Genomic DNA, 57671 nt, shown 5'->3' on the forward strand with positions numbered 1-57671 from the left:
ACAAAACGATTCAGTCGATTTCGATTGTAAGCGCTCCCGGCGAGGACGCAGCTTTCCTGAACCGTGCAAAGGGAGTTATCGACCGTATCATCGCATCCCAGAGTGTGGATGTGGACACGGTTTCCGGTGCAACTTTCAGTTCAAAAGGTATCCTTGCAGCCGTGAAAAATGCACTGACCGGTCAGGAGGACACTTCAGAACCGGCATCCGCATCAGGAGCGGCAGGCGGCGGAACAGTTACGGTATCTAAAATTGAAGAGCCGGCTGCCTACCGGGATGGAACGTATTACGGAACTGGAACGGGATTTGGCGGCACAATGAAAGTCTGTGTTGTTGTCAGCGGCGGAAAAATTGCTTCGATTGATATTGTGGAAAACAGCGATACGCCAAGCTACCTTTCCAGCGCTTCCTCTCTGATTTCGACGATTATCTCAACACAGAGTACGAATGTGGATACGGTCTCCGGCGCGACATACAGCTCCCGCGGTATTATTGAAGCTGTGCGGAGTGCCTTAAGTCAGGCGGCAGTGAACGGGTCTTCCAGTACAAACGGAGGAAGCCAGGGCAATACAAACAACGGAAACAACAGTCAGAATAACGGCCAGAACAATAACAACTCGTCTGCATCCAAGGGAAGTTTTCCTTATCAGGACGGAATTTATTACGGAACGGCCGCCGGTTTCCAGGGAGACATCAAAGTGGCGGTAGCCCTGCAGGATCAGACGATCAAAGCGGTACTGATTCTGGAAAACGAAGATGACGAGACATTCTTCAACCGTGCCAAAGTCGTAGCGGACCGCATCGTAGACGGACAGAAAACCGATGTGGATCTCGTATCCGGCGCAACGTACAGCTCCCGCGGCATCCAGAACGCAGTAAAACAGGCGCTGGAAAATGCGAAGAAGGCAACAAACGGCGAGACCGTTCCGGATAACGGAACGAGCAGCGGCGGAACCACAACGATTCCGGAAGGAAAATTCCCATACGAGGAAGGCATTTACTACGGAACCGGCGAGGGCTATCTGGGAGACATTACAACGGCAGTTGTCATTCAGGATGAGACGATCAAGGCAATTCTCGTGACCGAGAGTGAAGATGACGAAGCATTCTTAAAACGCGCAAAACAGACAGCAAAGGACGTTGTGAAAAACCAGACACTGGAAGTTGACACCGTTTCCGGCGCAACCTACAGCTCCAGGGGAATTCTTGCGGCAATCGAGGAAGCTTTAAAAGAGGCAGAACGCGTAACTGAGGAAAAGAAAAATCCAACCCCGACACCGACGGAAACACCAACCCCGACCGAAATCCCGGAGCCAACTGAGACGCCAACACCAACCCCGACGGAAACTCCGGAACAAAAGATCTATCAGGACGGCGAATACACAGCGATTGCCGTCTGCGAGCCGGATGAAGATGAAGATTTTACCGCTTATCAGCTTTCTGTGACGGTAACAATTGAAAACGATAAAATCGTAGCGTTAAGCAACATCACCGGTGACGGAGACAGTCAGAATGCCTCCTACATCCGCCGCGCATCCGAAGGAACCTCCAAAATCAAAGGCGTTTCCGCTCAGATTCTGGAAACCGGAACGCTTGAAAACATCGACACCGTTTCCCGTGCAACCTGCTCCTCAAAAGCCATTCTTGAGGCATGCCGGAATGCGCTGGATGCTGCGAAAGTAACGCAATAAAGGGGAAAACAGATGAGACAATTGATTGTTCGTTTTTTGAATGTCGCTGTCATTGCTGCTGTTCTGATCGGCTACAATACCGTACTCGATAAAAGAGACAAAGAGGATCAGATCGCGCGGCTCTCGGCAGAGCTTGAGACGACCCAGCTTCAGAAGGAAAATCTGCAGGCCGCAGCAGCTGCATCCAACACGGCGGATACGGCCGCAAGTGAAGCAGCAGAAGCAGAAGGGCAGTACGTGGACGGTACGTATGACGGTGAAGCTGACGGCTTCGGCGGCACCATTGCAGTTGAAGTAACCGTAGAGGGCGGCCAGATTACCGATCTTGCCATCACATCCGCCGACGGCGAGGACAGTGCGTATCTGTCAAACGCGGAGGCGATCATTCCAAAGATTATTGAGGCACAGTCCGCCGATGTTGATACGATCAGCGGAGCAACATTCAGCTCCACCGGTATCAGAAATGCGGCGCAGGAAGCAATAGAAAAGGCGGAGAAATAACATGAAAAATTTAGATCTATCCACATTACCGGCAAAGAAGAGAAAACAGATCGTTTCCTGCCTGCGTGCCGGAATCCAGCTTTTATATTTCCTGTTTCTTCCGTCAGTATTTACCGCTGCATTTAACGGAGTGAAATACATTTTTACGCAGCTTGGACAGGGTGAAAAAATTGAGATGACCGCGTTTGTGTCGGCTCTGCTCCTTGTCTGTGCATTTACGATCGTATTCGGAAGATTTTTCTGCGGTTTTGCATGCGCTTTTGGAAGTCTGGGGGATGCAATGCATGCAATTTATGGTATAATCTGTAAGAAACGTAAAAAGAAGCCCATACGCATCAAACCGGAACTGGCAAAAAAACTGGCGCTGGTCAAATACGGCATTCTGCTTCTGATTGCTCTTTGCTGCTTTGCAGGAGTTTATCAGAAAGCAAGAGGAACAAGCCCGTGGGATGTCTTTTCCATGCTGCATGCGGGAAATTTCCGACTTTCCTCTTATATTCCAGGCATTGTTCTTCTGGTGCTGATCCTGGTCGGCATGTTCTTTGAGGAGCGCTTTTTCTGCCATTTCCTGTGCCCAATGGGAGCTGTCTTTTCTCTGCTTCCGATCCTGCCGTTCTTTACTCTGCACCGAAAACGCGAAAACTGCATCCGCGGCTGCAGCGCCTGCACGAGACAGTGCCCGTCAGCGGTGGAACTGCCATCCGATGGATACGTGGAGATCTCCGGCGACTGTTTCCAGTGCCAGAAATGTATTGATACGTGTCCGAAAGGTAATATCCGCTGCGGGGTAAAGGAATTTCACGGAAATGAAATCCTCTTTACGCTGTTCCGTGCTGTATTCCTGCTGACACTGCTGTTATGGGCTGGCATCTGATTCAGAATAAGGAAAACTATATGAAGAAAAAAGATCTGATTCTGGCAGGCGCCGTTCTGCTCCTGGCTGGAATCCTTGCCCTGGCGCTTCGGCTGCCGAAAACGGAAAATGGAAATACCATGAAAGTCACGGTGGACGGCGAGGTCTACGGAACGTATTCACTCGCAGAAAATCAGACCGTGAAAATTCAGACGGGTCACGGAACGAATGTCCTGGTGATCGAAAACGGAAGTGTCCATATGGAAGAAGCTGACTGCCCGGACGGCTACTGCAAAAGACAGGGTACGATTTCCCGGGTAAATGAGACGATCGTGTGCCTGCCGCATAAGCTGGTTGCGGAGGTAGAAAGTGACGGATCCACAACGGACGACGCCGACGATGCGCCGGATGTGATTGTAAAATAATACCAGCTTAGAAGAAAGGAATTGGAATTTATGAGAGACAGCCGCACTGCAAGCAGAAAAATTGCCTTATGCGCCATGCTGATGGCACTTGCCATGATCTTCAGTTATGTGGAGGTACTGATCCCGATCAACCTCGGTGTTCCTGGAATCAAACTCGGCATTGCCAATCTGGTTGTAGTCGTCGGCCTCTTTTTCCTTCCGGCAGGGGAAGTCCTGATGATTTCCGTCGCCCGCATTCTTCTGATGGGGTATCTGTTCGGAAATGGAATGTCCATCCTTTACAGCCTTGCCGGCGGGCTTTTGAGCTTTCTTGTGATGCTTCTGCTGAAACACATCAAGGGCTTTAGTATCACCGGCGTAAGTATTGCAGGAGGCGTGACGCACAATGTCGCGCAGATCTGCGTGGCGGCTCTCGTGGTGCAGAACCGCAAACTGTTCTATTATCTGCCGGCGCTTCTCGTGGCCGGAGTCATCACCGGAATGCTGATCGGAATCCTTTCGGACCGCATTCTTTCTGCGGTAAAACGCGATGGACGAAAGAGTTCTTCGCGGTGAAAACTCCATATCTACGGAATTTTTTCTGTGTGGGAACGAAAATCATCCCACAAACTTCACAGTATCGGATCATTAAATAGTAAAAATACTCAATAAGCAGAATCTGTGCCTCTTTTGAGAAAAAATAATCAGTTAAGAGTTAGACAAAACGATCAAAAATTAGTAGAATAATCTACGGTTAGTTAAAACAATTATTGATTAGTGAAAACTAATATAATAATGAAGGACAGTTTTGCCCCTGTTTTTCCTGCAAAACTGTGGAAAAGGAAAAAGGAGGAAGTTATGATCAAAAGAAAAGAACTTCAGAAAAAATCATTAGCAGCCGTAATGGCAGCTTCCATGACCATGAGCCTGCTCCCGGGAACCGCACTGGCGGATGCTACAAGTGGCGTGCTGGCAGATGGCACTTATGAGTCTACGGCTCATGTTACCAGAACTGCAGAAGACGATGAGGATGAGAATGCATGGGATGAATATGACGTTAATGTCAAAATCACAGTTGCAGACGGTAAGTTTTCTGATATTGCAGTAACACCTGGTTCTGGATACAATACAGAAAATGCTACATATTTTAAAAAAGCAGCTACAAACAGCAAAGGATTCAAAACGAAACTTCTTGGAAAAGATGCAACGATTGAAAACATTGAAGGATGGGATATTGTATCGGGTGCAACCAGAACTTCGAATGCAGTAAAAACCGCGGCTCTTGCAGCAACCCAAAAAGCAACCCCGACTCCAGAAGCAGTAGACACCACAGCACTTGAAAAAGCAATCGCAGATGCCGAAGCATTAAAGGAAGCTGACTACACCGCAGACTCCTGGAAAGCTGTCCAGACTGCTCTTACCGCAGCAAAATCTGCTCTTTCTGCAAAAGAATCCCAGAGCGCTGTTGATACCGCGAAAGATGCGCTGAATACTGCAGTAAAAGGCCTTGTTAAAGCACCGACTCCGACGGCGACCCCGACAGCAACGCCAACCGCAACCCCAACGGCGACCCCGACCGAGACTCCAACTGAGCAGGTGGCTTACGTTCTGATGAACATTCCGTATGATGAATTTTATGCTGCAGATGTAAACAACTCTGTTCCAGTGGATGTATTTTCTTCCGCAACGAAGAGCAAAACAAGAACAGCCACTCTTGCCGGTGGTTCTTATCATACCAATGCAGATGGAAGTGCAATCAATGGAATTACCTTCCCGGTTAAAGTAACAGGAGTGGATCTTTCCAAATTTAAGAAAGTAACAGATTCTGACTCTGTAAGTATTACAGTAACAAACCGTGGTCAGACATCTACACAGACATACACCGGAAAAGACGCCTTATTTGAAAACTCAGACTATGCATATTATGTATTAAGCGAAGCACCTTCTTACTACAAAGAAGCAACGGTAAATGCAGATGGCTCTCTTTCTTTTGGAAAAACAGTTGGAACTGCAATTGAACTGACCAATGTATCTCCGGAATTTATGACTGAATCAAACTATGGTGATTATCAGCTGGATCTCGATGGACTGGAGAATACCATTGATGTTGGAAACGATCAGATCTATGGTGTTATTGTCAGTACAAAAGAAGGCAATGACTATGGTATGCGTCATGTCGAGAATATCTGGCGTGGAACGGAACTGGCATGGTCAACTGGATTTACAACGCAGGTACATGGCTGCCCGACTTCTTCTGCACATTACAAGAGCATGATGGGACAGCATATCAATAAGGTTACTTATTATACCAGCAAAGGAATCTACACGATTCCAGTGAATGATATTTTTGTTCCAACAAAATTTGAGGCAAGTGTATCCGTAGAAGACGCTTCTCTTTCCGCTGGAAAGACAACGATGACCGTAACCGGACTTCCGGCTGATTATGATGCAGAATATTCCGTAGATGGTCTGGATGGATTTGCAGTAGACGGAAATACCATTTCTTATTCCGCAAATGCAAAAAAAGGAATGTATACTCTGACGATTCATGATAAAAAAGGTGTTTATGCAGATCTGACACAGAGCTTTACTCTGTATACAGATGCAATGCCGGCTGCTTACAACGAAAAAGGAAGTGCTCCGGCGCTTGTAAAAGCAGAGAATGCATCAGAAGATGACTTTGCTGATTATATCAAGAACATCACTTCGGTAAAAGTAAATGGAAAAGAATATGCAGCAACTGGAAAACGGAAAACAATTCTGATCAAAGAAGACGGTACGCTTGATCTGACAGCTGCCGCTTTTGCAGAAGGAAATAAATTTGAAATCGAAGTAACTGCAACAGGTTACAAGACGCTTTCCTTTACTTATGAGAAGAAAGAAACAACATATAAATATGTATATGCAGGTCTTACCTGGGCTGAGTATTGGGCAGCAGAAGGAGTTCAGGCGGCAGGAAGCGACGCTGGTTCGGATGAAACTGACAGTCGCGAAGAAAGTGATAAAGGCGCTTTTGATGTTGTAACCCGTGCGACTACAAACCATGGACTGCACAGAGGAAGCTTCCAGTGCGCAGCAACTATCTACATGAAAGATGGCACAACCTATGAGGTGGCATATTATACCGCAGCAACCACGGCAGTTCTGACCAACGGCGAGACCGTAACTTACGATAAGAGCCAGATTGATCATTATGAAGTAAAAGGTCTGAAATATGTGCCTGTAAAAGTTTCGGAAGATGATTACGAAGATTTCTGCAAAAAGTATGTTGTGGTAGAAAACGGCGGAACACTTTCCGGTGGATTTTCTGAAAATAAACTGCAGAGCTATACAGGCCTGGTTGCAGATGTAACAGAAAACACAAACGGTCTGAAGATAGCAGTGAAAAATGCAGATGGAAGCTTCTCCTTCTCTGCAAGAACAACAGGAAGTGAATCCGGAATCAAAGATCAGGCGCTGAAGACAGCTCCGGATGCTGAGACCGTAGGACTGACCGTGAAAGAAGCCAATGGTTCTTATGGAGAATTCCTTCGCGTAGATTTAACGGGAGATTACGGCGATCTGGCTGCTAATCTACAGACCGTAACCTGGACTTATTACGGTGATGATTCCACTTATACGAATGCAAAAGCAACGTATGGAACAAAATTCGCAGCAGATAACTGGATGCATAAAGTAATGGGAATCCAGCTTGGCCTTACCGATTCCCTGCGCTGCACTTTACCGGAGGGAACGGATGGAACCGGTTATTGGAAGATTACGATTCATGCACTTGGCTATGCAGATGCTTCCTACACTTTTGAAGCAACCAAAGCGAATATTGTAGGAGCTGATCCGGTAGAGAGCACAGTAGCACTGGAAGAGGCAATTGCAAAGGCAGATGCACTGAATAAAGATCTTTACACGGAAACTTCCTGGAATAATATGCAGACAGAACTGGCAGAAGCAAAAGAAGCATTGGAGAAAAAACAGAGCCAGGGAACCGTAGACGAAGCAACAGAGCATCTGAATGCAGCAATCGAAACACTTCAGTCCCAGTATGTATTAATGAACATTCCGTATGCTGAGTTCTATCAGGCAGAGGTTCATAACGATGTTCCAGTAGATGCATTTACTTCCGCAACCAAGAACAAAACAAGAACAGCCTCCCTTTCCGGCGGATCTTACCATGTGAATGCAGACGGAAGCGATATTACAGGTATCACCTTCCCAGTAAAAGTAACAGAGGATATGGATCTGAGCAAATACACGAAAGTGACAGATGAGGATTCTGTAGAAATCACCGTTACCAACCGTGGACAGACATCCACCACAACGTATACCGGAAAAGATGCACTGTATGAGAATGCAAGCTATGCATATTACACCTTAAATGAAGTTCCATCTTATTACAAAGAGGCATCTGTAGATGCAGACGGAAATGTAACCTTTGGTGCTGTTCAGGGAACCGAGACAGCAAAGCTGGAAAATGTAACGGCAGAGCTCTCCACTAACAGCAAATACGGTGATTATCAGCTGGATCTGGATGGTCTTACTGATACCATCAAAGCAGGCGAAGATACCGTATATGGTGTTGTTGTCAGCACAAAAGAGGGCAACGATTACGGAATGCGTCATCTGGAGAATATCTGGAGAGTGTCTAAGCTGGCATGGAGCACTGGATTTACGACAAGCGTTCATAACTGCCCGACCTCCTCAGAACATTACAAGAGCATGATGGGACAGACCATCAACAAAATTACCTATTACACCAGCAAGGGAATTTACGAAGTCGACGCAGATGTATATGTACCGGTTAAGTTTGCATATGAATTTTCTGTAGAGAATGCGTCTGTCACATCTGGAAATGCTTCTGTTAAACTGGAAGGCCTGCCGGATGATTACGATGCTGTCTATACAGTAGAAGGTCTGGCGGGAACCGTGTCCGGTGATACTCTGTACTTCAAGAATGCAGAGAAAGGTTCTTATACATTGACTGTCAGCGATAAGAATGGTAAATATGCAGATCTTTCCGCAGACTTTATCCTTTACACGGAAGAGATGCCGGCAGCATTTAACGAAGATACGACAACACCGGGTCTGCTTAAGAACAGGGATGCAACAGATGAAGAGTTTGCAGATTATCTGAAGAACATTACCTCTGTTACTGTAAATGGAAAAGCATATGCAGCAAGCGGAAGAGGAGCTGTTGTACTGTTCAATGAGGATGGTTCCTTAAAGACAGATGCAGCACCGTTCGCAGAGGGCGATTCCTTTGAAATTACAGTTTCTTCACTGGGATATCAGGATCTTAGCTTCACCTGGAAGAAATCAGCAGAAGAGCCGACTCCTACTCCTACAGAGACCCCAACCGTAACCCCGACCGAGACTCCGACGGTTACACCTACAACAGCACCAACCACAACCCCGACGACTGCTCCTACCACAATACCTACGACGCAGCCGACGAAGACCCCGACAAGCACCCCGAAAGCAACATCTACTCCGCTTGCAAGTAATAAAGTATCCAATACTTCTACTTCCAAGAAGAGCGATAATGCAAAGACCGGTGATGCTACCAACATCTGGGGATGGGTAAGCATGGCAGTTGCATCTCTTGGTGCCGGCGGACTTGGATTCAAACTCCGCGGCAGAAAGAAAAACGAAGACGAAGAGTAATTCAGAACGAAATAACTGAGAAATTCTTCTGACATAAGAAATCACAGAAACCTCTGTTCCAGTTTTTCTGGCGGAGGTTTCTGCCGTTTCGAGGAGTAAAAAAGTGATTCTTTTCTTTTTGTAAAAAACAAAAAATTAAGTGTTCACACAATGCCCAATTCGTGCGATAATAATACTGTGTTTTTTGCACATGCAGCACAATGGAGGTGACTTAGAAAACATGACAGCAAAACTGTTGGAAAAACATATTACCGATACAATTCGGGAATGGCAGGTGAAGATCGGCTATGAGGGCGGTACGATGAAGCTCTACTACCCGGCGGAGTCCCTGCGCCGTTCCCTCTCTTTAGACGAAACAGAAGACCTGGCTAAAGCGCTTTCCGCGTTCTGTAAGAACGTACAGCCGCGCCTTGGAATGCTCGCTATTTCGGCAGTCAAAGACCGCTACTGTGTGGAAATCCCGGAGGAGGGATGCTCTTATATTGAGCGGGAAATCCCTGTTCCGGAGCTCCTGCAGAACCTTCTGCAGGTGATCACAACGCCTGGAAACACAATGGAACAGGTTCGAAACTGCTTTTCTTCCTATGCAGAGAAAATGCATACTACCGTGGAAGAAAACGCATCCGAGGAGCATGAGATGGGCCATGTATTTTCTTTTTCAGACCCGTCTGTAGATGAATACTGTTACTGTGTCGAAGAAAATGAATTCGGCCTGACGTATCACCGTTTTTCACGGGAAGATTACGAGGCTTTATAAATAAAAGGAGGATATACACCATGGAATTTACAAAACTGCTGGAAGAAAGAAGAAGCATCCGCGCGTTTGCTCCGGAGAAACACGTAACCGCAGAGCAGATCCAGGAGATCGTACAGGCAGCGATTCAGGCACCATCCTGGAAAAACTCACAGACAACACGGTACTATGCCCTTGTAACACCGGAGAAAGTCGAAGAATTTTCCGCAAAATGCCTTCCAGAATTCAATCAGAAGAGTTCAAAGGGAGCCGCACTTGTCGTAACAGCATTCGTAAAAGACCGCTCCGGATTTACGCAGGACGGCACACCAGACAACGAAGTTGGAAACGGCTGGGGCTATTACGATCTCGGCCTGCACGACGAAAACCTGATCCTGCGCGCAAGAGAACTTGGCCTTGATACTCTGATTATGGGAATCCGTGATGAGAAAGCTATCCGTGAAGCCCTCTCCATTCCGGAGAATGAGCTCCTTGGTGCTGTCATTGCTGTCGGCTACCGTGCCATCAATCCGGACAAGCCAAAACGTAAAACCGTGAATGATATCTTAAAACTGTTCTAAATCCGGCGCATCCGTGTGAAGACGTGCGCGGTACTTTCCAGGCGGGAATCCAAAGAACCGGGAAAACTGCTTGCTGAACGCATAGACATCGCCATATCCGACAAGAACGGCAATTTCCTTCATCGGTACGCCGCCCTCGAGAAGAATACGGGCCTGCTCCATTTTCTTCCTGGTGCGGTACCGTGCAGGAGAGACGCCGGTTTGTTTTTTAAATACTTTTCGAAACGTCTCATAACCGATCTGGAGTGACCGGGCAAGCTCTTCGAGAGAAATTTCTTCATCAAGATTCTGCGAGAGCATATCGCAGGCGGCCTCGATCGGATCCCGCTGCAGATTCACCCGGTGCGCATGGTAGCCGTACATTCGCAGAATCTCTTTTTCCATCTCCGGAATCCGCAAAGGCAGCAGACTGTCCGGTGTGGCCTTTAACGACTGCAGAAGCTTCTGATACCGCTCGAGATCGCCGGGAAGCAGCTCTGCCTTTAGCACCGGCTCCCGGTTCAGAACCGAAAGCGAGCAGAAAGAATCAAAAAACGGTTTCCCAATCGAGATAAAAAATTCCAGCCATTTCCCATCGGGGTCTACGCGTGTGGAATGCGGCACACCCGGCAGACGCTGGACCAGACTTCCCGCCTGCAGCGGATAGGAGGTGCCGTCCTCGGCAATATATTCCCCGCTCCCGCGCAGCAGCACGAAACAGCTGTAATACTCGTTCGAAAAATGATACTGCGAGCGGTCCGCCGTCTCTTTCCGCATAAAACCGCACGCCAGAATCCCGTTCTTCATTTCATTTCCAATACAGCGATAGATAACATCGCTCTTTTCTATTTTTGCAAGCAGATATTCCGGTATCATACGACTTCTCCTTTGCTTTCCCATTTTGGATAAAAGAAACACCAGATTAACTATTTCTCATCCACGTGCAGTGTTTTATACTGAATCATAAGATAACTGCATAAATCTTCTGAAAATCACAGATGTATTATATCACAGGAAAGCAAAAAAGGAACACCAATCTGGATAAAAAGAAGAGAGGCAGTCGGAAAATGCGAAAGCAAAGGTAAGGAGGATTTCAAGAACATGAGACAGACAAGAGACTGGGAAAATCAGTATATAACGCAGAAAAATCGTTATCCGATGCATACGCCGTACGGTGCATATGAGACAGTAGAGCAGGCGCTCGCCGGAAATCGGAACGCGTCCCGCTTTGTAATGGATCTGAACGGAGACTGGAAATTCAAAATGTATCCGTCACCGGAAGCGGTGGAAGCATTTTATGAAGAGAATTTCGATCACGCAGCATGGGATACGATTCCGGTGCCGTCCAACTGGGAATTGCAGGGATATGGAAAGCCGGTTTACACCAATATGCTGTATCCGTTCAAACGGGAGGCAAACGGCGAAGCATTTGAGATCGAGATTACCGAAGGCACCTACGAGCTGAATGCGCCGTACGTACCGGAGAAAAATCTGACTGGCTGCTATTTCAGAACCTTTGAGGTTCCAACAGACTATATCGGCCGACAGCTTCTCATCGATTTCGGCGGTGTGGAGTCCTGCTTCTATCTCTGGGTCAACGGAAAACAGGTGGGGTATTCCCAGGACAGCAAAGTGAACGCGGAATTTGACATCACTGAATATGTGCAGGAGGGAACGAACACCCTCGCCGTACAGGTAATGCGCTACTGTGACGGTACTTACCTGGAAGATCAGGATTACTGGCATCTGTCCGGTATCTACCGCGATGTCCGCCTCGTATCGAAACCGGTGCAGCACATCCTGGACTATAAGGCAGAGACACTGTTCACACACCCGGATTACACGAAAGCTACCCTCTCTGTCACGATCTGGCCGGACAACTCCAAACCGCTGTACGGCGAGTATCATGCCAAAGTGACGCTGTATGATGCAGAACAGAACAAAGTAACCGAGATGGATTCGAGACCGTTTGCTGAGTGCGGCTTCTATCTGATGCCGAAATTCATCGCAACCGTTACTGCTCCGGTAGAGAACCCGGCACTCTGGACTGCAGAGACTCCGACACTTTACACCCTCGTTGTCGAGCTACAGAACAAAGAGAATGAGACGGTTGATATCGAGAGCTGCAAGGTCGGCTTCCGCCAGGTGGAGATCAACGGCCGCGGCGTTCTGACCCTGAACGGCAAGCGCCTTGTGATCCGCGGCGTAGACCGCCACGATTTTTGTGCCGAGACGGGACGTACCGTTTCTGAGGAGCAGATGCGAAAAGAAATTGCTGTGATGAAACGCCTGAATTTCAACGCTGTTCGTACCAGTCATTATCCGAATTCCGTGAAATGGTATGATCTGTGTGACGAGCTCGGCATTTACCTTGTCGATGAGACAAATCTTGAGACGCACGGTTACGGCGGACAGCTCAGTGCATCCGCTGAGTGGACAGCCGCTTATCTGGAGCGTGCAACCCGTATGGTACTGCGTGATAAAAACCATCCTTCCATCGTCTTGTGGTCCCTTGGAAATGAATCCGGTGCAGGGGCGAATCATGCTGCGATGCACGGCTGGATCCGGGAATACGACAAGACAAGATACGTTCAGTACGAGTCCGGCAACCCAAAGAGTAATATTTCCGACGTTATCTGCCCAATGTATCCGACGATGAGCTGGCTTGAGGATGTGATGGCAGACGATTCCGATCTCCGCCCGTTCATTATGTGTGAATACGCTTATGCAAAGAGTAACAGCAACGGAAATTTCAAGGAGTTTTGGGACTATGTCAACAAATACCCGCGTTTTCAGGGCGGCTTTATCTGGGATTTCGCGGACAAGGCGATTGCGATCCACGAGGAGGACGGAAATATCAAATACGGCTACGGCGGAGCGTTCGGTGAGGACGTGACCGATCCGGTTCCGGATATGTGTCTGAATGGTGTTGTCTTTGCCGATCTTTCTTATAAACCGGGCGCCTATGAGGTGAGAAACGGCCAGTCCCCGGTTACGATTGAGCAGGTGAAAAATCCATATACCGGCGAAACTATATGGGTGCTGGCAAACCGCTACCATACCCTCGATCTTTCTCATCTGCAGGTGCGTTATGAAATTGTGCAGAACGGCGAAACGCTTGCCAAAGGCAGCTATCCGGCATTTTACACGGCAGCCGGAACAACAGAGACGCTTCCGCTTCCGGAGCTTCCGGCGAAACTGCATGGCGAGGCGTATGTAAATTATTACGTTGAGCTTGCCCAAGATACCTTCTATGCACCGGCGGGAACAGAACTATACCGCCGTCAGATTCCGGTTACTACAGGTGTTTATCTGGCAGACGAGAAAACGATTGTGGAGAAACCACTGACCGTAGCGGAGGATGAAAATCATGTTCGCATCACCGGCGAAGAGACCGAAATTATCTTTGATAAAAAGACAGGTGAATTTACCAGATATCAGGCAAAGAGCGTTTCTTTTATGACCGGCGGAAAAGATGAATTTTATCGTGCCCCAACCGGTATTGATGAGGGAACCCATGAAAGTGATTACGATGATATCTGGCGCGCGGAAGGTCTGGATCGTCTGAAAAAGGAAGTACAGTCAGTATCGGCTGTCAGTGCCGGAAATCAGGTGCTTCTTGAAGTGCAGGCTTCCTATACCGCGGAGCCGGACAACGCAGTACTCTTTACCGCTCATACTCTGTATCGCATCGGCAGTGAGGGAATGGAGCTCAAAAACGAAGTAACAAACAACAGCGGCCTTGAGACCATCGCAAGAGTCGGACAGTCGTTCTGCCTTCCTGCAGCGTTTGATACGCTCAGCTGGTATGGAAAAGGACCCTGGGAGACGTATGCAGACCGAAAGGACGCAGCTTTTACCGGATTTTACACATCTTCTGTAGCAGAACAGCACGTTCCGTTTGTAGTACCTTGCGAATGCGGTGGCCATGAGGATACGCGATTTGCCGTTCTTTCAGATGGAACACATACCGTTCAGATTGTAGGCAGTGATGATTTCCATTTCAGTGCACTTCCATATTCTATGGCAGAATATCGAAAAGCCGCATATGAGGAAGAACTTCCGGAGCATACGACAGGAACCTGGCTGATTCTGGATGCAGCACACGCAGGCCTTGGCGGAGATACCGGCTGGACGAAAAATATTCACCCGGAATATCGTGTATGCAAGGGAAGATACAGCTATACGTTCCGTTTCCATTTCGCATAAAAGAAAAAATCGGCCAACTGCCTATTGGATTCTTACGGAACAAATTACAGATTTCTCGTGAATGCTGCATATGATGAAATGAAGAAAGCTATGAGGAAGCAGGATATTTGCCTGCTTTTTCATAGTTTTTTAAGTTAATCTTAAACTTAGTAAAAATAACTTAAATTAAGTTGACAGTTATTTGCTATCATATTAACGTAATCTTAGATGTTAATAACGTCATAGAGGAACTAATAGATAAGTGACAGAAGGTAGGAAAGAACGTGGGACGAAGAAAGAAGGTCCGTCTGGAACAGATTGCAGTGCAGTGGAGAAAAGAAAATTCATACGGTAGATATAACAATTCTTCCGGAAGAGGTAACGGATACAACTCCATTTTATCTGATGTCATTAATTATTGCATAAGATTTTTGAAGGAGAGGCTTCCGGAGATTGAGACAGCAGCACTTGGAAATGAAGCAGGAATGATCGGTGCAGCAAGTTTACTGTAAAATATGGAGGGGATAAGATGAGAATTAATCCTGATAATAAAAAAATACGTTATAGCGGAAGGATCGACTGGAGAAATCCAAAAGAACCAATCTGGGTTTATCCATGTACATCTGTGGAATTTAAATTTACAGGAAAATATTTGAAAATTTTCCTGAGAAACAAAAATGAATACTGGCAGAATTATCTTGGATGTATTTTAGATGGAGTGCAGTCGTGTTATTATCTGGATAACGAGAAAGAGAATGAAATAGAGATTCGTGTTCCTGAGAATGAAAACGGAGAACATCATGTTCTTTTCTTTAAACGTCAGGATTCCTGCCATGAGATGCACATCCTTGGATTTGAAATTGAAGACGGAGCAAAATTATTGGAACTTCCGGATGCACAGACAAGAAAAATTGAAGTTTACGGAGATTCTGTATCAGCAGGAGAAGTGACAGAAGCAGTGGATTATACAGGAAAGACGGACCCTGAACATCAGGGAGGTTATTCTAACAGCTGGTATTCCTATGCATGGATGACAGCACGTATGCTGAATGCACAGATCCATGATATCGCACAGGGCGGAATTGCATTGATGGATGGACAAGGCTGGTTCCATGAGCCGGAGCAGATTGGAATGGAAAGTGCCTGGAATAAAATTCGCTTTAATAAAACATTTGGTGAACTGACAGAATGGGATTTTAATCAGTATACACCGCAGGTTGTTGTCGTGGCAATTGGCCAGAATGATAATCATCCGTTTGATTATATGTCAGAAGACTATATGTGTGAGAAAGCAATTCTTTGGAGAGAACACTATACAGAATTTTTAAAAAAACTGCGTCAGGTATATCCGAAGGCATCGGTCGTCTGCTGTACGACATTGCTTGAGCATGACAGTTCTTGGGACAAAGCAATTGACGATGTAGTGGTTTCTATGGGAGACAGTAAAATTTCCCATTGTATCTTTAAAAGAAACGGAGCAGCGACTCCAGGACATCTCAGAATTCCAGAAACCTATGAGATGGCGAGAGAACTTGCTGATTATATAGAGAATCTGGGAATCGAGGAATGGAAATAATTAGAATAGTAGAGTAATAAGAGGAAGAAAGCAATGGAAAAAAAGATCGTTTTTTCAGAAAATTTTGTCTGGGGTGCAGCAACAAGTGCATATCAAATTGAAGGTGCAGTAAAAGAAGATGGAAAAGGTGAACACATCTGGGACGTGTATACAAAAGAACCGGGGAAAGTATATTCCGGTCATACCGGCGAAGTAGCGTGTGATCATTATCACAGATATGATTTTCTTGCAAGATATTTGCGAGAACTGAGAAAAGCAGCAGAGGAAGCGGATATCAGAGGATATTTCCAGTGGTCTTTGATGGATAATTTTGAATGGGCCAAAGGTTACTCATATCGATTTGGACTCGTATATGTGGACTACAGAAATCAGGAGAGAATTATGAAAGATTCCGCATTCTGGTATAAACACGTGATAGAAACAAACGGAGCAGAATTATAAATGGAAATAAAAGATCCCTTTTGGAGTTTATTTAGTAGCGTTAATAATAAATACTTGACAATTTATAAGGAGTGGTGTAGGGTAAAGGTGTCAAAGGAATTTCACCGGGTTGGGTGTAATTCCGTTCACTATCCTATACGAAAAGAAGAGGTATTCATGATGAAAGAATTAAAGCCAATCAAAGAGGGTAAGGTACGCGAGATTTATGATAACGGCGACAGCCTGATCATGGTAGCAACCGACCGTATTAGCTGTTTTGATGTCATTCTGAACAATGTGGTAACAAAAAAAGGTACCGTTCTGACCCAGATGTCCAAATTCTGGTTCGATCTGACAGAAGACATCCTTCCGAATCATATGATCTCTGTAGACGTAAAAGACATGCCGGAATTTTTCCAGCAGGAGAAATTTGACGGAAACAGCATGATGTGCCGTAAGCTGGAAATGCTTCCTATCGAGTGCATTGTCCGCGGCTACATTACCGGAAGCGGCTGGGCAAGCTATCAGAAAACAGGAAAAGTATGTGGCATCGAGCTTCCGGAAGGATTAAAAGAATCTGACAAGCTTCCTGAGCCAATCTACACTCCGTCCACAAAGGCTGAAATCGGAGATCATGACGAAAATATCTCTTATGAGCAGAGCATCGCCCATCTGGAAAAATACTTCCCGGGAAAAGGAGCCGAGTATGCAGAGAAGCTTCGCGACTACACCATCGCTCTGTATAAAAAATGTGCTGATTATGCTTTAAGCAAAGGCATTATCATTGCAGACACAAAATTTGAGTTTGGTCTTGATGAAAACGGAAATATCGTAATCGGCGACGAGATGCTGACTCCGGACAGCTCCCGCTTCTGGCCTGCAGATGGTTATGAACCAGGCCATGGTCAGCCATCTTTTGACAAACAGTTCGCGCGCGACTGGCTCAAAGCCAACGATGGAAACCACGACTGGACTCTGCCGCAGGAAATCGTAGACAAGACGATCGAGAAATATCTTCAGGCATATGAGATGCTGACAGGAAAACCGCTGGCATAAAGAACATCATAGTGTTAAAAAGCTACAGGAGGCAGGTTCTGCCTCCTGTTTTTGCATATTTTGTGATAAGATCAGATGATAATCTGATACTCAAATGCGTGAAACATGTGATATAATGGGAAGAAAGACAGGATGCGAAGGAGGAAACACGATATGAAAATTGCTGCTGCAATTGAAAAAATGACAGATTTTTATAAGGGAAATATTCATGATATTTATCATTTTCTGAAGGTATGGGCCTTTGCAAAGAACATCGGCGAGGCGGAAGGACTGGATCCAAAAACACAGGAAACGCTGGAGATGGCAGCTGTTGTCCATGATATTGCCTGCCCGCTGTGTCGGGAAAAATACGGAAATACCAGCGGAAAGCATCAGGAAGAGGAAAGTGCGCCGCTCGTTGCAGAATTTTTCAAAGATGTACCGGCAGGAGAACTGGATGTCGAACGCATCACATGGCTGGTTACGCATCATCATACCTATACAAATGTAGAGGGAATGGATTACCAGATCCTGCTGGAAGCCGATTTTCTGGTCAATGCCGGCGAGAGCGAATATTCAAAACAGGCGATTGAAAATTTCTGCAGAAAAGTATTTCGGACGGAAGCGGGAACGCATCTGTTGAAGAGTATGTTTCCGGAGAAGGAATAAGGTCATGAAGTGTGACATCCTCCACCACCTCTACAGGTGGTGGAGGATGTCACTTTTACAGCAGGACAGCCGGGGGCATTTAACCTTTATGGCGGTCAACCGGGAGATCCCGAAGTATCTGGATGCTACCTTATGGAACAGGGGATTTGTGGATACAAACGGCAAATACTATGAGCTTTGGAATGCGCAGGCACAGTATTATACGGAGTAAAATTTTGGCAATCTGTCGGCAGAAGCCATTCACAGAGAGATTGACGGTACACTGAAACGGCTGGGAACAGATTATCTGGATCTGTATATCATTCACCGTTTTGACTACGAAACTCCGATTGAGGAAACAATGGAAGCCCTGAATGTATGACCGCACTGGCATGGCAATGGGCGAAGGGAGTCAGCTCCCCGATTATCGGTGCGACCAAGGCGGCAATTGTTTCGTAAAAAACTATGGCATGTAAAACGCCGTCAGACTTGTTGTAGTCTGACGGCGTTTTACGTTAGGAAGCTCTTTGAAGAAACATCTATATTATTTCGTTTCCTGTCCCGCTTTCTTCCGGAACAGTTCTTTTCCACAGCTGATGACAATGATGACACCAAGAACCATCAGCAGAATGGCGATGATGAGCTGCAGTCCCTCAACGAGGAAGACAGCGGTTCCTGCTCCATACGCTTTTACAAGTGCAATGACACGCTCTACCAGTGCGGTAAAGGTGACACAGAGCATGATGATGAGCGGCGGGAACAGGGTTCTGTTTTCACGGCCGGTGACTTTCAGGAAGACACAGAGCGTGATCAGAACGAGTGCACTCAGCATCTGGTTTGCACTTCCGAACAGCGGCCAGATATTGGCATATCCGATCTGGGTCAGGATGTAGCCGCAGAGCAGAGTAACAATGGTAGAGAAATATTTATTGCAGAGCAGCTTTCTCCATCCGGCAGCATGTTCCATATCATCGACAGTGAACAGTTCCTGGAAGGACATACGGCCGATTCGTGCAACGGAGTCAAGACTGGTAAGTGCCAGCGCCGATACACACATCGTCATGAAGCACTGTGCTCCGTATACCGGGATGCCGAACATTTCCAGAAATCCGGCAACACCGGAAGAAAAGATCGCAAATGGCGTTCCGACAGCAGCCGTACCGTCTGCAGAAGCAGCAGCACCGGCAACGCAGAGGGCGAGGACGGCAAGCAGGCTCTCCAGAACCATAGCTCCGTATCCGACTTTCTGCATATCTTTTTCATTCGCAATGGTTTTCGAAGAGGTTCCAGACGATACCAGGCTGTGGAATCCGGAAACAGCACCACAGGCAACGGTGACAAACAGGATCGGGAACAGATCTCCGGATGCCGCATTGTGGAAACCGGTGTACATTGGAAGATTCATTTTCGGGTGTGCAACAACAAGTCCGACAACAGCGCCAAGGATCATGCCGGCAAACATAAAGGTTGTCATAAAGTCACGCGGCTGCATCAGAAGCCACATCGGAAGGACAGCGGCAAGAAAGATGTAGGCAAATACCAGATAAGTCCAGGTTGCTTTGCTTGTTACAAGCGGTACATTCATGCCGATTGCAAAAGCTGCAACGGTGCATGCAAGGCCGAGTACCATTTCTTTCCAGCCTTTCCACTGCAGTTTTTTCTGGAGCAGTCCGAAGACAACAGCAAAAGCGATAAACAGCAGGGAGATGCTTCCGGCAGCGCCGTTTACAGTTGCCTGGGCAGAAAGCTTTGTGACGCCGTCAACCGTTTCGTAAGCATTAAATGTTCCGGCAACCATATCTGCAAAGGCGGCGATAACGATCAGTGTAAAGAGCCAGCAGAAGAGAAGAAACAGTTTTTTTCCTGTTTTGCCGATGTATTTCTCAATGAGAAGTCCCATGGATTTTCCTTCGTTTTTGACACTCGCATACAGCGCACCGAAATCGGTAACAGCACCAAAGAAGATACCGCCGATCAGGATCCATAAAAGGACGGGAACCCATCCAAAGACAGCGGCCTGAATGGCACCGGTGACAGGGCCTGCACCTGCGATTGAAGAAAACTGATGGGCGAATACGGTCCATCCATCGGTAGGGACGTAATCCTGACCGTCATTTTTTGCAACGGCAGGTGTTTTTGCTTTGGGATCGATGCCCCATTTCTTTGCCAGCCAGCTTCCGTAGAAGGTATAACCTGCTATCAGACATACGGCGGCGATCAGTACAATAACCAACGTGTTCATAATAAAATTCCTCCTCGTTCAAAAATGATATTTCCAGTTTACATGGATTTCAAATGGAAAAAGAAAAGGGAAAAGGCAATTGTGTTGGTATGCTTGGAAACAAAAAAAGCTTCGTCTCCCTGACTTATGCAAGAAGACGAAGCTTTCAAAAAACGCTCCGCGTTACCACTTCTAATTATCGGCTGTTTCTTTTGGTCGATCACTCAGACAAGATCCCCGAAACCATTTGATACACTTTCCGGTGAATCTCTTCTCTGCTAACGGTGAGAGGCCGGTCCGGACTACTTTCCATTTCTGGTTTCGTCTGTACAGCTCACAGGGGATTGTTCTTTGGGATACCTGCCATCTCGCACCAGCCGATGGTTCTCTGCAAAGGCTCACCCGAAAAATGTTGTCCTGCTCATTGCTTTTTTCTGATCCCTTTTTTCTTTTGAACACTTTGCATTATAGTCTCATTTTTCGGTTTGTCAAGCAATTTTAAAAAAAATATCATGTTTTTTCCCTGAAAATAGTAAAAATCTATTTCTTGACACAGAAAACCAGAATTTTTATAATAGAAGAAAAAGCGCAGAACCAGAAGGCTTCTGCGGAAAGGTGGTATTTTTGTATGGGGTATTATGACAAAGAACGTGTAAGGGGATTTTTGCACAATCAGGACGGTATTATTGTGAATGATTTCGGAGAAGAGGTGATTCTCCGCGGCTGGGGCATGGGAAACTGGGATAATCCGGAAGGATTTATGCTCGGCACCCAGAGCGGCTTTGGACTGTTCGAGCCTGGAAAATATGCGCCGATGGGACGTATGGACCGTGGAAGAAGTATGGACCAGATTCTACGGGAGACCTGCGGAACGAAATATGCGGAGGAGTTCTGGAAACGCTGGAGACGGCTGTATCTGACGGAGGAGGATATTGCACTTCTCTCCAGACGCGGTTACAATTCCGTGCGTCTGCCGATCCGCGCAGGAAGCTTTCTGTATGAGGAGCCGGGGATTACGTATAATGAAGATTCCTTTGCCATGCTGAATGATGTTCTCGACTGGTGTGAGACGTATCAGGTTTATGCTGTCGTAGATTTCCATGCGGCAACGGCAGGCCAGTCCGGAATTCCGTGTGATGACGGCGTGGACAATGGACAGCATCTGTATGACGATGAAGAATCGATGGAGCGGATGTTTCTTCTGATGGAAGAGTTTATGAGAAGATACAAAGACCGCTGGATCATCGGCGCATATGACTGTATCAACGAGCCGATCTCCATGACGCCGCGCCGCGAGGAGCTGACACCGAAGCTGGTCTATTTTTACGAGGAAATGATCCGCCGCTGCAGAAAGATCGACCAGAAACACTTATTTTTGCTGAATGGTACACAGTTTTCCTCTCTTACATATTTCTTTAATCATGAGTTTGACCCGGAATACCACAACTGGGGCATCAGTCTTCATGCGTATGAGATGGTTGTTCCGGAGGTAGCTTCTCTTGCCAGTGTTCTCCGTACCTGCCGGGAACAGAAGATCTGCCTGTGGATGGGCGAGACAGGAGGAAGAAATGAGCACGCATGGCAGACAACGATGTATGAGATTCTTGCCGAGTACCACGCCGGTTATAATCTGTGGTGCTGGAAAACGGTAGAGGGAGCAGGATGTGCTTCGATTCTGAACTTTAATGTTCCGGATGAATGGCATCTGATTACCGATTATGCAATTAATGGAGCTGCAAAACCGTCCTACGAGCATGCGCAGGCCATCTGGGACAGCTACCTGGAATGCCTGGCGGTCGATAAATGCAAAGAAAATACGCAGTATCATCCTTATCTGCTTCGAGAGGGCAATTTTGAGATCCCGGCGATCGGCTACAACGCGCTGCCGATGGATTCACACCGTGGTCTTAGTGATCTTCCGAATGCTGCAGGATATCGTCTGTATGACCGGTTTGAATTGGTTTATGAAAAAGGATATCATCCTGAACCGGCCGGGTTTGCCGCACCGGGTCCGATCAAACATCCGAGAGATCATGTACAGCTTCAGCTGGGAGCAGGAGAGTATGCTTCCTATACAATCCGTGAAAAAGAAACCTATACCGTTTCTGTAACTTACTGTGCAGACAAAGAGGTGAAGGTACAGGCAGCTATTCAGGGAGAGACTCTTTTTGAAGGGGTAATGCCTCCTGCCGGTGAGAAAGTAACTTCGGATGTTCATCCATATTTTGCATATGAAACAGCACCGAACACACTCGAACGGTTCACACTCGGTACCGTTACAGGAGAAGGCATTCTGAAAATAGAGGTTCTGGACGGATGTGCACGGTTCGGACAGATTGTGATTCGGAAAAGTGAAAAATAGCAGAACATAACGTTTCTTTATGAGGAATAAATAACAGATCTATCTGCCCGCAGGAATCAAAAAAATCCGACGGGCAGATTTTTTTGATTTTTTTCAGTTTTCCATTGACAATTGCATCACTGGTGCTATAATAAAAACAAACATATGAATAAATGTTCATATGAACAGTGAAAATGAAAAAGGAGATCAAAAGCGATGAAGAAAACGTATAAGATCGATGTTGACTGCGCAAACTGTGCAAACAAAATGGAAGAGGCTGCAAAAAACACAGCAGGTGTAAAGGATGCTACCGTAAACTTTATGATGCTCAAAATGATCGTTGAGTTCGAAGACGGACAGGATCCAAAGAGCGTTATGCAGGATGTTCTGAAAAACTGCAAAAAAGTTGAGGATGACTGCGAGATCTTCCTCTAAAATAAAAAACTTTCATCGGCGGATGGAAGAAAAAGCTGGAGCAGAATAGATTCTAAAACCTGTCTGCGGTTCAGCTCGAGAAAAATCCAGTATTTTCTCTCTGGAGCAGCGGATTTGGATCTGTAAATCTCTGGGATGAAATGCTGGATTTTTTCATCCGGCGGTAAGAACAAAGGAGGCATATGTATGAATAAGAAACAGAAAAAGGTTCTCATCCGCGTCATCGTTGCATCGGTTCTTCTGATTCTCTGCGCGGTACTGCCGACAACCGGCTATGTGCGATTTGCAACCTTTATGGTTCCTTATCTGGTCATCGGATACGATATCCTGAAAAAGGCCTGGAAGGGAATCCTGAACAAACAGGTATTTGATGAAAACTTTCTGATGGCTGTTGCAACGGTCGGTGCCATTCTGCTTGGCGAGTATCCGGAGGGCGTAGCCGTTATGCTGTTTTACCAGATCGGCGAACTGTTCCAGAGCTATGCTGTCGGAAAGAGCCGCCGGAACATCAGCGAACTGATGGATATCCGCCCGGATTATGCAAATATCGAGGTAGACGGAAAACTCGAGCAGGTTGATCCGGATGAAGTTGAGGTTGGCACAATCATCGTTGTACAGCCTGGTGAAAAGATTCCGATCGATGGTGTGATCGAAGAAGGAAACACCACACTGAATACCAGTGCCCTGACCGGAGAGAGTGTTCCGCGTGACGCCCGGGAGGGAGACGAAGTCATCAGCGGATGTATCAATATGTCCGGTCTGATTAAAGTAAAAACAACGAAAGAGTTTGGAGAGTCCACCGTATCCAAAATTCTGGACCTTGTGGAAAACTCCAGCTCCAAGAAATCAAGATCCGAGAACTTTATTTCCAAATTTGCGAAATACTATACACCGGCCGTCTGCTACGGTGCGCTGGCGCTGGCAATCCTGCCGCCGCTGGTACGGATGCTGTTTTTAAGTGCCGCTCCTGAGTGGAGCGTATGGATTTACCGTGCGCTGACCTTCCTGGTTATCAGCTGCCCTTGTGCACTGGTCATCAGTATTCCGCTCAGCTTCTTCGCCGGTATCGGCGGCGCAAGCCATGAAGGTGTCCTGGTGAAAGGTTCCAACTATCTGGAAACGCTTTCCCAGACCAAATACGTTGTATTCGATAAAACCGGTACCATGACACAGGGTGTCTTTGAAGTAGCCGGTATTCACCACAATACGATCAGTCAGGAAGATGTTCTGGAATACGCAGCACTTGCTGAGTGTGCTTCGAGCCATCCGATCAGCAAGAGTCTGCAGAGAGCATATGGAAAACTGATCGACCGAAGCCGTGTCACGAACATCGAAGAGATCAGCGGAAACGGTGTAACAGCAAAGGTAGACGGTAAAAATGTCGCTGCCGGAAATGCAAAACTGATGGAGCGCCTTGGCGTTGATTATATCGACTGCCACAGCGTCGGCACCATCGTCCATGTTGCTGTAGACGGCAAGTATGCCGGACATATCCTGATCTGTGATATGATCAAACCGCATGCGAAAGAGGCGATTCAGGCGCTGCGGAAATCCGGTATTAAAAAGACGATTATGCTGACCGGAGACTCCAGGCGGATAGCCGATCAGGTAGCTGCAGATCTTGGAATTGATGAAGTTTACAGCGAACTGCTTCCTGGTGACAAAGTAAGTAAAGTGGAAGAGCTGCTTGCCGCAAAGACAGAAAAAGAAAAACTTGCCTTCGTAGGTGACGGCATCAATGATGCACCGGTACTGTCCCGTGCCGATATCGGTATTGCGATGGGAGCACTTGGTTCCGACGCAGCAATTGAAGCAGCTGATATCGTTCTGATGGACGACGATCCGCTCAAGATTTCCAAAGCAATTCACATTTCCAGAAAATGTATTCACATTGTTTATGAGAATATTTATTTTGCAATTGGTATCAAAGTATTGTTCCTGCTTCTGGGAGCCATCGGTATCGCTAACATGTGGATGGCAATTTTCGCAGATGTCGGAGTTATGATTCTGGCGGTTCTGAATGCAATTCGTGCTCTGTTTGTGAAAAATCTATAGAAAGACGAGGACACAAAATGGCAAAAATCAATCTGGAAGAAGCTGATCTGTGCTGTGACTCCTGTGAGGTTCATGAAAATCTGGTAAAGATTGTCAATGAGACCATGCCGGATGAAACAGAGCTTTACGATCTGGCAGAGCTTTTCAAGGTATTTGGTGATTCCACGCGGATCCAGATCCTGTTTGTCCTGTTTGAGGCAGAGGTATGCGTCTGCGACCTGGCAGAAGCACTGCACATGACACAGTCCGCAATTTCCCACCAGCTTCGCATTCTGAAGCAGAATAAGCTGGTAAAGAGCAGACGAGAAGGAAAATCGGTGTTCTACTCTCTTGCAGATGGTCATGTACGGACAATCATCGCACAGGGACAGGAGCATATTGAAGAGGATTAAAAAAAGCATAAGATAGCAGAAACGTCCCGCAGATGAGAAATTTCATCTGCGGGACGTTTCTGCTTTTCACATTCATTCTTTATTTGGTAAACCATGCTTCCCGAACATGCTGTTTTAGAAGGTTCCGTGCATTTTGGAAGCTGTTTTTTTACTTTGTTTACATAACAGAATTATGTAAAGCATTTCTTGAATTTCATGATTTATACTCCTCGGAGTAATACGGAATGCAGAGATACATACCGTCCGTGATCTGGTTGGAACTCAGGTGATTAATCTCACGGACCTCAGCAATGTAACTGGAAATATCGGAGTATTCTTCTGTACGGTATTCTTTGGCGATGTCCCACAGTGTATCGCCGGAAGAAACGCGGATACTGGTGTAGTATTTGTAGGTTGGAGCTTTCGGCTCACTGTCTGCCTGCGTATTCTGCGGCGTGAAGTGGAAGATTAAAAGAAATGTGACGGCAACCAGAGACAGGAGAGCGGCGGCTGCGCGGATCTGCAGTTTTCTTCTCTGGATTTTTCGTCTTTCTCTCAGTGATTTTCTTTTCTTTGCATTGGTACTCATGTAAAATTCCCCCTTGATTTGTGATAGAAGAGTAGTTGTGCTATGTGAACATTTGTTCTTTCGAATATATGTTCATTATAATAAAAGAACGTATGTTTGTCAATACGAAATACGAACAAATTTTCGAAACTTTTGTTTGCGTTCCGGTGGGATTTATGGTAAAATTTATTTGGTATATTTTAAGCAAATATCGTATAGAAAGAGGGGACTACCCTAATTCATATAAAAAACGAAACGACAGGAGGAACATACGATGGCTGGAGACAAAAATAAACTGACAGAGAAACAGAGACAGATTCTCGAATATTTAAAACAGGAAATTTTGCAGAGAGGATTCCCGCCGTCTGTGCGTGAGATCTGCGAAGCGGTTTCCCTTCGTTCTACATCCTCGGTACATGCACATCTGGAAACACTGGAGCGGAAAGGCTATATCAAACGAGATGCAACAAAACCGAGAGCCATTGAAATCTGCGATGAAGGATTCCATACCGGCCGCCTTGGTGCAATCCAGGGAATTGCATCGGAAGACACCGCATCCCAGAGTGAGGTTGCACAGATTCCGCTGATCGGCAAAGTAGCTGCCGGAGAACCGATTCTTGCGGTAGAGAATATTGAAGGATATTTCCCAATGCCGGTAGACCGTCTGCCAAACGCAGAAACGTTCCTTTTAAAGGTACAGGGCGAAAGCATGGTAAATGCAGGTATTTTAGACGGTGACCTTGTTCTTGTGGAACAACAGGCAACTGCGGAAAATGGAGAAAAAATTGTCGCTCTGGTCAATGATTCCGCTACAGTAAAAACATTCTACAAGGAAGACGGTTATTTCCGCCTGCAGCCGGAAAACGATGAGATGGATCCGATCCTTGTGAATGATCTGCAGATCGTAGGAAAGGTAATCGGAGTATTAAGATTTTTATCCTGAAAAATAAAAGAAGAAAATAAAAAATGTTGTGAAAAAACGAACAAGAAATCGGCCTGTAAAATTCGGCGGTTTCAGAGGAAAAACCGGTGATTTCTGAAAGTAACTCTTCAACTATTCGAAAAACCTGCGTTTCCCGAATAGTTATATAGAAGAAATACTTCTTTCATTTTCCCGGTTTTTCTGTTTAGAAAGGCTCATTTGCGGTTATGAAATCAAAAATTACGTATCACGAACAAACCGATATGGAAAATACACTGAAGCTCCGCGAGGTTCTGAAGACGCTTCCCTCTTTTACTTCCGAATTTTTCCGCGGCATCAGCACAACGACATCGACCAGCACACGGATCAAATATGCATATGACCTTCGGATCTTTTTTCAGTATCTGCAGAAAGAAAATCCGGAACTTGCCAAAATTCCCATGGATCAGATGTCCGTTGATGTGCTTGACCAGGTCACTGCACTTGATCTTGAGGAATACACAGAATATTTAAAGGCTTATATCGGTTCCCAGGAATCTTATACCACCAACGGGGAAAAAGGACTGAAACGAAAATTGTCGGCACTTCGGACGTTCTATTCCTATTATTTCAAAAAGGAACTGATTGAGACAAATCCTACGCTGCTTATCGATATGCCGAAGCTCCATGAAAAAGAAATTATCCGTCTGGAGCCAAATGAGGTTGCGGAGCTTCTCGATTTTATTGAATCCTGCGGCGACGGGCTGAGCAATCATCAGCGGGCCTACTATGAAAAAACAAAGGAACGTGATTTTGCAATCATTACTCTTCTGCTTGGCACTGGAATCCGTGTGTCGGAATGTGTCGGGTTAGATATTGAGGATGTCGATTTTAAAAACAATGGCATCAAAGTGCTTCGAAAAGGTGGAAATGAAATGTTTGTCTACTTTGGAGATGAAGTTGCCGAGGCACTGAAAAAGTATATCGAAGTCCGCGCAGGTATTACGCCTGTGGCAGGACACGAACACGCACTCTTCTATTCGGCGCAGAGAAAACGGATCAACGTCAAGACGGTGGAAAATCTGGTGAAGAAATATGCGTCCCAGGTGACGACAACGAAGAAAATTACGCCGCATAAACTGCGTAGTACGTACGGTACGACGCTGTATCAGGAAACAGGCGATATTTATCTTGTTGCGGATGTTCTCGGCCATAAGGATGTCAATACGACGAAGAAGCATTATGCTGCCATGGACGATGCAAGGCGCCGTCAGGCTGCCACAGCGGTACGGCTGCGGGAGTCCATGCCGGAGCATGAGGAATAAAAACATATCAGAAACCAAAAGAGGAATCAACAGGGATTATATCCCATTCGTTGATTCCTCTTTTTTATGGAGACGACTTCTCTCCTGCTTTTTTTAGTTACTCCGCCTTAATTGCCCAGCGCATTTTCGTTGAACTTGCACGGCTGTTGCGGATGCATTCTTCTTTGGAAGGACGAATGACTTCTTTTGAATATTCGGAATAAATACCGATCTGATACAGTCCCTTCATGGACTTTTTCACAAGCCGGTCTTCGCCGGAATGGAACGTCAGAATTGCCGCTCTGCCGCCCGGAGCAAGAGCATCCGGAAGTTTTTCCATGAATGCTTCCAGAACCTCATATTCGTTGTTTACATCGATCCGCAGTGCCTGGAAGGTGCGGGCGCAGGATTTTTTGATGGCTTCTTTTTTCTCGTCTTTCGGAAGAAAATCCAGTGCTTCAGCGATCAGATCACGCAGTGCAAACGTAGTGTCAATTTTCTTTCCTTTCCGAAGTGCCCGCGTAACAGCCTGGGAAATTTCTTTTGCATACGGTTCATCGGCGTTTTCAATGAGCATGCCTTCCAGTTCATCGCGTGCAACCGTGCGCAGACGCTCGGCCGCGGAAATTCCTGCCTCCGGATTCAGGCGAAGATCCAGCGGTCCATCATATTTGTAGGAAAAGCCGCGCTCCGGATTATCAATCTGCATGGAGGAAACACCAAGATCCGCCAGAATGAAGTCAAAGGGGCCGTATTTGGCAGCAACCTGATCAATATTGGCAAAATTCTGATGAAGAATCGTTAAAATCTCAGGGCCGTACCCCTGCGCGGCCAGTCGTTCTTTTGTTTTTGCCATCTCGATCGGATCGACATCCAGCGCACAGAGATGCCCTTTTCCCTGCAGGCATGCAAGCATACGGGAGCTGTGGCCGCCGTATCCGAGTGTTGCATCAAGTCCGTTCTGTCCCGGCTCGATCTTGAGAAAATCGAGGATTTCATCTACGAGAATCGGGATATGCATGCCGGCCGGTGTGCTTCCCTTTTGGATCACATGCTCAATGGTCCCCTGATATTTCTCCGGATTCAGTTCTTTGTATTTCTCATTGTAATTCCGCGGATGTGTGCCTTTGTAGCGGACGCGGCGTTTGTGTTCTTTCTGTTCTTCCATAAAATGTTCTCCTTATACTTCAAATATATTTAATCGAACATGTGCGTTCGAATATTTTCCAGATCAATTGGTTCTCCTGTCATCGGCTGCAGAAAGTGCAGTTTCCAGGCATGGAGCGCGGCACGGGTACCGCCGTCGCGGACTCCGTAGAGCGGATCTCCGAAAAGTGGATGTCCAATAGATGCCATGTGAAGGCGGATCTGATGCGTGCGGCCGGTTTCCAGACGGCAGCACACGACGGCCCAGAAAGGATCCTGAAGGACAGCCTCGTAGTGTGTAATAGCCCACAGGCCGTTCCCTTCTTTACAGATACGCATTTTAGTGATACGTTTCCCAGACGGATCGAAAGAATCAGGGTCATCTCCTGGAATTTGCTCCATGGAAAGACGAATGGTTTCTTTTTGCGTTTCTTCGGAAAAGGGATGGTGTACCAGAGCCAGGTATTCTTTTTTCAGCGCGCCGCTCTCCCGCTGCCGGGACAGTCTGGCAGCAGCCAGCTGATTCTTTGCAAATAGTACCAGACCCGATGTATCTTTGTCAAGACGGCCGATGCAGCGGAGTTCAGAAGGCGCTGTCGGTGTTTTTAACAGGGATGCGGCAGCATGTGTCAGGGAATCGGAATAATGGCCGTGGGAAGCGTGGCAGACCATACCGGATGGCTTGTCTGCGACACAGAGATCACTGTCCTCATAGAGAATCCGTACGCCGGCAGAATCACCTGATACCGGCAGAACCTGATCTTCGGAAAGGTGGGGACACTTCTGCTCATATCGAAAAGTGATCGTATCTCCAGTCTGGACGACTGCATTTGTGCGGCAGGAAACACCGTTTTTCTGAATTCCATCCGAAATATATTTGGCATGGCGGATTTCACGTGGTGTCAGATGCAGAAAACGTTTTAGAATTGTTTCCACCGACAGTCCCCCCTGTTCCGGAAGGACAAAGTGACACAGCTGCTGATAGTCAAATTGCGGCATAAAAGATTTTCTCCTCTTCACAAGTTCACATAATCATTTTATGTAAACTGTATAAATACAAACAATTCAGTCCGATGATGGTACACTATCTCTAGACAAAAACAGGTTTCACAGATCCTCTAAGATCACCGTAAACGGCCCATCATTCACCAGTGATACTTCCATCTCAGCCCCGAACACTCCCGTTTCGACAACAGGAACCTGTTCCCGTGCTTTCGCGACCATATATTCATACAGTTCTTCTGCTCTGTGCGGCTCGCCTGCTTCCGTGAAGCTTGGACGGTTTCCTTTTTTACAGTTGGCATACAGGGTAAACTGTGAAACCATCAGAAGCTGTCCATCCACATCTGCCAGGGACTTGTTCGTCTTTCCATTTTCATCTTCAAAAATACGCAGTCCCAGCAGTTTTTTCATATACTTGTCTGCTGTTGCTTCATCGTCCCCCTGGCCGACACCGATCAGAACCAGAAAACCTTTCTGAATCGATCCGACAACCTTTTCTTCCACCGAAACACTTGCTCTTTTTACACGTTGTATAACAATTCTCATCTTTAAAATCCTTTCATAAAATGACCCTCCTCTTATTTTTAAGAGGAGGGTCGTTTCTCCTATGTTCTGTTTTGATCAGGTGCTGAAAATCTTGCGGATTCCCGCTTCTTTAACTTCAATTGCCTGTTTGATCATATCTACGGTTCCATCGATACCGAATACACTGCTGTTCAGGCACAGGTCGTAGCTGTCTACCTCGCCCCAGCGTTTGCTGGTGTAGTAATTGTAGTAGCTTGCACGCTGTTTGTCGATCTTTGTGATCTTGTCTTTTGCTTTTGCATCGGAAAGATCATACAGCTTTGCGATACGGCGGATGCGATCCTGCATATCTGCTTTAATAAAGATGCTCAGCACGTTCGGATTTTCCTCCAGTGCATAATCTGCACAGCGGCCTACGATGACACACGGACCGTCCTGCGAAATCTTCTTGATGGCATCAAACTGTGCCAGAAATACCTTCTGGTTCAGCGGCATATCCATCATGGTAGATCCATAGCCGAAGGAGTAACTGTCCATAACCAGAGAGTATAAAAAGCTGTTGGTTGGTTTTTCATCGTGGTTTTCGAACAATTCCTGGCATAATCCGCTGTCCTTTGCTGCTCTCTCCAGCAGCTCTTTGTCATAGTACTTGATTCCCAGGTCATCCGCTAAAATCTTACCAATGGAATGTCCGGCGCTTCCGTACTGACGTCCAATCGTTATGATAGTTTTCATATAATCCGCTCCTTTCCATTCCGTCACAATAATCTGCTTTCACAGATGTAGTAACTCGCGTTTTTTCGTTACATCCAGTATACTACAGAATTCACAGAAAGTACAGAACATTTTGATAAAACTTATACAAATTAACTATATACTTTTTGAAATATCATTCTTTTTAAGCAGTTTCAGACATTTTTTCGAAACTGCAGCAACAGATTGGAAAAATATTCCGGAATCGGCGCCTCAAACTCCATATAGGCACCGGTCCGTGGATGGATAAATCCAAGTACCATCGCATGCAGCGTCTGTCCCTGCAGGTTTTTCACCGGGCATTTCTTCGGGCCATAAACCGCATCGCCAAGCAGCGGATGCCCGATACTTGCCATATGGACACGGATCTGATGCGTCCGGCCGGTTTCCAGCTGGCATTCAATATACGTATAATTTCCAAAGCGTTCCAGCACACGGTAATGTGTGACCGCCGGTTTTCCGTTCCGTTCATTAATCGCCATCTTTTTCCGGTCTGTCGGATGGCGGCCGATTGCACCGCGCACGGTTCCCTCGTCCTCTTTCAGATTCCCATGGACAATTGCCCGGTACTTTCGGGTAATGGAATGTACAGAGAGCTGTTCTGCGAGGCTCTGGTGGGCGAAATCGCTCTTACAGATAACCAGGGCACCCGTTGTGTCCATATCGATTCTGTGGACGATTCCGGGGCGCAGAACGCCGTTGATGCCGGAGAGATTTCCGCGGCAGTGATACAGAACCGCATTGACCAGTGTTCCGTTGCTGTGGCCTGCCGCCGGATGTACGACCATCCCCTTGGGCTTATTGACGACCAGAAGATCATCATCCTCGTACAGAATATCAAGCGGAATGTTTTCTGGCTCCACGTTCAGTTTTTCCGGTTCCGGCAGAAGCACCAGAACGGCATCACCGGCGGCAACCTTACTGCTTGCTTTCTGCGTTTTTCCGTTGATCGAAACCTTTCCGTCTTTTAAAAGCTTCTGCAGAAAAGAACGGGAACAGTCCGAAAAAGATGCGGCCAGGCACTGATCAATCCGTTTTCCGTCAAAATCCGGTGTAACTTCCAAAATCCGTTCTTCTTCAGCCATCGGACTCCTCCTTTTTGGCGTTTTTATGCAGAAATGCGAAGTCTTCGTCCTTGTAGTACAACAGATACAGCAGTAAAAAGACAGCGACCGATACGGTGACATAAATATCAGCTACGTTAAAAACCGGAAAGTTGATCAGCGAAACGTAGATGAAATCAACGACATAGTGATTCAGAAAACGATCGTAAAAATTTCCGACCGCACCAGCCGTCAGAACAGTCAGCACGGCAAAAAGCGGTAAAAAGCGGCGTGTCTTTGGAAGCTTGTAAAAGACAATCACCATGACGATCAGAAACAATACCGTCATCATAGCAAACAGCCAGTACTGATCCTGCAGAAGTCCGAATGCCATACCGCGGTTTTCCAGATAAAACAGCTCCAAAACCCCTGGAATGAGCTCGATCGACGGCTGGTCCTTCAGATACTGCACTGCCAGTGATTTTGTATACTGATCTGCTGCAAGCAGAAGGACAATCGCTGCCGCGCAAACCAGATAAACGGCCAGCGGAGAAAGTTTTTTACTCTTCATCGATCAGATCTCCATTAATAGAATTGATAGCTTCCAGCATTTCTTCATCTGTAACCGTGCGGTCCACCACAGCATGGCCGACAGACTCCAGAAGGATGAATTTGATCGTACCCTGTTCCATTTTCTTGTCCGATTTTGTTGCAGCCAGAATATCTTCCGATTTCAGGCCGTCCACAGTGATTGGCAGATAGAAACCGACGTTCATATCACGAATCTCGTAAAACTCTTCATCGGAGAGATAACTTCTCTTGTAGGAAATATAGGCAGCAGCAACGGTTCCAAGTGCAACGCACTGGCCATGGAGCAGTTCGAAGTTTTTGAGTTTTTCAATGGCATGGCCGATCGTATGGCCAAGATTTAAAACGGCACGCTCTCCCTGTTCTGTTGGGTCATTTTCTACAACCTGGCGTTTGATATCGCAGCATTTCTGAATCATTTTCGTTAATACCGGCTCAATCCGCTCTTCGATCTCAGACATGTGATTGATGGTCCAGATGTAGAATTTTTCATCGCGGATCAGACCTGTTTTCAGGACTTCTCCCATACCGCAGGCAAACTGATCGCCGTTCAGGGATTTTAAGGTTGCCATATTCATATAGACAAGACGTGGATGATGGAATGCACCGACCATATTTTTGTACTGGTCGAAATCGACGCCCGTTTTTCCTCCAACGCTGGAATCTACCTGTGCAAGCAGTGTCGTCGGAAGCTGGATGAAATCAATGCCGCGCAGATACGTTGCCGCCGCATAGCCGGTCAGATCCCCAACGACACCGCCGCCGAGTGCGAATAAAATGTCTTTTCTCTCAAAGTGGTTTTCAATCAGATGCGTGTACAGATCTTTGACAGTATCCAGATTTTTGCTTGCTTCACCAGCCGGGAAAACAAATGCGGTTACGGTCTCAAACAGCGGGGACAGTACATTTTTTACCTCTTCCAGATACAGTTCTGAAACCGTGCTGTCTGTGACAATGCAGGCCTTTTTTGCAGGGAGTTTTAAGTTCTCCACACAGCCGGCGAGGCGTTCGTAGCTGCCGTCCCAGACAATTTCATAAGAAAATTCAGTAGATGTGCCTTCTCTTTTAACGGTAAGTGTTTTCATAAATTATGCCTCCTGTATGTTCTTTCATGAAAAAAGCATCAGAATCCTGCATCTGATGCTTTTCCTTTGTTACTAAGTAAATCAATAATTGATCCAGTGGATCCATTTTAATTTACTGCAAAGATAATTTTCTTTAATAATCGGTACGGATATTTGGAAGATCAAAAGCTCCGCTTAAGATATCCTGGATGTCGCCGGAAATTTCTACACTGGACGGTGTCAGGATGAAAATATAGCTGGAAACTTTCTGCAGACTTCCGCTCATGCAGTAGCATGCACCACAGCAGAAATCAATGATTCTCTGGGCAATATCCACATCAATGCCTTCTAAGTTAAGGACAACGGTACATCCGGCCAGAAGCGTATCCGCGATTTCACGGGTATCCTCCATGGAAGCCGGTTTGATGACGCATACTTCCATATTTAATGCACCTGCTTTCTTTCTCATTGGAGTAACTTTCGAGGAAACCGGGGCAGCTGGCTTTGGAGCTCGTGCAGCAGCAGCCTGGCTTGAAGCGGTGGTCTTTGGCGCCGGCTGTTTACGCGGTGCAGTGTGAACCGGTTTCGCCTGCAGCTCTTCCTCTTCGTCCTCATCCTCGTTCTCCAGTTTACGGAAGAAACGTTTCTTTGGTTTTTCTTCTATATCATCGTCTTCTTCATCGAAGAAGCTATCCGAATCAGCATCCTCTTCCTCGTAATCGTCGTTCAGCCGGATGGCATCCAGAAATTTGTCTAAAACACTCATTCTTATACTCTCCTATTTTTAGTCCTGTGGCATTTGGCCAGACAGCCGTGCAGAATGCGCGGGGTCACTCTTCTTGGAAAGGCTTCCTGTTATCTTTTACTGTAATCCCGTTCGCCAAAGACTCCGGTTCCAACCCGTACTAAAGTGGCGCCTTCTTCTACTGCTACTTCGTAATCGCCGGTCATGCCCATGCTCAAAATGGCCATACGTACATTATTAATGTTTTTGGCGGCAATGTCAACACTTAATTCCTTTAATTTGCGAAAAACCGGACGATTTTCTTCTGGATCTTCCACATACGGTGCAATGGTCATAAGTCCCTCCACATGAATTGCCGGAAGTTTTGCGATTTCTTCAATCAATGGAAGGGTTTCCTCTACGGAGACACCAAACTTGCTTTCCTCGCCGGCAACGTTTACCTCGATCAGGATCGGGATTTCGCAGTTGTGCTTTACCGCTTCCTCACTGATCGTTTTTGCCAGACGAAGAGAATCGACAGAATGAATCAGGGCAACTTTTCCTGCAATGTATTTTACTTTATTCCGCTGCAGATGACCGATCATGTGCCAGTGGATATCCTTTGGCAGCACTTCCTCTTTTTCTGTCAGCTCCTGCACTTTGTTTTCACCGAAATTGCGTTCGCCAAGATCATAGATTTCGGAAAGCATTTCGACCGGTTTTGTCTTGCTGACCGCAATCAGGGTAACTTCCTCCCGGTTCCGTCCGGCTCTTTTGCAGGCTTCTGTAATTTTCTTCTGGACTTCTTCATAGTTCTCTTTCAGCATATCTTTCTAACCTCCAGTATTTAATGCACAATATCTTCTTCACTGACGGTGGATGCATTTTCCACAATATAATCATACTGCGAAATGCCGTATTGCGTTTGTTTTTTTATGATAGAATACTCCGCATTCTGATCGACGATCTGAATTTTGCGGAATACAGCATATCCTTTGTTGATGCAGTAAACACCCTGCAGCGGAACCGTTTCTCCAATCTGATACGTTGTGGCGGAATCCTGTGCACGAAGTATATCTCCATCATTAAAAGCGGCCATGTCGACGTAATATTCGACCGGATTATCATTTTCATCATTGACCTGCTCATAGATCGTGGCGTTTACAAATTCTGTCACCGGCTGTCCGTTATCATCCAGCATGACATTTCCTTTTTTATCGGTCTTTTCCCGCAGGAAACCGGAAGAATTGCTGTCTCCGCCCTGTACGAGCATCTGCGCCGGGATTTTATAGAAATCTTTTTCCGTGATGGCAGTATTTGGAATTTTCAGTCCGCTTCCATTGTTTGTGACCAGCTCTATTGAAAGAAAACGGTCTTCCGCATAACGGATCATCCCGCTTGTAAACGAAATGACAGCATAGTTCTGATCGTTAATGGACTTTAGGTTCAGTGTTCCCGTCTGTGTTTTTCCGTCTTTCAGAAATTTAACTTTTATCGTACTGAAATTGGAAAGTGTAACGACCTGCTTATTCGTCACCGGAACGGCAATTTCCCACTGCTCATCTGTCACCAGACGGTATACTGCATTTCCAGGCTCCGTCTGCGCGCCGGAATCAAAGGAAACCACAGAGGCTTTCGTAGAGAAAAGCTCCGGCGTAAGGCTGTCCTCCGTATAGCTTTCATATCCATCACTGCCGTAGACGACAACACCGTCCTGATCTGCATAAAATATCGTCTGTAATGAGGAATCTCCGTTTTCAGCGGCAGCGGCAAGCAGCTTTGCGGAAAGTTCTGTTTTCAGCTGATAAATGCCGGAAAAGGAACTGGAATCATAATCAGAAGAAAAACGTGCGAGCGAGGAACGAAGCGACGTTCTCGTTGCCGCATCTGCCGAAATACCAGAGGTATCGGCATTTTCTGTTGCGGAAATCCCATAAACAGCGCTTCCGCGGCTGATTTTCGATGCATTTGGGGTATAGAACTGAACATATCCGCTGCCGGAGGAAAGCTGCACACTCTCTGTCCGCATGGCGAATGCGGTATAGGTATCATTCCGGGATAAAGTTCCCTGCACAACCTGAAAAGATTTGATATGATCGGCGGTCAGGTAAAAGAAAAGTGAAACTGCCATATAGAAAAAAAGGGCTCCAAAGATGATATTTCCAATATTCAACGCCGGAAAAGGGAAACGGATTCTCGAATGCCGGCGGCTGTTCTTTTTCTGCTTAGACAAAATGTATGCTCCTTTTATTGTTTAATCCATGCGCTAAAAGGACGGTGCCGTAAGCGCCGTCCTTTGGTTTTGTCGCTATGCAATTATTATAATACAGTTTCGGTTACAGTGCAACGATAATCTTATCCTGCATGCCTTCCGGAAGCTCTTCCTTATCCATGGAGACACTTAATACGAAGGTAATGTTATACTGCTTGCCAATGCCTTCCAGCTGTTCAACACAATCTGTGATGTCCTCTCCTTCCAGTTTTGCTACTTTCAGGAAGCTGTCGAGATAAACGCTTGCGAGATCGTGGTCCTGAGAAACGATACCGCAGATAAATCCGATAAATTCATCACTGTTTTTCAGAGGATAGTCGGTTGCGGAAATCAGACGTACTTTGTTGTTTAATTCAAACATGTGCTTTGTGCTCTTGTCAATATACACGATATTTCCGTTTGCGGTTTTTACCTCTGCATTTACTTTGTCTAACAGCTGTTTTGTTTTGCCTTTTCCCTTCTTGCCTACAATTAATTGAACCATAGCAGTTTCCTCCTTAGATTAGAATAAGATATTTTCACCAAAAACCTTTAAGTTCATGGTTTAATTATAGTACAATTCACCAACGTTTTCAATGGTAAAATGAAAAAATTCTGAAAAATCTTCTAATTCGCAGGGAAAGGAGCTCTGTTTTTCTAAACGGATACGACAATCTCCCGGATAGGCAGAAAAAACGCCGTCCGGGGGATTGCAAAAAGATTACGTCAGGAGTTGATATTGGAAAGAAGAGTGTTCATGTCCTCGTACAGTTCCACTTTTGTTGATGCATGAAGAATGACAGAGATAAACGGTTCTCCGTATGCATTCTGGGATACCAGTGCCAGGCAGGAACCGGCCTCATCGGTCGTTCCGGTTTTTCCGCCGAGCACCGTCACATTTTCCGGTGCGTTTTTCTCTCCGGTCAGATATTTGTCCGTGGAGCTTAAATAGATCGTTCCCGCCGTACCGTCCGCATGCGTTATGTTCAGCGTGTAGGAAGACATTGACATCGTATTCTGGAATTCCGTATGCTGATAGGCAGCATACAGCATCAGATAAACATCATATGCAGTAGTGTAATGATTCTCATCGTGAAGACCGTGCGGGTTTGCAAAATGCGTACCGGTCATGGCAAGGGAAGCTGCCTTATCATTCATCATCTGAACGAAATTCTCTACACTTCCGCCTACCTGGCGGGCAATCGCCATAGCAGCATCGTTGGCAGAATAAATCAACAATGCATGGAAAAGCTGATCCATCGTTACCGTATCGCCCACGGCCAGTCCACTCATCTGGGATCCATCTTCCAGCGCAAGATCCTCTTCCGTGATCGTTACCTGCGTATCCGGCTGGTTGTATTCCATGGCAAGGAGAGCCGTCATGATCTTCGTGATGCTGGCTGGGTAGACCTGATCATACATATTCTGCGCGAACAATACTTTTTTGTGATCCAGATCAAACAGTCCGGCCTTTACCTGTGAAGAAAACGAGATATCATTCAGCGGTACGCTCGTCTCACCGACACAGAGATCGGCAGAGAGCGTTTCAGCCTGAAACCGTTTTTCTGCCGAAAGCGGATCGGAGGCGAGCACCATACTTCGCGCAAACGGCTCTGTAATGTCCATCTGGCGGTCCTGACGGTACAGTTTCACACCGATCAGAACCGCAATAACAGCAACACAGACACCCGCGCCGATGATCAGGCGGTTTAAAATATGTTCGGTTTTTTCCGGAGCAGTCCCGTTTTTCTCCGTTACAGGCAGTTTCTGTTCTTTTTCTGTAGTATTAGTCGTTTCTCCGGTAGATTTCACGCCAGTCCATTTCTCCTCTGTCTAATGATTTGATCAGCATTTCTGCCGTTGCAAGATTGGTGGCAAGCGGAATGCTGTGTACGTCGCAGAGACGGATAATCCGATGGACATCCGGCTCATGCTGTTTCGGCTGTTCCGGATCCCGCAGGAAAATCACAAGATCCAGATCATTCTGTTCAATCTGAGAACCCATCTGCTGAACGCCTCCAACGTGTCCAGCCAGATATTTGCGGACGTTAAGTCCGGTTGCCTCTTCTACCAGACGGCCGGAAGTTCCGGTTGCGTAAAGAGTATGCTTGGCAAGTACCGAGCGGTAGGCGATACACAAGTTCTGAAGCAGCGTTTTTTTTGCATCATGCGCGATCAATCCGATGTTCATTGATGGTTTTCCTCCTTAGTAATTCATAGTTTCTGGTTACAAAATCCCGGTTCTGCAGTCCGACATTCAGGACAAGCCCCATTCCGATGTAAAGTGTTACAAGGGAGGTCAGTCCATAGCTGACGAACGGAAGCGGTGTACCGGTGTTCGGCAGGATTCCGGTTGCAACACTGATATTCAGAAAGCTCTGAAAGGCAATGAGTCCTGCCATACCGCAGCAGATCAACGTTCCTGACAGATCTTTTGCTTTCCGGGAAGTCCGGATGCATTCGACGAGAATCAGGAACAGGAGCAGGATGATTCCGCAGCATCCAAAGAAACCAAGTTCCTCTCCTGCCACTGCAAAAATAAAGTCATTATGGTTCTGGGAAACGAAATTTCCCTTATTTGCGGAAGAAACTTTATTGTTGTTGAGTCCTTTTCCGGTCAGCTTTCCGGAACCGATGGCTGTAATGGAATTCTGCTGCTGGAGACGGCCGTCGGCGTTGTCGGCATCATCGCTTAACCAGTCCTGAATTCGCCCAAGCTGATAACCAATCGTCTTGTCAAGAGCCGCCGGAAGCTGGAAATTCACCTGCGTAATGACAAGCAGAAGCGCAAGTACCAGTGCTGAACCGGAAACCAGAACAACGGCGATAACTTTGTAGCTTAAGCCCGCCACATACATCATAAAGCAGAACAGAACCATGACCGTAATCGTATTTTTCAAATCCGGCTGACGGTAAATCATAACGAGCGGCGGAATCAGAAGCCCGATCGCGGTAAAAATGGTTTTCGCCGTATTCAGATCTTCTTCATGCTTCATCAGAAACATCGCAAAAAACATGATCAGAAAGATTTTTGACAGCTCGGTCGGCTGAAACTGAAAGCTTCCGATCTGAATCCAACGGGTCGCACCAAACGTGTTTTTTGCGGTAGAACCGCCGAGATAAAGAACGCCAAGCATCATCAGATTTCCGATGTAAAGAACCCAGTAAAAATTCAGAAGCCAGCTATAGTCAAGCAAAGAGACAATAATCATGATGACTACGCCCAATACGACTCCGATGGCCTGTTTTTTCTGGTCTGCACTGTCTGCACTTCCGATCAGAAGCACACCAATAATGCTGATGGCAATCAGAAGAATGACCAGCCGGAAATTATAATTTTTCAGCTTATATCGTCTTAACATGATACTCCTCGTTTCTTTTCAATGGTATTTTCGCTGTCAGTATGACAGGGGTTGTTTGTGTAATGGTGACGGAAATTTCATCCGCCTCAACGGTAAGGTATTTTCCTGCAGCAGCAGAAAGATCATTTTTCAGCATCTGAAGCGATGCCGGAGAACAGTTCAGACGTTCTGCCATTAAAAGATTGGACAGACGTTCTTTTGCAACGAGGCCGGAGTGCGGCTTTCTGCCTGAAAATAAACCCATACCAGTTCCCTCCTATCGCCCGAATACGCGGCGGAAAAATCCCTTTTTGCTGTCAAGATCCAAGTATGGAACACTCTCCCCGAGGATCCTGTGGCTGATATTCGTAAAGGCTTCTCCTGCCTTGGAACCGCTTCCAGCGATCGCTTCGCCCTGGTTGGTGGCGATTACTACCTGCTCATCATCGGGCAGAATGCCGAGCAGCGGAACAGCAAGAATTTCCTGTACATCATCCACCGACATCATTTCACCGCGTTTTACCATATCCGGCCGGATACGATTGATGACAAGAGAGATATCCCTCAGATCCTGCGCCTCCAGAAGGCCGATGATGCGGTCCGCGTCCCGGATGGCCGAAACCTCCGGCGTAGTCACAACAATTGCCTTATTGGCACCGGCAACTGCATTTGCAAATCCCTGCTCAATGCCTGCCGGACAGTCAAGAAGAACAAAATCAAAGCTCTGTTTTAATTCATCGCAGAGTTTTTTCATCTGCTCGGGCGTTACGCTTGTCTTGTCCCTCGTCTGGGCAGACGGGAGAAGGTAGAGCTGCTCGTACCGTTTGTCGCGGATTAGCGCCTGCTTCATCCGGCAGTTGCCCTCCACAACATCCACAAGATTGTAGACAATCCGGTTTTCAAGGCCGAGCACGACATCCAGGTTTCGAAGACCGATGTCGGTATCTACCATCACAACTTTCTTTCCAAGCTGTGCCAGCCCGATTCCGATATTTGCTGCGGTTGTCGTCTTTCCGACGCCGCCTTTTCCTGATGTAATTACAATGACTTCACTCATCTGGAACCTCCTTGTTGAAAACTGTTCTGCATTTTCATGCCGCAGGATGCGTCCAAACCTTTGTTTAAAAACGCATCCTTTCTCTTTTGCAGCTTTCTTCCCAGGCTTCGTTTCTGCCGGAAAAATTCCTTAGTCTGCTCTCACGCTTGCAACACCGTTGGAGTTTGCCTGACCGGACAGAATATCGTCTGAGAGGCCATAGTAATAATCTAAGATATCCTTAGCTACCAACTCTGCGTTCATAGAAGAATATCCAAACGGAATGCGGACGGCAAGAGCAATATCGTCTCTGCTCTCATAGTGAGAGAAGCCGATAAACAGTCCATGGTTTGCACGTGTACGGTCTTCCTGCGCGGTACCGGTTTTTCCGGAAAGCTCTACCGGCCAGGATTCCGGGAAAATGGTCGCATTGGATACGCTGATTACTTTTCGCATGCCTTCGTGTACCAGATCCCAGATGTTGGAATCAACATCCATTTCTGAATTTACCGTCGGGCCGAAATCTGCGCCCATATCGATGTCATTGCCATCCGAATCCGTTGCTTTCTGCAGAAGGGAAAGATTATAAACCGTACCGGAATTTGCAATCGTTGTGACATAGCGTGCAAGCTGTGTCGTCGTATAGTTGTTGGTACCCTGACCAATCGAGGAAGGGATCGGGAGGGAATCGGTTACATTCGGATCGGTTTCCGAAATTTCGATTCCAGTCTTTTCATCCAGCTTAAACATATCGGCATATTTCTGGATCATTTCCAGAGAGCGCTTCTGTTTAAAGGTGCCGTTCTCATCGAGTCCCAGACGATATCCAATCGTACAGAAGAACACGTTGCAGGAGTTCTGGATGGCACCGACAATGTTCAGATCTCCGTGGCCGCTCAACTGATGGCAGTGGACATAGTCAGATTCGTTGACAAGTCCTTCCCCGAACAGACCGTTGCAGTTGATGGTACTGGTCGGAGTAATTATGCCTTCGCTTAATCCGGCAACCGCCATCAGCGGTTTAAAGGTGGAACCAGGAGCCGTCTTCTGCTGGGTTGCTTTGTTGTACAGCGGGCTGGATTCATCGGTATTCAATTTTGCCCAGTATGCGGTATCCATCTGGTTTGCCAGGCGGTTGTTGTCGTAGCCAGGATAGGAAACACAGGCTAAAATAGCACCGGTATTCGGGTCCGTAATGACAGCAGAACCGGAACACGGATCGAGTGCAAGCTGTGCCGGGGTGATTTCCAGTTTGGCGATTTTATCGGACAGAAGCTGGAACGGTGTCATATTTCCTGCAACATAAGCGGCATAATCGTCATCCTCTTTCGTCAGAAGGTTCTGATCATACATCAGATTGCAGATATCATAGCCATCGAGCATATCCTGCAGCAGCATATAGTGATACATCTTTTTTGCAAATGTTGTATTGTTTGCCAGACGGTCCAGAATAACCTCCGTCAGCTTCTGATAAACCTCCTGAGAATCCAGGTAGGCATCATCCTGCGTCAGTGCTGAGACATCAATCCAGTTCTGGCTTGCCGCATACGTCAGATAATCACGAAGAGAAATCGTTCCGTCATTCCATGCCTGATAGGTGGCGTCTTTCTCATCAATTGCTGTTGAAGAAAGAATACCCATCGTACTGGAAAGCAGCTTATCCACGATGAAGGTCTCATATTCCTGCATTTCATCGCTGAGGTCGTTGTAAACGGTTGCTGTTTCAACGGTCAGTTCCTGCGTAATCTCGGCAAGCACCTGCTGGAGCTTCTGCTGGAACAGTGCATAGATCCGCTGCTCACGCTCCGTGGCATCCGCCGCCGAGAAATGGGAAATATCAATCGTGCTGTTTTCGATCAGTGCATTGTATACATCATAAATTGGAATCGGAACGGCATCCGTATTGGCAAGTGTTGAGATATCAACAGATTTTACATCACTCAGATACTGTTTCAGAATGCCGGCAATTCTCTGTTCCAGAATTTTATATACCGCAATCTGCAGGTCATAATCAATCGAAAGATAGACGTTATTTCCCTGTTTTGGCTCAACCAGGGATCCTTCTACCGTTTCCAGCTCTTTTCCGACGTTATTAACGATAATCTCTTCTGATCCGTCGGTTCCCTGAAGGATTGTCTCCATATACTGTTCCAGACCAGATTTTCCGACGATGGATTCCGTGGAATACGTTTCTTCTTTTCCCTGGCTCTTCAGCTCTTCATTCAGTTCTGTCAGCTCGTCTGAGGACGCCTGGCCCGTATAACCGATCAGAGAGGAAAAATACTTTCCGTCATAATATACACGCTCGGAATCTTCCGAAATGCTGACACCCTGCAGAACATCTTCATTCTCTGCAATCGATGCAGTTGTATTGCTGCTGACGCCGGAAGCAACTGTCACGCGGACATACTTCTGATAATTCGTCTGTTTCATCTTATAGCGGATCACCAGAATTTCCAGACGCTCCTGATTGGAAAGAGAAAGGACCGCATTTCCGGATTCGTCTGTCTGGTATGGAAGACCATACTCTTCAAAATCTTTGGCAGAATATGCGTATTTTTCATCGTCAGAATAGGCATCCAGGCCAAAGCCGTCCGGTCCGGCAAGAAATGTCATCAGCGTTTCGGCACTGGAACTCTTCTGTTCTGCCGTCATATCGTCGATTTTCTTCTGTCCATAAATGTCTGCACGGAAACGGTCGCGGGTCGTTCCCTCTTCACCTGTAAAAACAAACGCACCGTTCTCATCCACTTCAATCGGGAAGGTGCTGGTGTCAATCGAGTCTCCGTTTGCACGAATCAGCTTACAGAGACGATAGAGTTCTGCGTTCAGAGAGAGAATACGTTCTTTTGTCGTGTTGTACGTTCCGTTATCCTCGATGGTTACGGAGTAGGAAACCTTATTTCCAGCGATCAGTTTTCCGTTCCGGTCATAAATATTTCCTCTTGTACTATCAAGGGTTCTGGTTTTTGTGATTTGCAGTTCAAAATTATCCGCATACTCTTCTCCATGCACCACCTGCAGGATAAAAAGTCTTCCGATCAGGACGGCAAACATAGCAAGGAAAACCACACCAAGCAATAGGGTGCGGTTTTCACCGAGTCTGCGGAAAAGTTTTCTTATCTTCTTAGCCATGGCGACTGTTGTCCTTCCATTTCATTTTCGGTCAGTTTACGGTTGATGATAAATAAAAGCCGGTAAAGCAGAATGGAGAGCACTACCGTGTATACCATTTCCGGCAGAATAATATGCGCCAGATAATCGAAAAAGTGCAGGCGCACGCGCAGCAGGAACTGCAGCACATACATCAGCAGACTGTAGACAAGATCGCTGGCAGCGACCAGTACAATGTGTACCTTAATATCATCGTCATAGAAGACTTTGCAGAAAAAGCCATTCAGATAACCGATATACATGTAGAGCAGTGCGTAAAATCCAAACAGGCTGCCGTAGAACAGATCAATCATCAGACCGCTGAAAAATCCGACCATCAGTCCCTCTTTTTTTCCGCGCATCAGCCCAAAGGCGGACGTCAGAATCAGAAGAAGGTTCGGCGTTACGGACGCGATCTGAAAATACTGAAATACAGTTGTCTGTAACAGGAAAGCTGCCAGAATCAGAAAGGCAAGCGTGATTTTTCTGCGCATTTACTCTCCTCCCTGCTGTTTTAATTCTTTGATCACGAGAACTTCCTGAATATGTTGAAAATCCACAACAGGAATGATGTATCCCTTTTTCGTCAGGTGATTGGAGTCCTCGGTGATTTCACTGACATAGCCGATCAGAATACCGCGGAGGTATTTATCACTGATGTTCGATGTCACAATCTTTTCGCCCTCAGCTACCGTGTCGGTTGTATTCAGCTGGGAAAAGGCAAGCTTTCCGTCGCTGATCAGGCGCAGATCACCCGATACAATACACGTATCTGAGGTAGATGCTGTCATGGCGCTCACGGAACTGGAGTCATCAATGATAGAGCGGACAGTAGCGGAATTGGAACTTACCTCCTCAACAAGTCCAACAAGGCCGCCGTCTGCAATAACGTTCATATCTTTCTGAATCCCGTCATTTGATCCTTTGTTGATGACAAAGGTATCATACCAGTTGCCCGGATCCTTTGAGATGACCTGTGCTGCTACTTTTTCATATTCCGAGTAGGACTGGTCCAGCTGATACAGCTCCTGAAGACGCTGCAGCTCCTGCTGCTCCTGTACAAGCTGATTGTTTTCCTCAGTCAGATCCGTGACCTTCTGTTCAAGCTCCTCTTTCTCGGCAGACAGTTTTTTGACGTTCTGGAAACCGGTCAGACAGTCTGTCAAATACGCACCGATCTGGTTAATTCCGTTCTGAAACGGGATGATCACAAAGCCTGCGGCTTCCCGGATCGGCGTGACCGGCATTTTGTCTGCTGCACTGCCTAAAATGCCGGAGAGACACAGGAACGTCATGATGAAAAGTAAATGTTTGCTTTTTAGCTGAAATTTTTTCTTCTTATTCATAGCGGGTCCTTTTTGATAGATTTACTTCTTTTTATTTACCGTGTAAGCCCAGCGATGCAGCGCATCGTGCGTGATCAGTTCCTTGAGCCCACAGATGGTACAGAGGTCATAATACTGGGAAAGCTGCACCGGACAGCCGAGCTGTCTCGAAAGATAGCGGTCAATGTTCGGAATCCTTGTGCTTCCGCCGGTGATGTAAATACCCTCTTTCTGGATATGATCGTGGATCTGCGGCGGTGTACGCTCCAGCGCATGCTTGATTTCCTCGCCGATCTCATTAACACCGGAAAGGAGTGCTTCGTTTACGAGGGAAGAAGTAATGATCCCTTCCATTGGAAGACCGGATGCACCATCTACGCCGCGCACCTTCCGCGCCTCTTTTTTGTCTGTTCCAAGATCCGCCAGCGCAATCTTGACACGTTTGGCTGTTTTGGAGCCAATCTGGAAATTGTTTTTGCGGCGGTTCAGATTGCATATCGATTCGTTGAACTGTTTTCCGCCTACCGGGATGATTCTGGAAAAAATAACCCTCGCGTTGGCGATAACAGAAATCTCTGTGCTCTGCGCTCCGATGTTGACAATCATGGAACCCTTCGTGCGGTTGATCGGAATGCCAAGTGCCAGCGCATCCGCGATTGGTTTATCCACAAGATACATGCGGCAGTTTTTTAAGGCTCCCTTATGTGCAATCGTATAATAAGAACGCCGTTCAATCTCTGTCATATCGCAGGGAACTGAAAAATACAGCTCCGGGCGGTATCCCATGTGGCGCGTACAGCGATGGAGAAGCGTGTGCAAAACGGCTTCTACCATCAATACATTCGCAATGCGTCCGTTGCTCATGGGGGTAATTACCTCGATATTGGAAGGCGTTCTCTCGTGCATTTCATATGCGTAATTTCCAACGGCAATCACCTGTTCGCGGTTGCGTATGGCAATCATATTTTTTTCTTTTGTGATTGTGTCTTTCTTCAGGTCATAGATTTTGACGGTACTGGTGCCAAGGTCTATGCCGTATACATTTCGAATCTGCATCGTGCTCCTTTAACTTGTTCCCTTCCTTTGGGCATTTCTGCCTCGGATTTTCGGGATCAGATTCCCTGTTCCAGCATACTGGTATAACAGTGATCCCCGATAATAATGTGATCCAGCAGGGTAATGCCGAGCATTTCGCCCGCCCGCCGGATCTGCCGTGTCACGGTAATATCGTCACCGCTTGGTTCCGGGATTCCGCTTGGATGGTTGTGAACCAGCAGAATATGAACCGCACGGAACTGCAGTGCCGCAAGAAAAAGCTCCCGCGGCGAAATCATCGTCGCATTGACCGTTCCTCTTGTGATTTCCTTTTCTCCGAGAAGCTGATTTTTTGTGTCCAGCATCATGCAGAGAAGAACCTCCTGATCCTCGTGGCGGAGACGTTCCATGTAATAATCCGCAATGGAAGCCGGATCATGAAAGCAGAGACCTTTTCTTGCTCCGGCCGCGGCCATTCGTTTGGAAAGCTCACCGATGCACTGGAGCTGGATCGCTTTTACTTCCCCGACTCCGCGGATCTGCAGAAGTTCCTGTCTTGTACAGTGATAGAGTCCTAACAGGCCCTCCTCTTTTCCGGGAAGGGAAAGAATTTCTCTTGCGAGCTCCAGGGATGTTTTTCCCCTTGCCCCACATCGTAAAATGACAGCCAGAAGCTCCGCGTCGGAAAGGCTTTCCGGGCCGTTTTCCAGGCATTTTTCATATGGCTGTTCCATCGTCGGCAGGTTTCGTAATCCATTTTTTCTCATGTATTCCTCCCACCACTCTTCCGGGAATTTTCATGGAATACATTGGTTTGAATCACCCATCATTCTAGCACAACTTTCCGCAGATGTATAGGAATTATGAAAAATTCATATATTTTTTTGCAATTTCCTCTGCCGTTTTTAATCCGTCCATGGCTGCGGAAGTGATGCCTCCCGCATAGCCTGCGCCCTCTCCGCACGGGTAAAGACCGGTAAGCGACGGACTTTCGAGCGTTTCATTTCTTACAATGCGGACCGGTGACGAGGTACGCGCTTCCACGCCGGAAAGAACGGCGTCCGGACGGGAAAAGCCGTGGATTTTCCGCTCAGATGCACGAATGCCTTCCACAAGGGAGTCTCCGATAAACGTCGGAAGAACTTCCCGCAGATTGGCGAAAGTCCATTCTCCGCAGATGGAAGGGGTTACCTCTCCAAGTGCTGTAGAAACTCTGTTTTCACAGAAATCACCAAAAAGCTGCACCGGAACTTTGCCTTTTCCGGCTTCCCACGCAGCGTGTTCAAGCGCTCTCTGGAATGCCACACCATCGAGTACGTCCGGCGTTCCCTCTACATGGTACGGGCGGTAGTCTTCCGGTGTTACGGTGACAATCATAGCGCTGTTCGCATTTTTACCTTCCCGGTCAGAATAACTCATACCGTTGACGCAGGTGCGTTCCGCTTCCGAGGATGCGTTGACAACATAGCCGCCGGGACACATGCAGAATGAGTACACACCTCTTCCGTTTTCACACTGATTGGTGAGCTTATACGGTGCTGCCCCAAGGAAATCCGGTGCCTCCGGTCCGTACTGATCCTCCGTGATCATCTTCTGCGGATGCTCAATGCGGACGCCGACAGCGAAGGATTTTGCTTCCATGGAGATCTTATTTTCGCAGAGTTTAAAGAAGGTATCGCGTGCAGAGTGGCCGATCGCAAGGACTGCAGTCTCCGCGGCAATCTTCTCGGTTTCATTGACGGTTACAGAAGTGAGTCTGCCGTTTTCAATCCCAAAGTCCGTCACTTTTGCTCCGAAACGGACTTCTCCGCCCCATGCCTCGATCTTTTTCCGCATTGTTGTCACAATTCCGATGAGCTGATCGGTGCCAAGGTGCGGTTTCTGATCGTACAGAATTTCTTCCGGTGCCCCGCATTCCGTGAAGATCCGGAGTACCTCACGGTTTCTGCCGGATGGATCCTTCACCGAAGTGTTTAATTTTCCATCCGAAAACGTACCGGCGCCGCCCTCTCCGAACTGTACGTTCGATTCCGGGTTCAGAACGCCGGTTTTCCAGAACGCATCGACACTTTTCTTTCTCTGTTCTGCAGATTCGCCGCGCTCCAGAACGAGCGGACGGTAGCCATGCTTTGCGAGAACATAGGCACAAAAAAGTCCTGCCGGACCGCTTCCGATAATAACCGGCCGGTGAACAAGAGTCTGTTCTCCAGATTTTGGGAACACATGTGGCTTTTTCTCCGCTTTTACGATCTGGTTATTTTTCGCCTTCCGCAGTACGGCATTCTCATCTTTTACTTTTACATCAAGCTGATAAACGTATTTTAATTCGGATTTCTTTCTGGCATCAATTGAGCGGCGTAAGAGCTCAATTTCCTGCAGATCGTGTTTTCCGATTTTCAGTGTTTTTCTTATTTTCTGTTCCAGTTCCTCCTGTGTGTGGGTGACTGGAAGCTTTAATTGCTGTATCCGAATCATGCATGTTCTCCTGCTGCAGCTCTTCCGGCTGCACTTCCGCTGGACCAGGCCCACTGGAGATTGTAGCCGCCGCAGACGCCGTCGACGTCCAGGGCTTCTCCCGCAAAGAAAATACCAGGGTGCTGTACCGATTCCAGAGAATCCGTAAGCTGGTCGAGCGTGATGCCGCCCGCACACACCTGGGCTTTTCCAAAGTCGGTCTGGCCGGTGATCTGTAAACGATATGATTTGATGGCGCCTGCCATTTCTTCCGGAGTCTTTTTCTTTCCGATCAGAACCGGAATGAGTTTTTCTGGAAGAAGACCGATCAGAAGCTCTTTTGGCGCTTTATACGGGCAGATTTCCTGCCGTCTGACAAGTTCTGCAGTAAGCTCCGATTCCGTCAGTTCCGGAAAGAAGTCTACGAGAAGTTCAACGCGTTTTTTCTGCATGCAGGCGCGCACAGCGAACCGGGAAATCTGGAATACCGGGATGCCGGAGACACCGTAGTCGGTAAGCTGCAGCTCTCCCTGTTCCGTCAGAATCTCCTGATTTTCAACCAGAAGCGTAATCTTCGCGCGCACCCGAACACCCGCCCAGGAGGAAAACTGGTTTCCTTTGCAGCGGAGCGGGCAGAGGGCCGGGAAAAACGGAATCGAAGCGAGCTGAAGCTGATCGGCAAATCGAAGTGTATCTCCGTCGGAACCGGCGATCTGGGAAGCACAGCTTCCGCAGCAGATGATGACGCTGTCAGCCGGGTACTGCCATCCTTCGGTGCGCACCAGATAACCATTTTCGGCTTTTTCCACTGCAACAGCCGTTTCCCGTGTCTTGATTTTTACCTTTCGGAATCTGGCTTCCAAAATCAGCAGCTCAAGAACGGACTGTGCCTGCTCGCTGGCCGGATAAAGCCAGCCTTCACGGCTCCGGATGCGGATGCCGAGCTGTTCAAAAAACTGTTCGGTGTCCTGTTCGGTAAACTGTTCGAGAACCCGTGATGCACGCTCCTGATTTCCCGTGCGGTAGCACGATGCATCCTGATAACGATTGGTAAAATTACACCGTCCGTTTCCGGTCGCAAGAAGCTTTCTGCCCGGTTTATCGTTCTTTTCCAGAACGGTGACCGCGGCACCGAGACGTGAGGCCCAAATTGCCGCCATCAGTCCGCTCGCGCCGCCGCCGATAATTACCACATTTTTTGCCATTATAATGTCACCATACCGGCATCGACGAGTTTCTGAAGACTCATCAGAATACCGAATTTTGCGTGCTGCCACGTAAGCCCACCCTGAAAATAGACAGCGTACGGCGGTTTGATCGGGCCATCGGCAGAAAGTTCAATGGAAGAGCCCTGCACGAAAGCGCCAGCTGCCATGATAACTGGGCTGTCGTAACCTGGCATATCCCAAGGTTCCGGGGAAACGAAGCTGTCGACCGGGGCAGCTGCCTGGATACCCTGGCAGAATGCGATGACGCCTTCCGGTTTTCCAAAGGTTACCGCCTGAATGATGTCGTGACGGCTCTCGGTTCCGTTTGGAACAACGGCAAATCCCAGTTTCTCATAAACATTTGCAGCAAAGACAGCACCTTTTAATGCCGCTGCGGTAACGGTCGGTGCCAGGAAGAATCCCTGGTAGAAGGAACCGTTCACACCGAGTGTTGCGCCAACCTCTTTTCCAAGTCCCGGGGAGAGCAGACGGTATGCTGCATTTTCCACGTACTTTTTCTTTCCAACAATGTAACCGCCGGCCGGAGCCAGTCCGCCGCCCGGGTTTTTGATCAGGGATCCGACCATCAGATCTGCACCGACATTGGTCGGTTCGATCGTCTCCACGAACTCGCCGTAGCAGTTATCGACCATACAGATGACATCTGGTTTGATATTTTTAATAAATGCAATCAGTTCACCGATGCGGGTAACAGAAAGCGTCGGTCTGGTCTGATATCCTTTCGACCTCTGAATCGTCACCATCTTTGTCTTTTTGTTGATGGCATTTTTGATTCCTTCGTAATCGAAAGAGCCGTCCTCTTTTAAATCTACCTGGCGGTAAGTTACGCCATATTCCGCAAGAGATCCGACGGACGGGCGGATGCCGATCACTTCCTCAAGGGTGTCGTACGGTTTTCCAACAGGAGAAAGCAGTTCGTCGCCCGGGCGGAGATTTCCGGAAAGCGCCGTTGCAAGCGCATGGGTTCCGCAGGCGATCTGCGGGCGTACCAGTGCATCCTCAGTGCCGAAGCACGTTGCATAGACCTGCTCCAGCGTATCACGTCCCAGGTCATTGTATCCGTATCCTGTGGTTCCATATAAGCATGCCTCGCTGACCTTGCTTGCCTGCATGGCGTGGATGACCTTTAACTGGTTGTATTCTGCGATTTCATCAATTTTTGCAAAACGCTCTTTTAATTCTTCCTCAATTTTCGTTCCAAATGCGAAAACCTCTTTGGAAATGCCAAGTGTGCTGTACATAGCAGCTTTTTCTGTCAACATGATTGTTCTCCTTCTTCCTTTGCATCGGCCGAAACGATTTCGTTCCAGCGATCCAGCATATATGATAATATTTTTTCTTCGTCGTAGTCAAAATCCGGCTTGTTCAGCCAGATCACATCCTTTTCCCGTCGGAACCAGGTCAGCTGCCGTTTGGCAAAATGACGGGTGTCCCGCTTGATGATATAGACGGCCTCCTCCAGCGTGCATTCGCCCGCAAGATACGGGAACAGTTCTTTGTAGCCCAGTCCCTGCATGGAGACAAGATCTCTTGTGTATCCCATTTCTTTCAAACGGAAAACTTCATCAACCAGTCCGTCGCAGATCATCTGATCGACGCGCCTGTCAATGCGGTCATACAGAATCGAACGTTCGTCGTTCAGCACAAAATAAGCAGAACAGTACGGAGATTCCTTCTGCTTCTGCTCCTCGTTGTGCTCCGAAATCTTCTGTCCTGTCTCGTGATAATATTCCAGCGCCCGGATTACACGTTTTACATTATTCGGGTGAATCGTCTCCGCGGAAGCAGGATCAACCTCGGAAAGTTCCCGGTACAGTTCTGCCGCGCCTTCCTCCGTTGCTGCTTTTTCTTCCAGCTGTTTCCGGATCGGCAGTTCACCGTGCGATTCCGTAAAATCAACTTCTTTTAAAAGCGCCTGGATATAAAAGCCGGTGCCGCCCGTCACGATCGGAATCTGTCCGGCGGCGTATATTTTTTCCATCGCTTCATGCGCCAGTTCCACAAACTTCACGACGTGAAACTCTTCGGAAGGATCGAGCACATCGATCAGATAATGCGGAACGCCGCACATCTCCTCCGGGCGGATTTTGGCAGATCCGATATCCATATGGCGGTAGACCTGCATGGAATCCGCGGAGATAATGGCCCCATTCACCGCTTGGGCAAGCGAAATCGACAGCTTCGTCTTACCGACAGCGGTCGGACCGGTCAGGATAATCAAAGGTTTTTTCAAAAAAATCACCTACACAATTCTCTTAAATTTCTTTTCCAGTTCCCGTTTCGAGAGGGAAATGATCGTCGGCCGGCCGTGCGGGCAGTGATACGGATCTTCGAGCGTCAAAAGCTCGGCAATGAGCTGCTCCGCCTCTGCATAGGAAAGATGATTGTTGCCCTTTACGGCGGCCTTGCACGACATCGTCGCCAGACGGTCTTTTAAAATCTCCAGCGGCTTTTCGCGGACCTCCTCAAGATTGTCGAGAATCTCGATAAACAGCTCCTCCGTCGCAATACCGTACAGGTTGTGCGGCACGGCGTTGATCGCATAGTCTTTTCCGCCGAACGGGGAAATTTCGTAGCCGAAGGACTGGAAAACGTCCATGTAACGGGTCACAAGATCTGCTTCCTGCGGCGTTAAGGAGACGATCAGCGGAGGACTCACCATCTGGGAGGTGACGTTCTTTTCCCGGTAATTTTTCATCATCCGCTCGAACAGTACCTTTTCGTGCGCGGCATGCTGATCGATGATGTAGAGATTCTCGCCGTACTGAATCAGCCAGTACGTATCGAAAACCTGGCCGATGATGCGGTGCGATTTCTCTGCCTCCGGGGTAAGAAACTGCTCATCAAAGAGCTGCATCTGGCCTTCTGGCTCAGGCGAAGCAGATGCAGATGAGGATTCTTCCGGCATGGAAGATACCGTTGGAGCTGCATCTGGCTCCTGCTGATGCTGTATTGCGTCCGCGTTTGAGAGGTCTGCCGTCTTTGGCACGTTTCCTGCACCCGGCTCAAACAGTTCTTCCTCTTCCCGCGTCATTCCCGTCATCTGCTGAACCGGCACATACGTTTTCGCTGCGCGGTATCCATTTCGTTCCACCTCCGGGAAAATTGGCATTCTTCTGCTCTGGCTGGAAACCGGCTCCACCGGAAGGGACTGCCGTGCAAAGCCTTCTTTTACCTGCCGTTTCTGCTCGAACGGTTCCGGAACAACAATCTGTTCTTTCCGTGCCGCTTTTTCCTCTGCTTTCCGTTCCCTGTCGGAAGAAAGCGAAACATTCACAATCTGCTCCCTGTGATTCAGCGCACCTGAGATCATATCGCGCATCTGACGGTAAATCTCCTCCTGATGAGAAAAACGAAGTTCCATCTTCGTCGGATGCACATTGACATCCACCGCCTCTCCATCCATCTGGACATAGAACAGCGTAAACGGATATTTATGCTGCATCATCGATGTTTGATATCCGTCCTCAATCGCACGGGCGAGCAGCTTGCTCCGCACATACCGTCCATTCACGTAATAATTTTCAAAATTCCGGTTTCCCCTCGAGATCACCGGTTTTCCGATAAAGCCGTCGATCGTCATCAGCGGGCTTTCCGAGTGAATCTCGATCAGCTCCCGCGCAATGTCGCGGCCGTAAATATTATAGACCAGTTCTTTTAAATTCCGGTTGCCGCTCGTATGGAGCTTCACCTGTGAATTCACCATATATTTAAACGAAATCCCCGGATGCGACAGCGCAAGCTGCTCCACAACGGAAGTCACCGCATTCGCCTCCGTAACCGGCGTTTTTAAGAATTTCTGACGAGCCGGCGTGTTGTAAAAAAGATTCCGGACCAGAAAGGTTGTTCCGGTCGGGGCACCGACCTCCTCATTGGCCTTCTCCGCGCCGCCCTCAATCACATACCGCGTTCCCGTCAGCGCATCCGGCGTTTTCGTAATCATCTCGATCTGCGCAACCGCCGAGATACTCGAGAGCGCCTCGCCGCGGAAGCCAAGAGATGCAATCTGCACGAGTTCTTCCACGGAACGGATCTTGCTCGTCGCGTGGCGCAGAAAAGCGAGCGGCACCTGTTCGGCCGGAATGCCGCTTCCATTGTCCGTGATCCGCACCAGCGAGATACCGCCGTCGCGGATTTCCACGGTGATCGCCGTCGCACCGGCGTCCATTGCATTTTCCACCAGCTCCTTTACCACGGAAGCCGGCCGTTCCACGACCTCACCGGCCGCAATTTTATCGATCGTATTCTGATCCAGTACTGCTATGGTAGCCATGTTGTTCCTTTCTGTTTCGGATTGATTCTAACTTATGTTCTGATCCAGTATTCCCCTATTTCCAGCGGTTTTTCACCTTTCCCTGGAAACGGTACAGGGTATTTAAAGCATCCATCGGTGTCATATTCGAGATATCAAGCTCCGAGAGCTCTTTGATGATATCATCGTCCTGCACCGTATCGAACAGCGACATCTGTGCCATATCGACCTCGTCGTAGTGAACCGGCTTTGCCTTCGGTTTCTTCTGCATGGTCAGATCCTTGACCGCAGCAGTGATATCGGCATCGCTCAGCTGCTCCACCAGCTCCTGCGCCCGGGAGAGCACTGACTCCGGCACTCCCGCAAGACGCGCTACCTGGATACCGTAGCTCTTATCTGCGCCGCCCTGTACAATTTTACGCAGGAATACGATATCGTCGCCCTTTTCCTTGACGGCAATACAGTAGTTGTGCACGCCCGGAAGCTTTCCTTCAAGCTCAGTCAGCTCATGGTAATGCGTAGCGAACAGTGTCTTTGCGCCGAGCAGCTTCGGATTCGCCACATGCTCAATCACCGCCCAGGCGATCGAAAGACCGTCGAACGTACTCGTTCCTCTTCCGATCTCATCGAGAATCAGCAGACTGTTCGAGGTTGCATTCCGAAGAATATTCGCCACCTCCGTCATCTCAACCATAAACGTACTCTGGCCGCTTGCCAGGTCATCGGATGCGCCGACACGGGTAAAGATCCGGTCCACAATACCGATGTTTGCCTTCGAAGCCGGAACAAACGAACCGATCTGTGCCATCAGCACAATGAGGGCCGTCTGGCGCATATACGTCGATTTACCGGCCATGTTCGGTCCGGTGATGACGGAAACGCGGTGGTCACCGTTGTCAAGCAGGGTATCGTTTGCGATAAACATATCGTTTGGAATCATCTTCTCGACCACTGGGTGACGGCCATCCTTGATATCAATCTTTCCTCGGCTGTTCAGCTTCGGACGCACATAGTGATTGTGCTCGGCAACGTAGGAAAGTGATGCATACACATCGAGCCGTGCCAGAGCCTGCGCCGTGCGCTGAATCCGCTCCGCCTCACCGGCAACCGTATCGCGCACCGTACAGAAAAGATCATATTCCAGAGCGTACAGCTTGTCCTCTGCGCCAAGAATCGTATCTTCCAACTCCTTCAGACGCGGTGTGATGTAGCGCTCGGCGTTCGTCAGCGTCTGTTTTCTGGTATAGTAATCCGGTACAAGGTCTTTAAACGAGTTCGTAACTTCCAGATAATAGCCAAATACCTTGTTGTACTTGACCTTCATGTTTTTGATACCGGTTTTCTCCCGCTCACTCGCCTCAAGTTCACTCAGCCACTGCTTTCCTTCTGTCTTTGCATGGCGGTAATTATCGACCATCTCGTTGTAGCCGTCTTTGATCATACCGCCGTCGCGCATCAGATACGGTGGATCATCCACGATTGCCGCATCGACAAGCTGATAGAGGTCTTCCAGCGGGTCGAGATCCTCCTGAATCTGCGCCAAAGCGCCGCCGTCAAACGAGTTTAAGAGCTGCTTGATGTAAGGCAGCATCTGCAGCGACGATTTAAAGGCGATCAGGTCACGCGGATTCGCGGACTGGTAGCTGATTCTTCCGACGAGACGCTCAAGGTCATAAACCGGACGGAGGTATTCACGGATTTCCTCGCGGAGCATCGCCTGCCCCGTTAGAGCCTCTACAGCATCGAGTCTTGCATTGATTTCATCCTCGTCGATCAATGGCTGCTCCACGTAGCTTCGCAGAAGACGCGCGCCCATCGCCGTGCGGGTTTTGTCGAGAACCCAGAGGAGGGAGCCGCGTTTCTGCTTCTCCCGCAGCGTTTCCACCAGTTCCAGATTCCGGCGGCTGGAGCTGTCGATCAGCATATATTTGTCCGTCACATACGGTGTAATCGAGTTCATGTGAGACAGATCCGATTTCTGTGTCTCGTGCAGATACTGGAACAGCGCACCGGCTGCAATTGTTCCGCAGTTGTAATCGGCGATGCCAAGGCCTTCCATCGTAGCAGCATGGAACTGTTCCTGCAGCGTACGGCGGCAGATATCATCGTCGAAATACCAGTCTTCCAATGCATTCACGCAGATATGAAGGCGGGTCCGGAGATCCTCCACATCGATCCCGCAGAGCAGGAACGACTGATTGCAGATGATTTCCGCCGGCATAAACTTCGTGATCTCATCCACAAGGCGGCGAGGCTTGTCCATTTCCGTGACGAGGCACTGGCCGGT

Annotated in this window: 51 protein-coding genes and 1 pseudogene (2 of these 52 cut by a window edge); 22 read left to right on the top strand and 30 right to left on the bottom strand. The window is 47.6% G+C overall.

Annotation, left to right across the window (positions count from 1 at the left end):
* The 8 genes from DXB83_RS03230 to DXB83_RS03265 form a co-directional block, all read left to right on the top strand.
* On the top strand, positions 1-1691 hold the 3' portion of the coding sequence (locus DXB83_RS03230; protein ID WP_118697239.1) for an FMN-binding protein. Its footprint begins 334 nt before the window's first position; only the last 1691 of its 2025 coding nucleotides appear in the window; the start codon falls outside the window, past its left edge; it ends in the stop codon at positions 1689-1691.
* A gap of 12 nt (positions 1692-1703) precedes the next feature.
* The gene (locus DXB83_RS03235; RefSeq protein WP_055228158.1) at positions 1704-2192 is read left to right on the top strand and encodes an FMN-binding protein; all 489 of its coding nucleotides are present in this window, start codon (positions 1704-1706) and stop codon (positions 2190-2192) included.
* Position 2193: 1 nt separating this feature from the next.
* Positions 2194-3066 (top strand): 4Fe-4S binding protein, encoded by an 873-nt coding sequence (locus DXB83_RS03240; RefSeq protein ID WP_055266115.1) that lies wholly within the window; start codon positions 2194-2196, stop codon positions 3064-3066.
* Between the two features lie 20 nt (positions 3067-3086).
* Entirely contained in the window at positions 3087-3470 is a 384-nt protein-coding gene (locus DXB83_RS03245; protein ID WP_055266101.1) for a NusG domain II-containing protein, read from the top strand.
* Positions 3471-3500: 30 nt separating this feature from the next.
* On the top strand, positions 3501-4025 hold the full coding sequence (locus DXB83_RS03250) for a Gx transporter family protein (protein ID WP_055266099.1): 525 nt from the start codon (positions 3501-3503) through the stop codon (positions 4023-4025).
* 282 nt (positions 4026-4307) lie between these two features.
* Positions 4308-9107, top strand: coding sequence for a penicillin-binding Tp47 domain C-containing protein (locus DXB83_RS03255; RefSeq protein WP_158581084.1), 4800 nt, complete (start codon positions 4308-4310; stop codon positions 9105-9107).
* Between the two features lie 220 nt (positions 9108-9327).
* A complete protein-coding gene (locus tag DXB83_RS03260) occupies positions 9328-9864 on the top strand; it encodes a DUF3877 family protein (RefSeq protein WP_158576323.1) in 537 nt (178 codons plus the stop codon).
* Between the two features lie 20 nt (positions 9865-9884).
* Positions 9885-10421, top strand: coding sequence for a nitroreductase family protein (locus DXB83_RS03265; protein WP_118697240.1), 537 nt, complete (start codon positions 9885-9887; stop codon positions 10419-10421).
* On the opposite strand, the gene DXB83_RS03270 is transcribed toward DXB83_RS03265, so the two are convergent.
* On the bottom strand, positions 10407-11276 hold the full coding sequence (locus DXB83_RS03270) for a helix-turn-helix domain-containing protein (protein ID WP_158581085.1): 870 nt from the start codon (positions 11274-11276) through the stop codon (positions 10407-10409). The genes DXB83_RS03265 and DXB83_RS03270 overlap by 15 nt on opposite strands.
* Positions 11277-11501: 225 nt before the next feature.
* Between DXB83_RS03270 and DXB83_RS03275 the strand changes: the two genes are divergently transcribed.
* The 8 genes and pseudogenes from DXB83_RS03275 to DXB83_RS03305 form a co-directional block, all read left to right on the top strand.
* Positions 11502-14609, top strand: a complete 3108-nt coding sequence (locus tag DXB83_RS03275) for a glycoside hydrolase family 2 TIM barrel-domain containing protein (RefSeq protein ID WP_118697242.1) — start codon at positions 11502-11504, stop codon at positions 14607-14609.
* 263 nt (positions 14610-14872) lie between these two features.
* A complete protein-coding gene (locus DXB83_RS03280; protein ID WP_117812784.1) occupies positions 14873-15100 on the top strand; it encodes a hypothetical protein in 228 nt (75 codons plus the stop codon).
* 17 nt (positions 15101-15117) lie between these two features.
* The gene (locus DXB83_RS03285) at positions 15118-16164 is read left to right on the top strand and encodes an electron transporter RnfD (RefSeq protein WP_118697243.1); all 1047 of its coding nucleotides are present in this window, start codon (positions 15118-15120) and stop codon (positions 16162-16164) included.
* Positions 16165-16197: 33 nt separating this feature from the next.
* Complete coding sequence (locus DXB83_RS17100; protein WP_118697244.1) at positions 16198-16605, top strand: family 1 glycosylhydrolase; 408 nt, start codon at positions 16198-16200, stop codon at positions 16603-16605.
* 159 nt (positions 16606-16764) lie between these two features.
* Positions 16765-17640: a phosphoribosylaminoimidazolesuccinocarboxamide synthase gene (locus DXB83_RS03295; RefSeq protein ID WP_055217859.1), complete on the top strand. Its 876-nt coding sequence runs from the start codon at positions 16765-16767 to the stop codon at positions 17638-17640.
* A 153-nt stretch (positions 17641-17793) separates the two neighbouring features.
* Positions 17794-18288 carry an HD domain-containing protein gene (locus DXB83_RS03300; RefSeq protein WP_117508936.1) on the top strand — a complete coding sequence of 165 codons (495 nt, stop codon included), beginning with the start codon at positions 17794-17796 and terminating at the stop codon, positions 18286-18288.
* A 46-nt stretch (positions 18289-18334) separates the two neighbouring features.
* A complete protein-coding gene (locus DXB83_RS16380; RefSeq protein ID WP_022462877.1) occupies positions 18335-18499 on the top strand; it encodes a hypothetical protein in 165 nt (54 codons plus the stop codon).
* Positions 18500-18643, top strand: a pseudogene (locus tag DXB83_RS03305) (aldo/keto reductase); the annotation flags it as partial.
* A 168-nt stretch (positions 18644-18811) separates the two neighbouring features.
* Here DXB83_RS03305 and DXB83_RS03310 read toward each other — a convergent pair.
* Complete coding sequence (locus DXB83_RS03310) at positions 18812-20509, bottom strand: carbon starvation CstA family protein (protein WP_022462875.1); 1698 nt, start codon at positions 20507-20509, stop codon at positions 18812-18814.
* A 607-nt stretch (positions 20510-21116) separates the two neighbouring features.
* Between DXB83_RS03310 and DXB83_RS03315 the strand changes: the two genes are divergently transcribed.
* From DXB83_RS03315 to DXB83_RS03335, 4 genes are all read left to right on the top strand, one after another.
* Positions 21117-22850, top strand: coding sequence for a glycoside hydrolase family 5 protein (locus tag DXB83_RS03315; protein WP_118697245.1), 1734 nt, complete (start codon positions 21117-21119; stop codon positions 22848-22850).
* Between the two features lie 195 nt (positions 22851-23045).
* Positions 23046-23264 carry a cation transporter gene (locus tag DXB83_RS03320; RefSeq protein WP_055266075.1) on the top strand — a complete coding sequence of 73 codons (219 nt, stop codon included), beginning with the start codon at positions 23046-23048 and terminating at the stop codon, positions 23262-23264.
* Between the two features lie 186 nt (positions 23265-23450).
* Entirely contained in the window at positions 23451-25319 is a 1869-nt protein-coding gene (locus tag DXB83_RS03330) for a heavy metal translocating P-type ATPase (RefSeq protein ID WP_117804969.1), read from the top strand.
* A gap of 17 nt (positions 25320-25336) precedes the next feature.
* Entirely contained in the window at positions 25337-25711 is a 375-nt protein-coding gene (locus DXB83_RS03335; protein WP_117761503.1) for an ArsR/SmtB family transcription factor, read from the top strand.
* 193 nt (positions 25712-25904) lie between these two features.
* Here the strand turns inward: DXB83_RS03335 and DXB83_RS03340 are convergent, their stop codons facing one another.
* Entirely contained in the window at positions 25905-26279 is a 375-nt protein-coding gene (locus tag DXB83_RS03340) for a LysM peptidoglycan-binding domain-containing protein (RefSeq protein WP_022462870.1), read from the bottom strand.
* Between the two features lie 253 nt (positions 26280-26532).
* Here DXB83_RS03340 and lexA point away from each other — a divergent pair, with 253 nt between their 5' ends.
* Both lexA and DXB83_RS03350 read left to right on the top strand, forming a co-directional pair.
* Positions 26533-27201, top strand: a complete 669-nt coding sequence (lexA, locus tag DXB83_RS03345) for a transcriptional repressor LexA (protein WP_055217843.1) — start codon at positions 26533-26535, stop codon at positions 27199-27201.
* Between the two features lie 206 nt (positions 27202-27407).
* Positions 27408-28484 (top strand): tyrosine-type recombinase/integrase, encoded by a 1077-nt coding sequence (locus tag DXB83_RS03350; RefSeq protein ID WP_022462868.1) that lies wholly within the window; start codon positions 27408-27410, stop codon positions 28482-28484.
* 97 nt (positions 28485-28581) lie between these two features.
* On the opposite strand, the gene rsmH is transcribed toward DXB83_RS03350, so the two are convergent.
* The 27 genes from rsmH to mutS all read right to left on the bottom strand — a co-directional run.
* The gene (rsmH, locus tag DXB83_RS03355; protein WP_117508932.1) at positions 28582-29631 is read right to left on the bottom strand and encodes a 16S rRNA (cytosine(1402)-N(4))-methyltransferase RsmH; all 1050 of its coding nucleotides are present in this window, start codon (positions 29629-29631) and stop codon (positions 28582-28584) included.
* 29 nt (positions 29632-29660) lie between these two features.
* Positions 29661-30608: an RluA family pseudouridine synthase gene (locus DXB83_RS03360; protein WP_118697246.1), complete on the bottom strand. Its 948-nt coding sequence runs from the start codon at positions 30606-30608 to the stop codon at positions 29661-29663.
* A 108-nt stretch (positions 30609-30716) separates the two neighbouring features.
* Positions 30717-31157, bottom strand: coding sequence for a D-aminoacyl-tRNA deacylase (gene dtd / locus DXB83_RS03365; RefSeq protein WP_022462865.1), 441 nt, complete (start codon positions 31155-31157; stop codon positions 30717-30719).
* 75 nt (positions 31158-31232) lie between these two features.
* On the bottom strand, positions 31233-31871 hold the full coding sequence (locus DXB83_RS03370; protein WP_117508930.1) for a cytidylate kinase-like family protein: 639 nt from the start codon (positions 31869-31871) through the stop codon (positions 31233-31235).
* A gap of 173 nt (positions 31872-32044) precedes the next feature.
* Entirely contained in the window at positions 32045-32974 is a 930-nt protein-coding gene (locus DXB83_RS03375; RefSeq protein ID WP_117804968.1) for an RluA family pseudouridine synthase, read from the bottom strand.
* Positions 32967-33503, bottom strand: coding sequence for a signal peptidase II (lspA, locus tag DXB83_RS03380; protein ID WP_022462862.1), 537 nt, complete (start codon positions 33501-33503; stop codon positions 32967-32969). Before lspA ends, DXB83_RS03375 begins: the two co-directional genes overlap by 8 nt.
* Positions 33493-34605 carry a 3-dehydroquinate synthase gene (aroB, locus tag DXB83_RS03385; protein ID WP_117508928.1) on the bottom strand — a complete coding sequence of 371 codons (1113 nt, stop codon included), beginning with the start codon at positions 34603-34605 and terminating at the stop codon, positions 33493-33495. The genes lspA and aroB overlap by 11 nt, the downstream gene beginning before the upstream one ends.
* A gap of 133 nt (positions 34606-34738) precedes the next feature.
* The gene (locus DXB83_RS03390) at positions 34739-35350 is read right to left on the bottom strand and encodes a cell division protein SepF (RefSeq protein ID WP_117508927.1); all 612 of its coding nucleotides are present in this window, start codon (positions 35348-35350) and stop codon (positions 34739-34741) included.
* Between the two features lie 89 nt (positions 35351-35439).
* Positions 35440-36135, bottom strand: a complete 696-nt coding sequence (locus tag DXB83_RS03395; protein ID WP_022462859.1) for a YggS family pyridoxal phosphate-dependent enzyme — start codon at positions 36133-36135, stop codon at positions 35440-35442.
* A 20-nt stretch (positions 36136-36155) separates the two neighbouring features.
* Positions 36156-37439 (bottom strand): HlyD family efflux transporter periplasmic adaptor subunit, encoded by a 1284-nt coding sequence (locus DXB83_RS03400; protein ID WP_147326089.1) that lies wholly within the window; start codon positions 37437-37439, stop codon positions 36156-36158.
* 205 nt (positions 37440-37644) lie between these two features.
* Positions 37645-38064 carry a hypothetical protein gene (locus DXB83_RS03405; protein ID WP_022462857.1) on the bottom strand — a complete coding sequence of 140 codons (420 nt, stop codon included), beginning with the start codon at positions 38062-38064 and terminating at the stop codon, positions 37645-37647.
* Positions 38065-38285: 221 nt separating this feature from the next.
* Positions 38286-39371 carry a D-alanyl-D-alanine carboxypeptidase family protein gene (locus DXB83_RS03410; RefSeq protein WP_242991096.1) on the bottom strand — a complete coding sequence of 362 codons (1086 nt, stop codon included), beginning with the start codon at positions 39369-39371 and terminating at the stop codon, positions 38286-38288.
* Positions 39346-39750 (bottom strand): methylglyoxal synthase, encoded by a 405-nt coding sequence (mgsA, locus tag DXB83_RS03415; protein WP_022462855.1) that lies wholly within the window; start codon positions 39748-39750, stop codon positions 39346-39348. Before mgsA ends, DXB83_RS03410 begins: the two co-directional genes overlap by 26 nt.
* Positions 39725-40921, bottom strand: a complete 1197-nt coding sequence (locus DXB83_RS03420; RefSeq protein ID WP_022462854.1) for an FtsW/RodA/SpoVE family cell cycle protein — start codon at positions 40919-40921, stop codon at positions 39725-39727. Before DXB83_RS03420 ends, mgsA begins: the two co-directional genes overlap by 26 nt.
* Entirely contained in the window at positions 40905-41165 is a 261-nt protein-coding gene (locus tag DXB83_RS03425) for a cell division topological specificity factor MinE (protein WP_022462853.1), read from the bottom strand. The genes DXB83_RS03420 and DXB83_RS03425 overlap by 17 nt, the downstream gene beginning before the upstream one ends.
* 12 nt (positions 41166-41177) lie before the next feature.
* Complete coding sequence (gene minD / locus DXB83_RS03430) at positions 41178-41957, bottom strand: septum site-determining protein MinD (protein ID WP_022462852.1); 780 nt, start codon at positions 41955-41957, stop codon at positions 41178-41180.
* A gap of 129 nt (positions 41958-42086) precedes the next feature.
* On the bottom strand, positions 42087-45071 hold the full coding sequence (locus DXB83_RS03435; protein WP_117508925.1) for a penicillin-binding transpeptidase domain-containing protein: 2985 nt from the start codon (positions 45069-45071) through the stop codon (positions 42087-42089).
* Complete coding sequence (gene mreD / locus DXB83_RS03440) at positions 45056-45583, bottom strand: rod shape-determining protein MreD (protein ID WP_022462850.1); 528 nt, start codon at positions 45581-45583, stop codon at positions 45056-45058. The genes DXB83_RS03435 and mreD overlap by 16 nt, the downstream gene beginning before the upstream one ends.
* Positions 45584-46435, bottom strand: coding sequence for a rod shape-determining protein MreC (gene mreC / locus DXB83_RS03445; protein WP_055228139.1), 852 nt, complete (start codon positions 46433-46435; stop codon positions 45584-45586).
* A gap of 21 nt (positions 46436-46456) precedes the next feature.
* A complete protein-coding gene (locus DXB83_RS03450; protein ID WP_055217830.1) occupies positions 46457-47470 on the bottom strand; it encodes a rod shape-determining protein in 1014 nt (337 codons plus the stop codon).
* A 56-nt stretch (positions 47471-47526) separates the two neighbouring features.
* Positions 47527-48216: a RadC family protein gene (radC, locus tag DXB83_RS03455; RefSeq protein ID WP_022462847.1), complete on the bottom strand. Its 690-nt coding sequence runs from the start codon at positions 48214-48216 to the stop codon at positions 47527-47529.
* A 94-nt stretch (positions 48217-48310) separates the two neighbouring features.
* Positions 48311-49924: an NAD(P)/FAD-dependent oxidoreductase gene (locus DXB83_RS03460; protein WP_117508924.1), complete on the bottom strand. Its 1614-nt coding sequence runs from the start codon at positions 49922-49924 to the stop codon at positions 48311-48313.
* Positions 49921-51108, bottom strand: a complete 1188-nt coding sequence (locus DXB83_RS03465) for an NAD(P)/FAD-dependent oxidoreductase (protein ID WP_173813255.1) — start codon at positions 51106-51108, stop codon at positions 49921-49923. The genes DXB83_RS03460 and DXB83_RS03465 overlap by 4 nt, the downstream gene beginning before the upstream one ends.
* Positions 51108-52394, bottom strand: a complete 1287-nt coding sequence (locus DXB83_RS03470; protein ID WP_055228136.1) for a methionine gamma-lyase family protein — start codon at positions 52392-52394, stop codon at positions 51108-51110. Before DXB83_RS03470 ends, DXB83_RS03465 begins: the two co-directional genes overlap by 1 nt.
* Complete coding sequence (gene miaA, locus DXB83_RS03475) at positions 52388-53365, bottom strand: tRNA (adenosine(37)-N6)-dimethylallyltransferase MiaA (protein WP_117509148.1); 978 nt, start codon at positions 53363-53365, stop codon at positions 52388-52390. The genes DXB83_RS03470 and miaA overlap by 7 nt, the downstream gene beginning before the upstream one ends.
* Positions 53366-53374: 9 nt before the next feature.
* Entirely contained in the window at positions 53375-55405 is a 2031-nt protein-coding gene (gene mutL / locus DXB83_RS03480) for a DNA mismatch repair endonuclease MutL (RefSeq protein ID WP_117508923.1), read from the bottom strand.
* Between the two features lie 55 nt (positions 55406-55460).
* Positions 55461-57671, bottom strand: the 3' portion of a protein-coding gene (gene mutS, locus DXB83_RS03485) for a DNA mismatch repair protein MutS (protein ID WP_117509147.1). 426 nt of this gene lie beyond the right edge of the window; only the last 2211 of its 2637 coding nucleotides appear in the window; its start codon lies beyond the right edge, outside the window; the stop codon is at positions 55461-55463.

The organism is Blautia sp. OM06-15AC, assembly GCF_003481425.1.
GTDB lineage: Bacteria > Bacillota > Clostridia > Lachnospirales > Lachnospiraceae > Fusicatenibacter > Fusicatenibacter saccharivorans.

What these genes read in the sequence shown, in the direction of transcription:
- DXB83_RS03235 (WP_055228158.1), top strand. Translation starts at nt 1,704, where the DNA reads ATGAGACAATTGATTGTTCGTTTTTTGAATGTCGCTGTCATTGCTGCT.
- DXB83_RS03240 (WP_055266115.1), top strand. Translation starts at nt 2,194, where the DNA reads ATGAAAAATTTAGATCTATCCACATTACCGGCAAAGAAGAGAAAACAG.
- DXB83_RS03245 (WP_055266101.1), top strand. Translation starts at nt 3,087, where the DNA reads ATGAAGAAAAAAGATCTGATTCTGGCAGGCGCCGTTCTGCTCCTGGCT.
- DXB83_RS03250 (WP_055266099.1), top strand. Translation starts at nt 3,501, where the DNA reads ATGAGAGACAGCCGCACTGCAAGCAGAAAAATTGCCTTATGCGCCATG.
- DXB83_RS03255 (WP_158581084.1), top strand. Translation starts at nt 4,308, where the DNA reads ATGATCAAAAGAAAAGAACTTCAGAAAAAATCATTAGCAGCCGTAATG.
- DXB83_RS03260 (WP_158576323.1), top strand. Translation starts at nt 9,328, where the DNA reads ATGACAGCAAAACTGTTGGAAAAACATATTACCGATACAATTCGGGAA.
- DXB83_RS03265 (WP_118697240.1), top strand. Translation starts at nt 9,885, where the DNA reads ATGGAATTTACAAAACTGCTGGAAGAAAGAAGAAGCATCCGCGCGTTT.
- DXB83_RS03270 (WP_158581085.1), bottom strand. Translation starts at nt 11,276, where the DNA reads ATGATACCGGAATATCTGCTTGCAAAAATAGAAAAGAGCGATGTTATC.
- DXB83_RS03275 (WP_118697242.1), top strand. Translation starts at nt 11,502, where the DNA reads ATGAGACAGACAAGAGACTGGGAAAATCAGTATATAACGCAGAAAAAT.
- DXB83_RS03285 (WP_118697243.1), top strand. Translation starts at nt 15,118, where the DNA reads ATGAGAATTAATCCTGATAATAAAAAAATACGTTATAGCGGAAGGATC.
- DXB83_RS17100 (WP_118697244.1), top strand. Translation starts at nt 16,198, where the DNA reads ATGGAAAAAAAGATCGTTTTTTCAGAAAATTTTGTCTGGGGTGCAGCA.
- DXB83_RS03295 (WP_055217859.1), top strand. Translation starts at nt 16,765, where the DNA reads ATGAAAGAATTAAAGCCAATCAAAGAGGGTAAGGTACGCGAGATTTAT.
- DXB83_RS03300 (WP_117508936.1), top strand. Translation starts at nt 17,794, where the DNA reads ATGAAAATTGCTGCTGCAATTGAAAAAATGACAGATTTTTATAAGGGA.
- DXB83_RS16380 (WP_022462877.1), top strand. Translation starts at nt 18,335, where the DNA reads ATGTCACTTTTACAGCAGGACAGCCGGGGGCATTTAACCTTTATGGCG.
- DXB83_RS03310 (WP_022462875.1), bottom strand. Translation starts at nt 20,509, where the DNA reads ATGAACACGTTGGTTATTGTACTGATCGCCGCCGTATGTCTGATAGCA.
- DXB83_RS03315 (WP_118697245.1), top strand. Translation starts at nt 21,117, where the DNA reads ATGGGGTATTATGACAAAGAACGTGTAAGGGGATTTTTGCACAATCAG.
- DXB83_RS03320 (WP_055266075.1), top strand. Translation starts at nt 23,046, where the DNA reads ATGAAGAAAACGTATAAGATCGATGTTGACTGCGCAAACTGTGCAAAC.
- DXB83_RS03330 (WP_117804969.1), top strand. Translation starts at nt 23,451, where the DNA reads ATGAATAAGAAACAGAAAAAGGTTCTCATCCGCGTCATCGTTGCATCG.
- DXB83_RS03335 (WP_117761503.1), top strand. Translation starts at nt 25,337, where the DNA reads ATGGCAAAAATCAATCTGGAAGAAGCTGATCTGTGCTGTGACTCCTGT.
- DXB83_RS03340 (WP_022462870.1), bottom strand. Translation starts at nt 26,279, where the DNA reads ATGAGTACCAATGCAAAGAAAAGAAAATCACTGAGAGAAAGACGAAAA.
- lexA (WP_055217843.1), top strand. Translation starts at nt 26,533, where the DNA reads ATGGCTGGAGACAAAAATAAACTGACAGAGAAACAGAGACAGATTCTC.
- DXB83_RS03350 (WP_022462868.1), top strand. Translation starts at nt 27,408, where the DNA reads ATGAAATCAAAAATTACGTATCACGAACAAACCGATATGGAAAATACA.
- rsmH (WP_117508932.1), bottom strand. Translation starts at nt 29,631, where the DNA reads ATGGAAGAACAGAAAGAACACAAACGCCGCGTCCGCTACAAAGGCACA.
- DXB83_RS03360 (WP_118697246.1), bottom strand. Translation starts at nt 30,608, where the DNA reads ATGCCGCAATTTGACTATCAGCAGCTGTGTCACTTTGTCCTTCCGGAA.
- dtd (WP_022462865.1), bottom strand. Translation starts at nt 31,157, where the DNA reads ATGAGAATTGTTATACAACGTGTAAAAAGAGCAAGTGTTTCGGTGGAA.
- DXB83_RS03370 (WP_117508930.1), bottom strand. Translation starts at nt 31,871, where the DNA reads ATGAAAACTATCATAACGATTGGACGTCAGTACGGAAGCGCCGGACAT.
- DXB83_RS03375 (WP_117804968.1), bottom strand. Translation starts at nt 32,974, where the DNA reads ATGGCTGAAGAAGAACGGATTTTGGAAGTTACACCGGATTTTGACGGA.
- lspA (WP_022462862.1), bottom strand. Translation starts at nt 33,503, where the DNA reads ATGAAGAGTAAAAAACTTTCTCCGCTGGCCGTTTATCTGGTTTGCGCG.
- aroB (WP_117508928.1), bottom strand. Translation starts at nt 34,605, where the DNA reads ATGAAAACACTTACCGTTAAAAGAGAAGGCACATCTACTGAATTTTCT.
- DXB83_RS03390 (WP_117508927.1), bottom strand. Translation starts at nt 35,350, where the DNA reads ATGAGTGTTTTAGACAAATTTCTGGATGCCATCCGGCTGAACGACGAT.
- DXB83_RS03395 (WP_022462859.1), bottom strand. Translation starts at nt 36,135, where the DNA reads ATGCTGAAAGAGAACTATGAAGAAGTCCAGAAGAAAATTACAGAAGCC.
- DXB83_RS03400 (WP_147326089.1), bottom strand. Translation starts at nt 37,439, where the DNA reads ATGGCAGTTTCACTTTTCTTTTACCTGACCGCCGATCATATCAAATCT.
- DXB83_RS03405 (WP_022462857.1), bottom strand. Translation starts at nt 38,064, where the DNA reads ATGGTTCAATTAATTGTAGGCAAGAAGGGAAAAGGCAAAACAAAACAG.
- mgsA (WP_022462855.1), bottom strand. Translation starts at nt 39,750, where the DNA reads ATGAACATCGGATTGATCGCGCATGATGCAAAAAAAACGCTGCTTCAG.
- DXB83_RS03420 (WP_022462854.1), bottom strand. Translation starts at nt 40,921, where the DNA reads ATGTTAAGACGATATAAGCTGAAAAATTATAATTTCCGGCTGGTCATT.
- DXB83_RS03425 (WP_022462853.1), bottom strand. Translation starts at nt 41,165, where the DNA reads ATGGGTTTATTTTCAGGCAGAAAGCCGCACTCCGGCCTCGTTGCAAAA.
- minD (WP_022462852.1), bottom strand. Translation starts at nt 41,957, where the DNA reads ATGAGTGAAGTCATTGTAATTACATCAGGAAAAGGCGGCGTCGGAAAG.
- DXB83_RS03435 (WP_117508925.1), bottom strand. Translation starts at nt 45,071, where the DNA reads ATGGCTAAGAAGATAAGAAAACTTTTCCGCAGACTCGGTGAAAACCGC.
- mreD (WP_022462850.1), bottom strand. Translation starts at nt 45,583, where the DNA reads ATGCGCAGAAAAATCACGCTTGCCTTTCTGATTCTGGCAGCTTTCCTG.
- mreC (WP_055228139.1), bottom strand. Translation starts at nt 46,435, where the DNA reads ATGAATAAGAAGAAAAAATTTCAGCTAAAAAGCAAACATTTACTTTTC.
- DXB83_RS03450 (WP_055217830.1), bottom strand. Translation starts at nt 47,470, where the DNA reads ATGCAGATTCGAAATGTATACGGCATAGACCTTGGCACCAGTACCGTC.
- radC (WP_022462847.1), bottom strand. Translation starts at nt 48,216, where the DNA reads ATGAGAAAAAATGGATTACGAAACCTGCCGACGATGGAACAGCCATAT.
- DXB83_RS03460 (WP_117508924.1), bottom strand. Translation starts at nt 49,924, where the DNA reads ATGATTCGGATACAGCAATTAAAGCTTCCAGTCACCCACACACAGGAG.
- DXB83_RS03465 (WP_173813255.1), bottom strand. Translation starts at nt 51,108, where the DNA reads ATGGCAAAAAATGTGGTAATTATCGGCGGCGGCGCGAGCGGACTGATG.
- DXB83_RS03470 (WP_055228136.1), bottom strand. Translation starts at nt 52,394, where the DNA reads ATGTTGACAGAAAAAGCTGCTATGTACAGCACACTTGGCATTTCCAAA.
- mutL (WP_117508923.1), bottom strand. Translation starts at nt 55,405, where the DNA reads ATGGCTACCATAGCAGTACTGGATCAGAATACGATCGATAAAATTGCG.